The sequence below is a fragment of the Candidatus Neomarinimicrobiota bacterium genome (assembly GCA_022567655.1).
GTDB lineage: Bacteria > Fidelibacterota > SORT01 > SORT01 > SORT01 > JADFGO01.
This window is the reverse complement of record JADFGO010000001.1, coordinates 1-54,608: the sequence shown is the minus strand read 5'-3', so window position 1 is coordinate 54,608 and position 54,608 is coordinate 1. Positions and strand designations below refer to the sequence as shown.

Annotated in this window: 44 protein-coding genes and 1 tRNA gene; 44 read left to right on the top strand and 1 reads right to left on the bottom strand. The window is 45.3% G+C overall.

The genetic code is table 11. The features are described 5' to 3' along the window. Positions 1 to 23 precede the first annotated feature (23 nt). From IID12_00225 to IID12_00135, 19 genes are all read left to right on the top strand, one after another. Complete coding sequence (locus IID12_00225; protein ID MCH8287517.1) at positions 24 to 248, top strand: hypothetical protein; 225 nt, start codon at positions 24 to 26, stop codon at positions 246 to 248. Beyond that, positions 241 to 930 (top strand): ABC transporter ATP-binding protein, encoded by a 690-nt coding sequence (locus IID12_00220; protein MCH8287516.1) that lies wholly within the window; start codon positions 241 to 243, stop codon positions 928 to 930. Before IID12_00225 ends, IID12_00220 begins: the two co-directional genes overlap by 8 nt. Positions 931 to 1,190: 260 nt before the next feature. Beyond that, a complete protein-coding gene (locus IID12_00215) occupies positions 1,191 to 3,686 on the top strand; it encodes an ATP-dependent Clp protease ATP-binding subunit (protein MCH8287515.1) in 2,496 nt (831 codons plus the stop codon). 145 nt (positions 3,687 to 3,831) lie between these two features. Beyond that, the gene (locus IID12_00210) at positions 3,832 to 4,515 is read left to right on the top strand and encodes a zinc metallopeptidase (GenBank protein MCH8287514.1); all 684 of its coding nucleotides are present in this window, start codon (positions 3,832 to 3,834) and stop codon (positions 4,513 to 4,515) included. A 39-nt stretch (positions 4,516 to 4,554) separates the two neighbouring features. After that, entirely contained in the window at positions 4,555 to 6,006 is a 1,452-nt protein-coding gene (locus tag IID12_00205) for a Do family serine endopeptidase (protein ID MCH8287513.1), read from the top strand. Between the two features lie 183 nt (positions 6,007 to 6,189). Continuing rightward, positions 6,190 to 8,118 carry a molecular chaperone DnaK gene (gene dnaK, locus IID12_00200; protein ID MCH8287512.1) on the top strand — a complete coding sequence of 643 codons (1,929 nt, stop codon included), beginning with the start codon at positions 6,190 to 6,192 and terminating at the stop codon, positions 8,116 to 8,118. A 166-nt stretch (positions 8,119 to 8,284) separates the two neighbouring features. Continuing rightward, positions 8,285 to 12,160 carry a translocation/assembly module TamB domain-containing protein gene (locus IID12_00195; GenBank protein MCH8287511.1) on the top strand — a complete coding sequence of 1,292 codons (3,876 nt, stop codon included), beginning with the start codon at positions 8,285 to 8,287 and terminating at the stop codon, positions 12,158 to 12,160. 9 nt (positions 12,161 to 12,169) lie between these two features. After that, positions 12,170 to 14,068 (top strand): BamA/TamA family outer membrane protein, encoded by a 1,899-nt coding sequence (locus IID12_00190; GenBank protein MCH8287510.1) that lies wholly within the window; start codon positions 12,170 to 12,172, stop codon positions 14,066 to 14,068. A 27-nt stretch (positions 14,069 to 14,095) separates the two neighbouring features. Then, positions 14,096 to 16,702, top strand: coding sequence for an ATP-dependent chaperone ClpB (gene clpB, locus IID12_00185; GenBank protein MCH8287509.1), 2,607 nt, complete (start codon positions 14,096 to 14,098; stop codon positions 16,700 to 16,702). Positions 16,703 to 16,912: 210 nt separating this feature from the next. Beyond that, complete coding sequence (locus IID12_00180; GenBank protein MCH8287508.1) at positions 16,913 to 17,410, top strand: tetratricopeptide repeat protein; 498 nt, start codon at positions 16,913 to 16,915, stop codon at positions 17,408 to 17,410. A 40-nt stretch (positions 17,411 to 17,450) separates the two neighbouring features. Beyond that, positions 17,451 to 18,443, top strand: a complete 993-nt coding sequence (locus tag IID12_00175; GenBank protein ID MCH8287507.1) for an AAA family ATPase — start codon at positions 17,451 to 17,453, stop codon at positions 18,441 to 18,443. Between the two features lie 30 nt (positions 18,444 to 18,473). Continuing rightward, entirely contained in the window at positions 18,474 to 19,352 is an 879-nt protein-coding gene (locus IID12_00170; protein MCH8287506.1) for a DUF58 domain-containing protein, read from the top strand. Further along, complete coding sequence (locus IID12_00165) at positions 19,349 to 20,335, top strand: hypothetical protein (GenBank protein MCH8287505.1); 987 nt, start codon at positions 19,349 to 19,351, stop codon at positions 20,333 to 20,335. The genes IID12_00170 and IID12_00165 overlap by 4 nt, the downstream gene beginning before the upstream one ends. Further along, positions 20,332 to 21,273, top strand: a complete 942-nt coding sequence (locus IID12_00160) for an ATP-binding cassette domain-containing protein (protein ID MCH8287504.1) — start codon at positions 20,332 to 20,334, stop codon at positions 21,271 to 21,273. The genes IID12_00165 and IID12_00160 overlap by 4 nt, the downstream gene beginning before the upstream one ends. Further along, positions 21,270 to 22,052 carry an ABC transporter permease subunit gene (locus tag IID12_00155; protein MCH8287503.1) on the top strand — a complete coding sequence of 261 codons (783 nt, stop codon included), beginning with the start codon at positions 21,270 to 21,272 and terminating at the stop codon, positions 22,050 to 22,052. The genes IID12_00160 and IID12_00155 overlap by 4 nt, the downstream gene beginning before the upstream one ends. A 3-nt stretch (positions 22,053 to 22,055) precedes the next feature. Continuing rightward, positions 22,056 to 23,612, top strand: a complete 1,557-nt coding sequence (locus IID12_00150) for a GldG family protein (GenBank protein ID MCH8287502.1) — start codon at positions 22,056 to 22,058, stop codon at positions 23,610 to 23,612. After that, positions 23,613 to 24,968 carry a DUF4340 domain-containing protein gene (locus tag IID12_00145; protein MCH8287501.1) on the top strand — a complete coding sequence of 452 codons (1,356 nt, stop codon included), beginning with the start codon at positions 23,613 to 23,615 and terminating at the stop codon, positions 24,966 to 24,968. A gap of 176 nt (positions 24,969 to 25,144) precedes the next feature. Beyond that, entirely contained in the window at positions 25,145 to 28,333 is a 3,189-nt protein-coding gene (locus IID12_00140; protein MCH8287500.1) for a PD-(D/E)XK nuclease family protein, read from the top strand. A 96-nt stretch (positions 28,334 to 28,429) separates the two neighbouring features. After that, positions 28,430 to 28,801, top strand: a complete 372-nt coding sequence (locus IID12_00135; GenBank protein MCH8287499.1) for a hypothetical protein — start codon at positions 28,430 to 28,432, stop codon at positions 28,799 to 28,801. A gap of 49 nt (positions 28,802 to 28,850) precedes the next feature. On the opposite strand, the gene IID12_00130 is transcribed toward IID12_00135, so the two are convergent. Beyond that, complete coding sequence (locus tag IID12_00130) at positions 28,851 to 29,747, bottom strand: DUF92 domain-containing protein (GenBank protein MCH8287498.1); 897 nt, start codon at positions 29,745 to 29,747, stop codon at positions 28,851 to 28,853. Between the two features lie 524 nt (positions 29,748 to 30,271). On the opposite strand from IID12_00130, the gene IID12_00125 reads away from it, so the two are divergent. The 25 genes from IID12_00125 to IID12_00005 all read left to right on the top strand — a co-directional run. After that, a complete protein-coding gene (locus IID12_00125; GenBank protein ID MCH8287497.1) occupies positions 30,272 to 33,760 on the top strand; it encodes a UvrD-helicase domain-containing protein in 3,489 nt (1,162 codons plus the stop codon). A 48-nt stretch (positions 33,761 to 33,808) separates the two neighbouring features. Next, complete coding sequence (locus IID12_00120) at positions 33,809 to 34,345, top strand: sigma-70 family RNA polymerase sigma factor (protein MCH8287496.1); 537 nt, start codon at positions 33,809 to 33,811, stop codon at positions 34,343 to 34,345. 1 nt (position 34,346) lies between these two features. After that, positions 34,347 to 34,949, top strand: coding sequence for a hypothetical protein (locus tag IID12_00115; GenBank protein MCH8287495.1), 603 nt, complete (start codon positions 34,347 to 34,349; stop codon positions 34,947 to 34,949). A 10-nt stretch (positions 34,950 to 34,959) separates the two neighbouring features. After that, the gene (locus tag IID12_00110) at positions 34,960 to 35,460 is read left to right on the top strand and encodes a Spy/CpxP family protein refolding chaperone (protein ID MCH8287494.1); all 501 of its coding nucleotides are present in this window, start codon (positions 34,960 to 34,962) and stop codon (positions 35,458 to 35,460) included. Positions 35,461 to 35,471: 11 nt separating this feature from the next. Then, positions 35,472 to 35,963 (top strand): hypothetical protein, encoded by a 492-nt coding sequence (locus IID12_00105; protein ID MCH8287493.1) that lies wholly within the window; start codon positions 35,472 to 35,474, stop codon positions 35,961 to 35,963. Positions 35,964 to 35,987: 24 nt separating this feature from the next. Continuing rightward, complete coding sequence (gene nadC, locus IID12_00100; protein ID MCH8287492.1) at positions 35,988 to 36,827, top strand: carboxylating nicotinate-nucleotide diphosphorylase; 840 nt, start codon at positions 35,988 to 35,990, stop codon at positions 36,825 to 36,827. Positions 36,828 to 36,852: 25 nt separating this feature from the next. After that, complete coding sequence (locus IID12_00095) at positions 36,853 to 37,809, top strand: hypothetical protein (protein ID MCH8287491.1); 957 nt, start codon at positions 36,853 to 36,855, stop codon at positions 37,807 to 37,809. A gap of 168 nt (positions 37,810 to 37,977) precedes the next feature. Beyond that, entirely contained in the window at positions 37,978 to 38,712 is a 735-nt protein-coding gene (locus IID12_00090; protein ID MCH8287490.1) for an HAD-IB family phosphatase, read from the top strand. 62 nt (positions 38,713 to 38,774) lie between these two features. After that, positions 38,775 to 39,785, top strand: a complete 1,011-nt coding sequence (locus IID12_00085; protein ID MCH8287489.1) for an alanine--glyoxylate aminotransferase family protein — start codon at positions 38,775 to 38,777, stop codon at positions 39,783 to 39,785. Next, positions 39,782 to 41,362: a phosphoglycerate dehydrogenase gene (locus IID12_00080; GenBank protein MCH8287488.1), complete on the top strand. Its 1,581-nt coding sequence runs from the start codon at positions 39,782 to 39,784 to the stop codon at positions 41,360 to 41,362. The genes IID12_00085 and IID12_00080 overlap by 4 nt, the downstream gene beginning before the upstream one ends. A gap of 27 nt (positions 41,363 to 41,389) precedes the next feature. After that, positions 41,390 to 42,832, top strand: a complete 1,443-nt coding sequence (gatB, locus tag IID12_00075; protein ID MCH8287487.1) for an Asp-tRNA(Asn)/Glu-tRNA(Gln) amidotransferase subunit GatB — start codon at positions 41,390 to 41,392, stop codon at positions 42,830 to 42,832. Next, positions 42,736 to 43,971 (top strand): threonine synthase, encoded by a 1,236-nt coding sequence (locus IID12_00070; GenBank protein MCH8287486.1) that lies wholly within the window; start codon positions 42,736 to 42,738, stop codon positions 43,969 to 43,971. Before gatB ends, IID12_00070 begins: the two co-directional genes overlap by 97 nt. Before the next feature lie 103 nt (positions 43,972 to 44,074). Next, positions 44,075 to 44,293, top strand: coding sequence for a hypothetical protein (locus IID12_00065; protein ID MCH8287485.1), 219 nt, complete (start codon positions 44,075 to 44,077; stop codon positions 44,291 to 44,293). Then, a complete protein-coding gene (locus IID12_00060) occupies positions 44,293 to 44,433 on the top strand; it encodes a hypothetical protein (GenBank protein MCH8287484.1) in 141 nt (46 codons plus the stop codon). The genes IID12_00065 and IID12_00060 overlap by 1 nt, the downstream gene beginning before the upstream one ends. Positions 44,434 to 44,984: 551 nt before the next feature. Next, positions 44,985 to 45,152, top strand: coding sequence for a hypothetical protein (locus IID12_00055; GenBank protein MCH8287483.1), 168 nt, complete (start codon positions 44,985 to 44,987; stop codon positions 45,150 to 45,152). Between the two features lie 61 nt (positions 45,153 to 45,213). Further along, entirely contained in the window at positions 45,214 to 45,552 is a 339-nt protein-coding gene (locus tag IID12_00050) for a hypothetical protein (protein MCH8287482.1), read from the top strand. Between the two features lie 179 nt (positions 45,553 to 45,731). Next, entirely contained in the window at positions 45,732 to 46,565 is an 834-nt protein-coding gene (locus IID12_00045; protein ID MCH8287481.1) for an RNA polymerase sigma factor RpoD/SigA, read from the top strand. Positions 46,566 to 46,739: 174 nt separating this feature from the next. Continuing rightward, positions 46,740 to 47,681 carry a M23 family metallopeptidase gene (locus IID12_00040; GenBank protein MCH8287480.1) on the top strand — a complete coding sequence of 314 codons (942 nt, stop codon included), beginning with the start codon at positions 46,740 to 46,742 and terminating at the stop codon, positions 47,679 to 47,681. Positions 47,682 to 47,824: 143 nt separating this feature from the next. Next, positions 47,825 to 49,141 (top strand): tRNA (N6-isopentenyl adenosine(37)-C2)-methylthiotransferase MiaB, encoded by a 1,317-nt coding sequence (gene miaB, locus IID12_00035; protein MCH8287479.1) that lies wholly within the window; start codon positions 47,825 to 47,827, stop codon positions 49,139 to 49,141. Positions 49,142 to 49,159: 18 nt separating this feature from the next. Then, positions 49,160 to 49,552: a DUF1049 domain-containing protein gene (locus IID12_00030; GenBank protein ID MCH8287478.1), complete on the top strand. Its 393-nt coding sequence runs from the start codon at positions 49,160 to 49,162 to the stop codon at positions 49,550 to 49,552. Further along, positions 49,549 to 50,697: a tetratricopeptide repeat protein gene (locus IID12_00025; protein MCH8287477.1), complete on the top strand. Its 1,149-nt coding sequence runs from the start codon at positions 49,549 to 49,551 to the stop codon at positions 50,695 to 50,697. The genes IID12_00030 and IID12_00025 overlap by 4 nt, the downstream gene beginning before the upstream one ends. 13 nt (positions 50,698 to 50,710) lie before the next feature. Next, entirely contained in the window at positions 50,711 to 51,481 is a 771-nt protein-coding gene (locus tag IID12_00020) for an SPOR domain-containing protein (GenBank protein MCH8287476.1), read from the top strand. Positions 51,482 to 51,486: 5 nt separating this feature from the next. Further along, positions 51,487 to 51,578: transfer RNA gene (locus tag IID12_00015), tRNA-Sec, on the top strand. A 622-nt stretch (positions 51,579 to 52,200) separates the two neighbouring features. Beyond that, positions 52,201 to 53,532, top strand: coding sequence for a BamA/TamA family outer membrane protein (locus IID12_00010; protein ID MCH8287475.1), 1,332 nt, complete (start codon positions 52,201 to 52,203; stop codon positions 53,530 to 53,532). Between the two features lie 29 nt (positions 53,533 to 53,561). After that, positions 53,562 to 54,608 (top strand): hypothetical protein (locus IID12_00005; protein MCH8287474.1); only part of this gene is annotated, 1,047 nt, incomplete at its 3' end.

Below are 54,608 nucleotides of genomic sequence, written 5' to 3'. Positions count from 1 at the left end.
TTTCTGGAGTTATAGGAATCGCTGTGGGACTTCTGATGGGAGTAACCCTTGTTTACCTCCAGGGTGAATACGGAATATTGAAACTCCCTTCGGACGTATATTTCATCAGCGTTCTGCCTGTAGAACTCTCCCTGATCGAATTGATTTCCATCGCGCTGCTGTCAGCGCTCCTTGGATTATTGGCGACTCTATACCCTGCCCGCAAGGCAGCAAATCTACTTCCGGTTGAGGCGATCAGATATGAGTGACAGCGCAAACAACGTCATACTGTTGACCAGGGATCTAAGAAAAACTTATTTTTCTTCCGGAGGCGAAGTGGAGGTGCTGAGGGGAGTTTCCATCGGAGTTTCCAGGGGCGAAATTGTAGCTATAGTCGGACCGTCGGGAGTTGGAAAGAGTACTCTGCTGAATCTAATCGGCGCGCTCGATAGACCGTCATCGGGAGAAGTTTTAATTAATGGCGAAGATCTCTTTTCGAAAAATGATGATGAGCTCGCCGAATTTCGAAATTCCACTATCGGATTTATATTCCAGTTTCACCACCTTCTTCCGGAACTCTCTGCATTCGAGAACGTGATGCTTCCGGCACTATTAGCCGGCAAGCCGAAAGAGATGATCCACGAGCGGACGACGAGCCTTTTGAACGACGTCGGGCTCTCCAAAAGGGGATCGCACAAACCTTCAGAACTTTCCGGAGGAGAGCGGCAGCGCGTCGCCATTGCGCGCGCAATAGTAAATGATCCCAAGCTGATACTTGCCGATGAACCCACAGGAAATCTCGACAGAGAGAACGCCGAAGAGATGTATGAGTTAATCTGGAAACTGAGGGAAGAAAATCAGCAAACCTTCTTGATAGTGACGCATAATGAAGAACTCGCAAATAAAACGGATAGAATTATTCGTCTGGTAGATGGATATATTAAAGAATAATAGATTGTTCCGGAAAACCCAAAAATATATTTCCGCAAAACAGTGAACATATTTAAGGATCGTGCCGTTAATAAAGAAGTAGGGGGATGGATGTGAAACGAGAGAAGGAAATGGAATTTAGGCTAAATTTTGCTGTATCAGGCGGTTTAAACACTTGACTATCATGGAAATTGAGATTACCTTAAACAGGTGTAATAAGAAGTACAGCCAGACTAAAAACACCAAAGAGATTGAACTGACTTTAAGGAGAAAGCTGATACTTGAAAAATAATTTTTCCAAACGAGTGCAGATGGTCATTCAATTTTCCCGGGAAGAGGCATTAAGGCTCGGGCATAATTACATCGGTGCGGAACATTTGCTGCTTGGAATAATCAGGCAGGGTGACGGGCTTGCAATTGAGGTGCTTACCAATCTTGGCGTTGAATTGGACGAGCTGAAACGTTCTCTGGAAGACGCAGTACGCACCTCCGGCGGTACGATGACTCTCGGTAATCTTCCGCTGACGAAGCGGGCGGAGAAGATATTAAAATCCACTTATCAAGAAGCGAAAAGTTTTAAATCGGATATCATAGACAGTGAGCACCTGTTGCTTGCGATTGCCGAGGAGGTTGACAGCGTTGCGTCGGAAGTGCTGGGAACTCTCGGAGTCGATTACGACCTGATTTACAGTGAACTCGAGCGGATTCTTGAGGGATCGGAGGATATTTCTCCAATACAGTCGAAGAAAGACGCAAAAACACCCGCCCTTGATCATTTCGGAACCGATATTACCAAAATGGCTTTGGAAGGAAAACTTGATCCGGTGATCGGGCGTGAGAAGGAGATAGAGAGGGTGTCGCAGATACTCTCCCGCAGGAAGAAAAACAATCCGGTACTGATAGGCGAACCCGGTGTGGGTAAAACAGCGATTGCTGAAGGGCTCGCTCTTCGGATAATCGAAAAGTTGGTCCCGAGAGTCCTGTTCGATAAAAAGGTTGTGACCCTTGATCTTTCATCAATGGTAGCGGGGACGAAGTACCGCGGTCAGTTTGAAGAAAGAATGAAGGCTATTATGAACGAACTTGAGAAAAGTAAAGATATCATACTTTTCATAGATGAATTGCACACTATAGTCGGCGCCGGCGCCGCTTCCGGTTCGCTCGACGCTTCAAATATGTTCAAGCCCGCTCTTGCAAGAGGTGAGATTCAATGTATAGGGGCAACCACACTCGATGAGTACAGAAAATACATCGAAAAAGACGGCGCCCTTGAAAGAAGATTCCAAAAGATTATGGTAAACCCTCCTACGGTTGAAGAATCTCTGAAGATATTGAATGGATTGAAATCCAGATACGAAGATCACCACCATGTAAAGTATTCTGATAAGGCGCTTGAAGCCGCCGTAAAACTCAGCGAAAGATATATAACCGACAAGTATCTGCCCGATAAGGCAATTGACGTAATGGACGAGACCGGCTCACGTGTTCATCTGTCGAACATAATTGTTCCGGAAGAAGTGGTAAAACTTGAAGGCAAGATCGATGCGCTCCGGAAACGTAAGGAAGAAGTGGTAAAAACTCAGAATTTCGAAAAAGCCGCCGAGATTCGCGACACCGAACGGAAACTGACTGACGAACTGAATTTGCACAGGAAGGCTTGGGATCAAGAACAGGAAAATAATCTTGTTGAGGTTACCGAAGATGACATCGCCGATGTCGTCTCGGTTATGACCGGTATCCCTGTAAACAGGGTTGCGGAATCGGAATTTGAAAAACTTAAGAAAATCGAAGAGGAACTTAAGAAAAAAATAGTCGGACAGGACGAGGTGATAAGTCACCTATCGAGATCGATTCGCAGGGCGAGAGCGGGACTAAAGGATCCAAGCCGGCCGATCGGCTCTTTCATATTTCTTGGTCCTACGGGAGTAGGAAAGACCGAGCTCGCAAAAGTCCTCGCAAAATATCTGTTTCAGGATGACGAGTCCTTCATCCGTATTGACATGTCGGAATATATGGAGAAATTCAGCGTTTCAAGACTTGTCGGCGCTCCTCCGGGATACGTAGGATACGAAGAGGGAGGAGACCTGACCGAAAAGGTGAGGCGGCGTCCATACTCGGTGGTGCTCTTCGACGAGATCGAGAAGGCTCATTACGATATCTTCAACATATTACTCCAAATTCTTGATGACGGTTCGCTGACAGATAGTTTCGGAAGGAAAGTCGATTTTAGGAACACGATTCTAATTCTCACGTCCAATATAGGCGGTAGGTTGCTGCGGTCAAAGAATCTTGGATTCGGCAAAGAAGACAAGAAGTCTCGCAATGAAGAGATTAAAAAGAAGGTAATAGAGGAAGCAAAAAAGATATTTAACCCGGAATTCTTGAACAGGATAGACGAAGTCGTCTCCTTTAAAGAGCTCGACCGTGATAGCGTAATGCAGATCATAGATATTATGATCGAAGAAATTCGGGAAAGATTACTCAGCCGTCAGTTAGAACTACGCTTATCAAGAGCGGTCAAATCTCATTTGTTGGAGAAAGGATATAACAGGGATATGGGCGCACGTCCAATGAGACGGACGATCGAAAAGGAACTTGAGGATCCTATTGCCGAACGTCTGCTCTCGGGAGTATTTTCTGAGGGGAGTATCGTAAAAGTTGCGGTATCTAAGGGAGAATTGACTTTTTCTGAAGTCGACCGCAAGAAAGTAACCCGTGATAAAGTAAAGAATTTGGTGAAAAAAGACAGCAAGGTGAAAGAGGATCCTGTAACTTAAAAGGGTTTTTTGCGTAAATTAACCCGATGGCATATAAGTCGTCGGGTTTTTAATTTGGGAAGAATAAACGAAATATCGGGATACTCGTTTTACAAATGATGAATTATATCCGGGAATGATGTTTAAAAGAATAAGGAGAGATTAAATGCCGTTCTTTTTTTGGGACTCAACGATGTTGCTTCTCATACCGGCGCTGCTTTTTGCTCTTGCCGCTCAATGGAAGGTAAAAAGCACGTTTAAAAAATACAGCAAAATACCCTCGAAGTCCGGTGTGAGCGGTTCTCAGATAGCGAAAAGCCTGCTCGAACGTAATAATATCACTGACGTCGAGGTTGAAGAGATTCAGGGAAACTTGACGGACCATTACGATCCGAAGGCGCGAAAGGTTAGATTGTCCAGTTTGAATTTCAACGGCAGCTCAGTCGCCTCAATTGGAGTAGCCGCACATGAAGTGGGACACGCCATACAGGATAATACGGACTATACTCCGTTGAAATTACGGCATGCGTTTTATCCGGTTGCCAGGCTGGGATCGACTACCTGGATCTGGCTCTTCCTCGCCGGAATGATCCTGGCGATTCCGCAGCTGATAGACGTCGGAATTGTATTATTTGCCGCTACTCTGATATTCCAACTTGTGACGCTTCCGGTGGAGTTCAACGCAAGCAAAAGAGCGCTTGCCCAACTTGACAGCGGAGGTTACATCACACGGGAAGATTCAGAAGGAGCCAAGGCGGTTCTTAACGCCGCCGCGATGACGTATGTAGCCGCCGCGGCTGTTGCGGCCTCACAGTTAGTCAGATTGTTGATTTTAAGGCAAAGGCATTAGATAAATAGTAACTGATTCACTTCCCCGAAGGAGATAACGATGAATAATGGTATAATCGGAAAACGAAGATTAATTTCCTGCGCGGTCTTTGCAATCGCGATAACCTTTCTGTTAAAGACAGCTGTATTAACGGCACAGATAGGACCGGATAATTCTTTTTCAAAGACGGCAGAAAAAGCTTTGAAATCTGTGGTCAGCATAGAATCTATAAGATTAGTCAAAACCTCAGACTTGCGTCAATTTCATCTATTTCGGGATGACAGAGACGGCGAATTTGATGATGAAATACCCAGAGTAGGGGGCGGATCGGGTTTTGTCGTAACAACTGACGGTTATATATTAACAAATCATCATGTGGTCGCCGGGGCGGAGCGGCTCAAAGTGACGTTTCTTAATCATAAGGTCTACAGAGCGAAAATAGTCGGTCTTGATTCCCTGACAGACCTTGCCCTTCTCAAGATAGATGCGGATAATTTAATTCCGGTAGATTTCGCAGACTCAGACCTATCAAAGATAGGCGACTGGGTGATAGCATTGGGAAGCCCTCTCGGACTTGAAGCAACGGTCACTGCCGGAATCGTCAGCGCCAAGGGCAGGGATATTAACATAGTTGGAAGGGATCTGAGTGCGCCGACAAGAGGATATGCCGTTGAAAATTTCATCCAGACAGACGCGGTCATAAACCCGGGAAACAGCGGCGGTCCGTTGATCGACACAAGCGGTAAGGTTATAGGTGTAAACACCGCAATCGCAAGCCGTACAGGCGTATATGCGGGTTACGGATTCGCAATACCTTCTAATTTAGCCCGTCATGTCATGGACGATCTCATGGAATTCGGCGAGGTGCGCCGCGGTTATATCGGTATCAACATAGGAAACGTGGATGAAGACCTTGCGGAGTATCTCAAATTAGATGGAGTCAGAGGAGTAATCGTAAACAACTTCGTTCAGGGCGGAGCAGCAGAGAAATCGGATCTTAAAATCGGAGATGTAATCACGCATGTTGACGGGAAAAGCGTTGACAGGGCAAACGCACTTCAGGCGGTAATAGCGGGCTACGCTCCGCGTGAGAAAATCCTTCTGACGGTGGTCAGAGGAGGGAGGGCTAAAAAGATTTCAGTGGTCCTGAGGGAGAGGGAAATAAAATCCAAGCCGTCAGCAAGTAAATCGGATGATAAAAGGGATAAACCGGTTTTGGGTCTTCTGCTTGAGAATAGGTCGAATGCGGGAGTGGGATGGAATCCTCTCATTGCGATTAGAAATGATTCCAAGGAGGGAGTCATGGTTGCAAAAGTCAAAAGACGCAGCGCCGCTGCGGAGAAGTTTATTCAAAAGGGGGATATAATAGAGTCTCTTAACGGCACGCCGATCGGTAGTGTAAGCGAATTTGAACGGAAGCTCGATAAAGTGAAAGAAGGCGAGATAATACTGCTCCGGATTATCCGCCGGAACAACAGAAATTTTGTTGCTTTACGCTATTGGGGTGACTAACAGACAGCAATATATGCCATAATGGCATATATCAGTAAACAGAATATCAGTGGTTCTTGAACGTATATTCTGAATTATCAACATCTTAACCTCTTTTCTGCCTTATTGGTACGTATCTTGCATTGTATATGGTCAAAAGGATAACTGCGACTTGGATTATTTGCAAAAAGGAGGAATTTTAATATGAGTAAGATAATAGGAATTGATCTTGGAACCACTAACTCGTGCGTGGCGGTAATGGAAGGCAGCGAGGCAAAAGTTATCACAAATTCGGAAGGGTCACGGACAACACCGTCTGTGTTGGCGTTCACCAAAGACGGTGAACGATTAGTGGGTCAAGCTGCGAAGAGACAGGCAATCACCAATCCGGAACACACTATTTTTTCGATTAAAAGATTTATGGGCAGAAAATACTCGGAAGTAAAAGAGGAAATCAAGCAAGTTCCGTATAAAGTCGTTAAAGGGAAGGAAGGATTAGCCCGTGTGAAAATTGACGATAAGGAGTATTCTCCCCCCGAATTAAGCGCTATGGTGCTGCAAAAGATGAAACAGACGGCGGAAGATTACCTTGGAGAAAAGGTTACGGAAGCCGTCATAACTGTTCCGGCATATTTTAATGATGCACAGCGTCAGTCTACGAAGGATGCGGGTAAGATTGCGGGTCTTGACGTAAAGAGGATCATAAACGAACCGACAGCCGCTTCACTGGCTTATGGTCTCGATAAGAAAGAAGGCGACAGAAAAGATGAGAAAATAGCGGTCTTTGATCTCGGCGGAGGCACATTCGATATATCTATCTTGCAGTTGGACCCCGAGATAGGAACATTTGAAGTACTATCAACCAGCGGGGACACGCATTTGGGCGGAGATGATTTCGACCAAAAGATTATTCTCTGGCTTGTCGATGAGTTCAAAAAACAGGAGGGGATTGATCTTTCGGCGGATCCGATGGCTCTGCAACGCTTGAAGGAAGCAGCTGAAAAAGCGAAGATCGAACTGTCGAGCAGCTCGAAAACTACAATTAATTTGCCGTTTATAACTGCCGACTCGGCGGGACCGAAACATCTTAACATCGACTTGACCCAGGCGAAGTTTGAAGAGTTGATTGACGACAACCTCGAGAATCTGAAGGCTCCGTGTGTCAACGCCTTGAAGGATGCAAAATTGAAAACTTCCGATATTGACGAAGTGGTACTGGTCGGTGGTTCGACAAGGATTCCAAAAGTTCAGGAAGTTGTCAAAGAGCTTTTTGGTAAGGAACCGAACAGGGGAGTCAACGCAGATGAAGTGGTAGCGGTCGGAGCGGCTATTCAGGGTGGAATACTTACCGGTGACGTGACCGACGTGCTGCTGATGGACGTAACGCCCCTTTCACTCGGTATAGAGACTCTGGGCGGTGTATTCACAAAATTAATAGAAAAGAATACTACAATTCCCACTCAGAAATCGGAAATATTCTCAACAGCGTCGGAAAATCAGACCAGTGTTGAGATACACGTTCTTCAAGGTGAAAGAGATATGGCTGTAAATAACAGAACTATAGGAAGATTTCATCTTGAAGGAATCCCGCCTGCGCAGAGAGGGGTGCCCCAGATAGAGGTCGAGTTTGATATAGACGCGAATGGTATCCTGCATGTTGCTGCAAAAGATAAGGCTACCGATAAAGAGCAAAGCATAAGGATTGAAGCGTCAAGCGGTCTGTCAGAAGAGGAAATTCAGAAGATGGTTGATGATGCGAAGAGCCACGAATCGGATGATAAGAAAAAGCGCGAAGAGATAGATCTGAGAAACAGCGCAGACCAACTTGTTTACCAGACTGAAAAAAATCTGAAGGAAATGGATGCAAAACTAAGTGAAGATTCGAAAGCAAAGCTTGGTGCGGCGCGTGACAGATTGCAAAAAGCGCTCGAAGGAACCGATCAAGAAGAGATAAAATCAGCGTCTGATGACATGAATACACTTTGGAGCGAAATTTCCTCTGAATTATATGATCAATATAAGGAGCAGGAAACGGCTCCGGACGTTGAAGAAGAGAAAAAGGGTGAATCTAAAGCCAAAGCCGAAGAAGAGGTTGAAGAGGCTGATTTTGAGGAGGTAGACCCGAAAAACTAATAATTTCCGCAACTTTTTGGTATTTATGTAGTTAAATGGCGAGGGACTAAAGTTCTTCGCCATTGGCGTATTTAGGAGGGAAGATAATGGATTACGGGTTTAATACTTGCGATAAGATGAATATAGTGATATTTTCCTTATAATGGATAAGTGTGCCGAATAAGATATGAAAAAACATCTTAAATTATTTTTAACTTCACTAAGCCTGGTACTATTAGTAGGTATCATCGGACTGCTGATTTTTATATTCCAACCGAATATGTACAGAAATCAGATAGAAGCGACGCTGAATGAAGAATTTGCTACTGATAAAGGCTCTCAATTTATCATGAAGGGAATTTCCGGAAATCTTTTAAATGGATTTGAAATCCAAAAATTAAGCTACTCGGATTCTTTAGAATCATTCGAAGTTTATTCGGAGAAACTGATATTAAAATACAGTCTGTGGGAACTGCTAAGAGGTCAATTCATTCTGAAAGAGCTGAAATTCGTAAAACCATATATTTATTTGAATTTGAATAAGGGCAAAAAATATGCCGCACAGGATGATTCCACGTTAGGAACAGGGAGGGAGATTTCCATTTCGTCATTAGTCATTGAAGATGGTTCTTTTGAAATATCAGAGGGTAATTTCAGATATTTGATCGAGAATCTGAATCTTCGCGGTTCGTTTTTTATGGATGACGGCAATATGGAGATTAGTCTGAAAGACGGAGGCTTTGATTACCCTTCAAGGAATTTGGTATTAGAGGGATTATCCGGCAGTGTAATTTATTCCGAAGAAGGATGGCGTTACGAGTCGTTACAGTTTACAGCGCTTGATTGTGACGTAATTGTAAGCGGATGGATGGAAACCAGTCCGAGGCTGCAGATGGGTTTGGATATGGCGGCGGACATCAATTCGTTTGGGGATATCTTAGAATTTCTCGGTCAGAAAATCGAATTGGATGGGAAGGTTTCAATCGTGGGCAACGTTGGGGGTGAGCTCTCAGACCTCGGGTTTAACTTCTCCGCTTATGGCGAAGCGGGTGGAAAGAAATTTGAAGAATTCAATCTTTCGGGAGGTTACACCGGCGATAAACTCGAATTAGTGAATCTCGACGGTATAATCGACGGCGCGAAAATTGAGGGAAATGGCCGTATTACAAGAAGAGGAAATTTTTCCGGAGAACTCAACTTTGAGAATTTAGATCTGAGCAAGCTGGATGTTGGAGAGATCAGATCGAGTATAAATGGGAATGTTATATTCAATGGCTCCGGATATTCTAAGGAAACATTAACGCTTCACGGTGAGTTGAATATCTCCCGGTCGCAGGTTGCTGATATTGACATAGAAAGCGCCGTAGCGTCTATCAGCATCAAGGATGAATCTGTAAACATTGAAAAGTTGTCCGTATTACTAAAAGAATCGTCCTTAGATGCGAGCGGGAGATTAGGATTTAATCAGATAATCAACACCGACATATCCATCACTTCCAATAATCTAAATGAGATATCCAGCTTGATTGGAGTAAATGAAATTCAGGGCAAGTTGACGGCAAATTTAACCCTGTCCGGTAACATCGCTGACCTCAACATTGCCGGCAAATTTAATATCAATGAATTAGTTGGCGAAAAGGGAAATTTTGAGTCGGCGGAGGGAATATTTGTTCTTAACAATTTGAGCACTGCAAGGGAGGGAAATGGGTTTTTCCACCTTGAAAACGGTAAAGTGCAAAACATCAGCATTGCCTCATTGGATATTTCTACCAAGCTCGCAGGCGGCAAGTTCTTCATTGAGAATTTCAAAGCGGAAAACGGCGGCGATTTTGTGAAACTTGTCGGCTGGATCGAAGAAAGCGGACAATTCGAGGTCGATTCGCTCAGCGGAAAGTATCAAGGCTATAAAATAAGCAGCAAAGAATCTATCCGCGGAATCATGAACAAAGAGCTCTTGACAATCGAACCGGTTGCGATAGAGTTGATAGGCGGCAGCGTCGATTTTTCGATGGAGTGGAATAGGGAAACAGATAATCTCGCAAGCATCCTCTTGATACGAACGGTCGATTTGCAACCGATCTCGGACATAATGGATAGCGAAAAAGAGTTTGGTGGAATAGCTTCAGGCGCTTTGGTATTCTCGAATTCGAAAGAGAATCTGACGATTAAACTTCTCTTGAACGTCGAAAAGGCAATCTTCGGAGATTTTTCATTCGAGAAAGTATCTGTTGACGTCTTGCACGAAAGCGACAGATTGATACTGAATAAACTCAAGGTGAGCGAAAGCGAGGACTCCTGGATAGAATTTTCCGGATTCGTTGATATGGATCATAACAAACTGATATGGACGGAAAAGGCGGTATCGAAAGATGACATACTCGAGCTGACCACAATTTTTAACAACGTTAATTTGTTTACTTATAGAGAGTATAACCCGTTTAAACAGCCAATTGGAGGTTCTGTCACCGGAATAATCGAAGTGAGTAATACTTTCTTAGAACCCGATGTTGTATATGATCTGGAAATTCGTGATGGATGGTATGATTTGGTATCATTCAAGAAATTAGACGGGTCGGGCACTTATCATGATTCGCTTCTGGTGTTCAAAGACCTAAAAGCCACTACAGAAAATGGTGAGTACTCCGGGGATGGATATGTCCCGATAAATTTAGCCCTCTGGAAAGTGGAGGGAAGAAAGCTGGACCGCCCAATAGAGTTGAATGTCAGAGGCTTGAGTAATGATTTGCATTTTATATCGCCTTATTTTACCGATATCGATGAAATAAAAGGCGAATTTGACATTGAATTCATGCTTTCCGGATCCTTTTTATCTCCGGTCAGGGACGCACGTATATTGGTAAAAAACGGAAGAGTTGATACGAACCTTCTACAGAATTCTCCGAGTAAGATTGAAGGTGAATTCCTGATCGAAAAGAACATGGGGAGAATTGTGTCCCTGTCCGGTAAGATGGAAGGCGGAAAAAAAGGCGGGTTGATAGGCCGTCTATTGCAAAAAACTTCCGGCATATTTTCCGGTATCGGCGATATATTCAAAAGTGATACGGAAGTCAATCCAAATCATTTTGAGATAACAGGAGAGATTGATTTCAGCTCCTTTTTCAGACCGATTCTGGATCTGAAGTTTAAGGGTGAACAATTATACATACTGAGTATTTTGGGTAATTTAGAGTCGGTCACTGATGTCGATCTAACGATAACCGGTCAGGACACAATAGAAATAACGGGCGAGCTGCAGCCGGACTTTGTAACCATCAGAGCAGAGTTTGTCGAGGAGCTTACGGAAGAGGTAATAGAGGAATCGATCCCGTATCTCGTGTATAACATCCATGCTCAATCACCCGATAAGTTTTACCTGAAGAACAGTCAGGCGGATATAGAGTTTAGCGGAGATATCTGGATAATTAAACGGCCTCAGGAGGAGTATAATTTTTCGGGTAACATATCCGCCATTAAAGGGAAATTCTATTACATCAATGATACGTTCACGATTGAAAGAGCTGAGGTGGGTTTTGATCCATACGAGTTCAATCCGACTTTTGACATTGTTGCCACGACTACTATAGGGGTCGGGAAAGATAGCGAAAAAATCACTGTTGAGATGGGCGGCACGCTCGAGAAACCGACCTACAATTTCGAGTCTGAGAGCGGCTACAGCGAGAGCGAAATTCTTTCATTGATAAACTTTAAACAATCCGGAAGCGTTATATCAACCACCGGATTGGGAACGGGTGTTGGGCTGATGGCTACCAGTTATTTAGAAAAGAGTTTGGAAGAACTCGGGGGACAACTCGCCGGATTAGATATATTTGAACTTCAAACGGAATCAGGTACGTTGCAAGGCTATAGAAATGCAGAGCTGCTGCTGGGAAGACAAATATCCAGAAGCTTTTATGTAACCTATCAGAAGGGGCTTCAACGGTTAGCCTCATCTCAGCAGATTGGAGTGGAGTATAGAATTAACAAAATCAGCTCTTTGGCTGGAAACGTTGATACGGAGTATGGACTTCTGCACGTAAGTTATAAATTAAGGTTTCAATATTAGTATAAATAATTGATTCGAAGAATCATAAACAGCGTTAAAACCATACACCGGCGGGGATGGCTGCTCTTTATTATTCCCATGCTGATACTCAATTCAGCCCCTGATGTGAACGCTCAATCACTACTGCGAGTCAAAGAGATAAGATTTTCAGGAAATGAAAATATTTCAGACGGGACGCTCAGGGGTCAGATGAACTTGAAGTCTCCCGGTTTTCCCTCTTTTTTGAGGAAAGGATCCGAATTCAACGCAAGAATTCTCCAGCTCGATAGGGCCTCAATCAGGAAATATTACGAGAGTAAAGGCTACATATATGCCGCTGTGAGTGACTCGTTCGAAATTATCGACCGGAAAGATATTATCATCCATGTGAAGGTCAATGAGGGTAAGCGAATCAAGATTAAGGAGATAAATATCCGGGGAAATGACCTTATTGCCGACACCGAAATACTCAGGATGTTCGATTCCAAGCTCGGTGAGCCTCTCAATCCGTACCTGCTGCGAAAAGACATTGCAGCAGTAAGAACAGCATACCAAACACGGGGCAAACCGTTTGCCCAATTTCGAAATCATCTCACAGGAGATGATGAAGTCACTGTAGTGATAGATATCAAGGAAAACGATACGATCTTTTTGGACAGCGTCCTGGTTTCCGGCACTCAGCAAGTTAAACCCGAAATCGTACTTCGCGAGTTGACGTTTAATCGGGATGAGAAATATAATATTGAAAAGATACGTGAAAGTCAGAAACGAATTTTCGAAACGGGATTGTTTTCAAACGTAACTATCGATCCGGTCCGGACCGATACCGTCAATAAAAGGCTAAATCTTATAGTGAACGTCCGGGAAAGGAAGATGCGGCAACTCGGTGGTGAAATAGGATTCAAGCAGCGCAGGATAGCCGGGTCGACTGAACCAGTCACTGATCTGAACGTAGTTGCTGAATGGTATAACAGGAATTTATTTTCGACCGGACGGCTCCTGCGGTTTAAAGGAAATGCGTCTGTCGGTATAACCGATATTTCGAGCGGTCAGACGAGATTCGAGGCAAGTTATACGGAACCATGGATACTCGGGCAAAGAGCGCCGACGACCTTTAGAACGTTTATCGAGCGGGAGCGATTGATTGAACCGGAAGAGATCACTCTAACGAGGTTCGGCGGTGATATAGCATTATTTAAGAAATACAGCGAGGAGTTTACCGCCCGCCTGGCACTGGGAATAACAATAACAAGGGTAATCGGTGACCTCAGCAGTGCCCTGTCAGATTCGTTGGGAATTCGTGAGGAAGATAATCAACGGTCGATAAATCTTCTGATAATCAACGATAAGAGAAGGAACATTTTCTTGCCTACAAAAGGCTCGATCCTTTCGCTTGATGCTAAATTTGCCGGTGGATTTTTAGGAGGGGATACAAGTGATATTTACAGAGCAGAAGTCTCGTGGAGCAGATACCAGCCGTTCTTTTTGAACAAATCCTGGACAATTGCAACAAGGCTTAAAGGAGGATTCATCAGCTCGTTCGGTAAAAATACGTCAATTCCATTTTTCGACAGGTTCTTCCTTGGCGGCGGAACTTCGGTAAGGGGATATGAGGAGCTTCAATTGCAGGATTTCACCCTGAATCCGAGCGGAGCCGTCTCCAGAATTTACAAGTTGCTATCCAACATTGAACTTCGTTTTCCCGTATTTTGGAGATTCGGAGGACAATTATTCATTGACGGAGGAAATCTCTGGGATGAATTCAGCAGGGTATCTCCTACAAAGCTAAAATATTCAGCAGGTGTAGGATTTTCATTATTAACGCCAATGGGACCGGTAAGACTCGATTATGGCTACAAACTCGATCCCGATGAAGATGATACGGGTGAGCGAAGCAGGCTGCATTTCGGGCTGTTGTTTGCCTTTTAAACGTAACTATCGGGAAACAGATAGATGATTTCTTTTGAAAAATTTACTTTTCGCGCTCAGGAATCTCTGAAAAAAGCACAGGAGCTAGCTTCCGCGCTAAACAATCCGGAATTCACAAGCGGGCATCTTTTGAAAGCTATGCTTCTTGATGAGCAAAATACCACAATCGCGGTTATGAGTAAGCTGGGAGTTCAACCACAAAAGTTGATCGAATCGCTGGATAAACTGCTTTCCAAACTTCCAAAATCAACGGGAAGCGGAATCGGCAGCCCGCAGCTGTCACGCGAATTGGACGGGTTATTAAAAAGCGCCCTAAAAGAATCGGAAAATCTAAAGGATGAGTATATCAGCAACGAGCATTTGCTACTCGCGATGTCTGACGCAAACTCGGGTGGAGTGAGTGCCGTTCTCGCTGAACAGGGTGTGAGCAGAGAATCAATTCTGAGTGTATTACAGGAGATAAGAGGGAGCCAAAGAATAACCGATCAAAATCCTGAGGAGAAATACCAGGCGTTAAAAAGGTACGGAAGCGACCTGAACGAGCTTGCAAGCAAAGGCAAACTCGATCCCGTAATCGGAAGAGAAGAGGAGATAAGGCGTGTGATGCAGGTTCTTTCCCGAAGAACAAAAAATAATCCTGTTCTAATAGGAGATCCGGGGGTTGGTAAGACTGCAATTGTAGAAGGAATTGCGTTCAGAATAGTGAGCGGCGACGTTCCCGAAGGACTGAAAGATAAACGCATAGTTACGTTGGATATGGGTACTCTTATCGCCGGGGCGAAGTTCAGAGGCGAATTTGAAGATAGATTGAAAGCGGTCATAAAAGAGGTAGAGGAATCGAACGGTGATGTAATCTTGTTCATCGACGAGCTTCACACCGTAGTCGGCGCCGGCGCTGCTGAAGGATCGGTTGACGCAAGCAACATCCTGAAACCACCGCTCGCACGCGGGGAACTTAAGGTCATAGGAGCGACTACCATAGACGAGTACAGGAAACACATTGAAAAAGACGCCGCACTCGAGAGAAGATTCCAACCTATCATGGTGAACGAGCCGAACATAGAGGATGCAATAAGTATTCTGAGAGGATTACGCGACCGTTACGAGATACACCACGGTATTAAGATAAAAGACGCCGCACTCGTCGCCGCCGTAAATCTCTCGAACAGGTATGTCCCCGACCGTTTTCTTCCGGACAAGGCAATAGACCTTATCGACGAAGCGGCAAGTAGGTTGAGAATTGAAATTGACAGTATGCCCGCGGAACTCGATGAGCTCGAACGGAAGGTGACTCAGCTGGAAATAGAGCGAGCCGCTCTGATTAAGGAAGATGATTCAAAAAATAGAGTAAAAGAACTGGATAAGCAGCTGAAAACCCTTCATAAGGACGCCGAGAACTTAAGGGGACAGTGGACGGCCGAGAAGGTAGTAATCGGGAGACTCAGAGAAGTAAAAGAAGAGATAGAGTCTGCCCGAACCGCTTACGGCAAGGCTGAATCAGAAGGTGATTACGAAAAAGCCGCTGAGTTGAAGCACGGGAGGTTGATCGAGCTCAAGGCTGAAGCGGATAAATTAAACGATAACCTGAAAAAACTCCAGAAGGACAAGAGGCTGCTGAGAGAAGAAATAGATGAAGAGGACATCGCAGAGGTAATCTCTCAATGGACCAATATTCCTGTCAGCAGGATGATGGAGGGGGAACGTGATAAATTGCTTCACATGGAAGAAAGGCTCGGCAGACGGGTTATCGGCCAGCCGGAGGCGATTAAATCAGTATCTGACGCGGTCAAACGTGCGAGAGTCGGACTCCAGGAGGAATCACGTCCGCTCGGTTCATTTATTTTTATAGGTTCAACGGGAGTCGGCAAGACAGAACTCGCCAAAGGTTTGGCTGAGTTTTTGTTTGACGACGAAGATGCCATAATTCGGCTTGACATGTCCGAGTACATGGAGAAGCATTCAGTGTCGCGACTCATCGGCGCACCCCCCGGATACGTAGGATACGAGGAGGGCGGACAACTGACGGAAGCAGTTCGAAGAAAACCGTATTCGGTAATTTTAATGGACGAGATCGAAAAAGCCCATAATGATGTGTTCAATGTGCTGCTCCAGGCGCTTGACGACGGGCGCATGACGGACGGACAAGGACGTGTTGTGAACTTCAGGAATACGATATTTATAATGACCTCAAACCTCGGTTCCTCGATTATAGTTGAAAAATCGGCGCAGCTGACCTCGGAAAATGAACCGGAGATATACAAAGAAATCAGCGCCGAAGTACAGAAACTCCTACAGAGCACTTTCAAACCTGAATTTCTGAACAGGATTGACGACATAGTGGTCTTCCACCCCTTGACGGCTGAAAGCGTACGGAAAATCGTTAAGATTCAGCTGGATAGGATTTCGAGTAAGATAAGTGAGCAGGGCATAAAATTCTCGCTTGGGGATGAGGCGCTTGATATGCTTGCGGAAAAAGGATATGATCCCGCATACGGCGCAAGACCGTTGAAAAGACTATTGCAAAGGGAGATAACAGACAGGGTAGCAAACCTTATGCTGACCGGTGAAGCGAAGGCAGGAGATGAATTGGAAGCGCGCGTCAATGGCTCCGGCATTGAGGTTGTTAAGGTATAGGTTTGTTACCTGAACCCGAATTCCAAATATTATTCAAATCCGTCAGTAACCGTTTAAAAAGATAATTTGCATAAGAGCACTTGCATTTCTTTTAAAACATAATAAATTTCTCCACGCCAAAGGTGGCTTTTAATACGTCTCAATTGTTTAAAGAGTACCGCTGCCGGCAGGAAGGAGAATCAGACTTTTGATATTAAGGAGGAGTGATAAATGAAATTGATTAGTAACATTTGCTTAATGACAGCCGCGATCGTTATGCTGACATCCTGTTCTATTAAAGAAACAGATGTTGAGCTGTGGTCCAAGACAAAGAAGCTGCAATCTCAGGAGAAGTACGAGGAAGCATTGGAAACGCTTAAGAAACTATTGGATAACTATCCTGAATCAGAATACGCCTCTGAGGCGAGATTTATGTTAGCCGACGGTTTCGCAAACATTAAAAACGATTATCCCAAGGCGGTAGTAGAGTATAGACGGATAATCCTCGAATTCCCGGATTCTAATCTGGCGCCCAAAGCACAGTTTATGATCGGTTACATCTACGCCAATTATGTAAAGGACTATGACAAAGCGCAGGCGGCGTACCTGGAATTCAAGGAAAAATACGAGGGAAACGACCTTTCGGAGGCAGTGGAGTTCGAGCTGCAATATCTCGGAAAGGACCTTGACGATATAACCGAGTTAAAAAAGATAACAGGAACGGATTGAAGCTGAAGCAACTCGATCAGATTGATGGCGGACGAATTTGATGGCTGTTGATTTAGATAAATTACACTCGAAAATAGAAGTCGAGAGTCAATTTATTGATAAGATTGTAGCCGAGATCGATAAGGTAATAGTAGGGCAAAAAACGCTGATAAGACGGCTGCTCATAAGTCTATTGGCGGACGGACATATCCTTCTCGAGGGGGTGCCGGGATTGGCAAAAACACTTACTGTCAGCACGCTGGCGAAAGTGATCAAGGCTGATTTTCAGAGGATTCAATTTACTCCCGATCTTCTGCCTGCGGATCTGGTGGGCACCCTGATATTTAATCCGAAGGACGGTGCTTTCACAACGAGAAAGGGACCGATTTTCTCCAATCTTATACTCGCGGATGAAATTAACAGGTCTCCGGCTAAGGTACAAAGCGCTCTATTGGAATCTATGCAGGAAAGGCAGGTGACTATCGGAAAGGAGACGTTCCCGCTCCCGGTACCTTTCCTTGTTCTGGCGACCCAAAATCCTATTGAGCAGGAGGGAACCTATCCGCTTCCCGAAGCTCAGATCGACCGCTTTATGCTCAAGGTCATTGTTGACTATCCCGACAGGGCGGAGGAGCTGGAGATAATGCAAAGAATGGGAAATACAGGAGAGATACCGGAGGTGAATCCGGTCGTAACCACGAAGGAGATACTATCTGCCCGCAAAGTAGTCGACGAAGTTTATATAGACGAAAAGGTGGAAAGGTATATTGTCGATCTTACTTTTGCGACAAGAGACCCCGAGTCGGTCGGTTTAAGCGAATTGAAAGGATTGATCGCTTTCGGGGCATCGCCGAGAGCTTCTATTTTTCTCAGGCTTGCGGCGAAAGCCCATGCATTTATCATGCGCAGGGGTTACGTAACGCCGGAGGATATCCGGGCGATTGGAATGGACGTCATGAGACACAGGATTATATTGACTTACGAAGCGGAAGCCGAAGAGATGACTACGGAAATGATAATTGATCGAATTTTCGACGCTGTAGAAGTACCCTGATTTTTCATAAAATAGTTTTTCAAATCAAAAATGCTGCCTAAAGAAGTACTCGAGAACATTCGCCGGATAGAGATCGGGACAAAAGGTCTTGTGAACGAAATATTCAGCGGTGAGTATCACACGGTGTTTAAGGGACGCGGGATGGAATTCGCCGAGGTTCGTGAATATATACACGGAGATGATATTCGCAATATCGATTGGAACGTTACGGCGCGGGCCGGTACTCCCTTTGTCAAGATCTTCAGTGAAGAGCGCGAGCTCTCGGTAATGCTTGTTGTCGATATGAGCAGGTCGGGAACTTTCGGAAGCCGGCACCGGATGAAGGATGAAGTCGCTATCGAAATTTGCGCTCTGCTCGCCTTCTCCGCAATGAAAAATAACGACAAGGTCGGACTCCTGGTCTTTACCGACAGGGTGGAGAAATTTATTCCGCCCCGGAAGGGAAAGCAGCACGTTTTGAGGGTTTTAAGGGAAATCGTATATCATGAGCCCCAGAATAAGGGGACGGATATGAAATCGGCTCTCGATTATCTCTTAAGAGTTTTGAAGAGGCATTCCGTTGTTTTCATACTGTCTGATTTTATGGATGAGGGATATGAAAAACAGCTGAGGGTTACTTCGTCTAAACATGACACGATAGCGATAAAGATGACCGACCGACTCGAAGAGAATCTTCCCGATGTGGGGCTGATGTCTCTGGTCGATGCTGAAACGGGTGAAAACGTTGTAGTGGACACTTCAAACGCCAAAGTCAGAAATTCCTACGCCGCAATGAGAAAAGCAAGGAATGAAGGTTTGGAAAGAATGTTCAAGAAGATCAACATGGATTATATCACAATAATGACTGGCGAGTCATATGTGGAACCGTTATATAGATTTTTCCGGGAGAGAGCCAAAAGGATTCGATGAGATATTCTCTGATTTCGATATCACTCGCACTGTTTATTCTATCGTCGGAAAACAGGGGTTATTCACAGGAAGTTCAGGCTGATCTATTCCTGACACCGGAAACTTCAAAGGTCGGCGACCTCCTGCAATTAAAGCTCGAGCTAAAATTCGCCGACGGATATCAGTTTCAAATCCCCGACTTAAAAGTAGCGTTGCTTCCCATGGAGGTCGGCGATCCGCGGATTACGAGAGAACGAATCGAGGGCGGTATGACGGCTGAGATTCATTCATTTGAGACGTTCGTCTTTGATACAGGCAGGATCGTCATTCCTTCACAAAAAATAGTTTATTGGCATGAACTGGATGCGACCGATCGGAAGAACACGCAGACGGACACCGTTTGGATTTATGTTCAGTCGCTCCTCACAGCAGACGCTTCGGATATAAGAGATATTAAGGAGCCGATTGAAATTCCGCAGCCGTTCGACCGGTGGTGGCTCGTAATTCTTCTGTTAGCACTTCTTACAGTAGCGCTGATTGTGTATTATTTTTGGCGGAAAAGGAGTGATAAACCGATCGTTCCCTTCAAGAAGAAAAAAGATATCAGACCCGCTCACGAAATAGCGCTCGAATCTTTACGTATATTAAAAGAGAAAAGACTCATTGAAAATAATCAGGTCGACCGATATTACACCGCATTATCCAAGATTTTGAGAGAATATATCGAAAACCGGTATTTTCTAAAAGCGCTTGAAATGACTACTACGGAAGTGTTAGACGCTATCGAGAGGGCAGGGTTATACGAAAAGATAGGCGACGGTGTAAAAGAAGTGCTTAGTGAAAGCGATCTCGTGAAGTTTGCGCGCTTTATTCCGAATAAATCTGTCGGTGACAGATTGATTTCCGATACTGTCACAATGGTCGATAAGACAAAGATCGTTCCGGTAGTGAACAAATCGGGTCAAAAACCGATTAGTGTTTCGGAAGGGGAGGAAGAAACTTGATAGACGTTAAAAATTTGTCAAAGAGTTACGGTTCGTTCGAAGCTGTAAAAAACGTATCGTTCTTCATAGACAAGGGAGAGGTAGTCGGGTTTCTGGGGCCCAACGCCGCCGGTAAAACGACTATTATGCGCATACTCACCTGTTATATGCCCGCAACCGAAGGTTCTGTATCGGTCGGAGGGTTCGATGTATTTGATAATCCAATGAGCGTGAAAAAACGGGTCGGATACCTTCCCGAACATCCTCCGCTCTATTCTGAGATGACGGTGGACGGCTACCTGTCGTTTGTCGGTAAGATAAAAGGGCTGAGCGGTAAGGAGCTAAAATTAAGGCAGGAAGAGGTACTCGAAAGAACGAGTACTATAGAAGTCAGGAAGCGCCTGATAGCTAAATTGTCAAAGGGATATAAGCAAAGGGTCGGTTTGGCGCAGGCGCTGATACATGATCCTGAAGTATTAGTCCTCGATGAACCGACTGTGGGTTTGGATCCGAAGCAGATCATCGAAGTGAGAGAGCTCATCACCGAACTCGGTCAGGACCACACCATTATATTGTCTACTCATATCCTACCGGAAGTAAGCGCCACATGCGGCAGGGTAATAATTATCCACAAGGGTAAAATAGTAGCGGAAGATACACCGGAAAACCTTGTGGGAGGATTACAGGGTCACGAAAAACTCGAATTACAGATAATGGGACCATCCGAAAAAATCTCCAAAGCGTTGAGCGAAGTCGGAGGAGTTACAAGTCTGAAAAGCAGCGAAAAGGAAGATAGTACTGTATATACTTTGGAAATTGAAAGAAATTCTGAGGTGCGTGCTGCGTTGGCAGCCTCGGTTGTGAACAACGGGTGGGACTTGCTTGAGATGAAGTCGGTCGGGTTGAGTTTAGAGGAAATTTTCCTCCAGCTGACGACCGACGAGGAGGGAGAGGCGTGAGAAACGCATATCATATCTACATGAGGGAGCTTCGCTCTTATTTTGTCTCGCCGATCGCTTATGTAGTCATCGCCCTTTTCCTGACGATCAGCGGAATATTCTTCTATTTGCTTCTTCAGAGTTTCATAGAAATGAGCATGAGAATGATGATGCAGGCACAGCAGTTCAGGATGCAGGTTCCGGCGATGAACGTCAATCAGATGGTCGTGCGCTCCCTCTTCCTCAACATGAGCGTGATTACGCTGTTCATGCTTCCGATGATAACAATGAAGCTCTTTTCGGATGAGAAAAGGACAGGGACTATCGAGCTGCTCCTTACCTCTCCTATTACGAATTGGGAGATAATAATCGGTAAGTTCTTTGCGGCGCTGACAGTTTATCTGGCGATGATATTCGGTACGACAAGTTATATTTCGGTGCTGTTCATCTACGGAAATCCCGAGTTGATGCCTATCGTAGCGGGCTACATAGGTCTGGCGTTTATGGGAGCGTTTACTATAGCCGTCGGTACGTTCATCTCCTCGCTGACAGAAAATCAGATAATCGCCGCAGTCGGTTGTTTCGGAGCTATGATGATCTTATGGTTCGTGGGATGGGCGGCTAATTTTGTGGGTCCGCCATTCGGGGAAGTGCTGCGGTATATGTCGGTGATGGAACATTTTCAGGATTTTGCAAAAGGAGTCATAGACAGTTCTGACATTGCATTTTATGTGTCATTCGGATTTTTCAGTCTCTTCCTGACATATCAGGCGGTAGAATCGGCTAAGTGGAGGGGATAAGAGTTGGGAAATTATTCTAAATATATTATTTACGGCGCTTCTCTCTCTCTTCTCACGGGTTTGTTCCTTTATGTTGTGAATAATATATGGACTACTGCCGGAATAGTGTTCACTTCGGCGGGCGGCGGTCTGTTATTTTTGAATATCGTACTGAACCGAAGAAACGTTATGTCATTCATCGGCAAACGTTCCACAAAATACGGAGCGAATGCGATTATGCTCAGCCTGATTATTCTCGGAATACTTGCGCTGGGGAATTTCAGTTTAAAAAGACACAGCTGGAGAGTTGATACTACCTCATCCGGTCAATACAGTCTTGCGAAGCAGACAATAAGTGTGCTTAGGGGGCTTGAAAAAGAAGTCAAAGTAACAGCGTTCCAATCAGAGATGCAGTCAGGGCGAATTAGGGACCTGTTAGAGGAGTATTCGCATCACTCGGGTAAATTCATATACGATGTGATGGACCCGGATAAAAATCCGGATATAGCGAAAAAATTCGGTATAAAAAAATACGGCGAATTGGTAATTCAATCGGGCGGCAGAGAAGAGAGGATTCAAGACGTCAATGAAGAGAAGTTGACTAACGGGCTCATTAAACTGATCAGCGATAAAGCCCATAAAATATACTTCTTATCGGGTCATGGCGAAAAAAGTTTTGAGCTCTCGGTGGAGAACAGGGAATCACTCTCTCTGATAACGGGTGAGCTGAACAAGGTGAATTATCAGACCGAGACTCTGCATCTGTTTCAGCAGGATTCGGTTCCGGAAGATGCTTCGCTCGTGCTGATTGCGGGTGCGGAAAAAAGTCTCCTACCGCGCGAAGTGGGAGCGCTTAGGGAGTATCTGTCCGGCGGCGGCAGCTTAATGCTCATGTTTGAACCGAGAGTTGAAGATTCGGGGATAGACGAACTCCTCTCTGATATAGGCGTGACCCTTCAAAATGATATCGTCCTTGAGCAGAGCGCCTCATTTATTATATCCGGAGGAGGATTGAAAAGGAATATGCGTGTATCGCTCGAACCGACCGCCGCCGGATACGGTCAGCATAGAATAACGGAAGATTTCAGGTTAGCGAGCGCATTCCCGACCGCCCGGTCGCTGCAAGTTCAGGAAAACAGCGAATCCGGAGACTACGACTTAACGGAACTGGTTCTTACGAGCGGCAGTTCATGGGGAGAAACAGACTTTGCGCTGCTCGACAAGAACCAGGCGGGTTTTGACGAAAACAGGGACAATCCCGGACCGGTAGTGTTGGCTGTGGTAGGAAAAGTCAAAGAGGGCAGAGAGGGTGGTCGGATTATCGTTGTCGGTGATTCCGATTTTCCGTCGAATTCATATCTCGAACGCGCGCCGGGGAACAAAGACCTTTTTCTTAACATGGTCTCGTGGCTGCTCGAAGACGAATCACTGATCTCTATTCGGCCGAGGGACCCCGAAGACAGGCGGGTCAGCATGACGCTCAAGCAAACTAAGGTAGTGTTCTGGCTTCTGGTGGTTATGCTGCCGGTTTCTATTCTCGGGTTCGGAATCGGAGTGTACTTCAAGCGCAGGAAATATTAGATGAAGTTCAAATCTACCTGGCTGTTCGCCGGGATTTTACTTATCGCTGCATTAGCGGTTTATCTTCTCGATTACAAACCGGCAGAGGAAAAGAAAGCGGAAGAAGCGCTCGCAACCAGGTTAATTCAGTTCGAAACAGAAAATGTGGAGAATATCGACCTGATCTCGGAGCATGGTGAGTATTCGCTGTCAAGATCCGGAGACGGTTGGTTTATCGATTCTCCCGTGAGTGCAAAAGCGGATGGATCGACAATAAACAGTTTGCTCCGCGCGGCGAAAGGAGCAAAAACAGAGAGGCGGCTTTCCGGTGAGGATGATATAAATCTTCAAGTTTACGGGTTGGAGCCGCCGCTAATTTCCCTAAAACTCCGGATTTCCGACAGCACGTTCATCGGTTTTTCCCTCGGAGAGGAAAGCCCCACCGGCGATTATGTCTTTGCGTACCGATTGGAGGATAATCAGGTCTTCACTGTCTCAAAAAGTATATTTGCACAAACAAACAAAAAATTGTATGACCTGCGGAAGAAAAATGTTTTGGAGTTCAAGAATAAGGAAGTTCAAAGAATATCCGTAAAAACTGAAGGATTCAGCTACGAGATCGGAAGACTCGGAAGCGGTTTTATGATGGTTGAGCCCGTTGCGCTGGACCTCCAGTCGAACAAAGTGAATTCTTTTCTTTCAAGACTGTCCGGGGCTCGAGCCCGCAAATTCATAGACCATGATCAACCCGGTCCCGGGGTCACGGGACTCAACGACAGAGGAACTCATATCAGACTGGTTTCGTCCGTACCTCAAGGGGAGGTGAGTATAGTTATCGGGAATTCACTGAGAGAAGATGGTAAGCCGTACAGGTATGTCAGAGATAATTCCCGGCAGACTCTTATGCTGATAGATTCAAGCCTTGCCGGTTTTCTTGAAAAAGACCCCTTCGACCTAATCGTCAAGGACCTGTTAAAATTTGATAAGGAATCGGTGAATGCAATAGATATTAAGCATGGAAGTGAAGAGATAAGACTTGTAAAAGACGACAGCGTCTGGAGCGTAACGTCTCCTGAAATTTTCACCGCTGACAATGATAAGGTCGAGGAGATGATGGAGAAGTATTCGGCTCTGAAGGCAAGCGGTGTCGAGGAGTATGATCCTAAGATATTACAACTCTACGGTTTGATTTCACCCAGACTATCTATCATATTATGGCAGGATGACGTCGAAGCAAATTCAATTCTCGTCGGAAACACCGTTAACGATGAATCATATCTGAAATCGGGAGCATCTCCGCCGATTTACAGGATCAAGAACGATGCGCTCGAAGAATTGAAGGTATCGGCGGAGTATTTCAAAATTGAGGCTGAATAAGAGATGGAGTAACGCCTATACTGATTGTCGATCCGTATGCCGCTTTTTTCTGCGGCATTTTTATTTTGATATCGATTGATTCAAGTGTAAAAAAAGATATATTTAATACCGGATGTGCCGCCTAACTGAAGAAATTAAAATTCAGGTATTAATAAGAATATTGCTTTGTGATCAAAATGCCGGATAATTCACGATTCGTTTCTGAAGAGTTCATCAATGGAAAGGTGGTTATCTCCGGACCTTCGAGAACCGGTAAAAGCGAGCAGGTACTAAAACATGTAAACGCGCTTGCGCGAAGCGGGGAACGATTCTATCTAATTCTCCCGAGCGGTGATTACGTTCAACGCTATAAAAAGCTTATCGCAGGAAGTGCGGGCGGATATATCGGCAGCTCGGTGATGACGCTAAATTCATTGGTCGCAGTGATTGAAGAGGCGTCCGGTCGGAGGGATTATCGGGAAGTCCCCGGCTACATGTTGAATCATATGATCTCAGAGATTATAGAGAAGGCGGCAGATTCAAATCAACTAAGCTATTTCGGCGAGGCAGCGAAGCTGAATAGTTTCAGTTTAGAGCTTCAAAAGCTCTTTAGTGAATTCTTGCACTCACGGTTAAAGCCGGATGACCTGATCGGTCTCGGTTTTGAAGGGATGCTCAAGCAAAAAATTTCTGAGATCGGGTTGATCTATGGTGATTATTTGAATCGATGCCGGGAATCGGGCGATGGTGATTTTGACATCCGGCTGAGCAATGCGGTCGATATTTTAGAGTCAAACGAGGAACTTTTTAAAGATGTTCAGGCGGTTATCATCGACGGGTTCTATGATTATACCCTCTTGCAGCAGGAGTTATTTAAAACGTTGATCGGTAGAGTTAAAAACGTTCTTTTAACCCGGCTTCATGATGATGGAAGAGAAAAGGTTTTTAAGTTTGCCGATAGGATGAAGAGCTTCTATGAGGGGTTTAAAGAGAAACCCTCTAAGTTGGGGAAGTGGGATAATTCACCGATTGCGCTGATACGGGAAAATGTGTTTGAACCGGAGATCGAGTCGTCCGGCAAAAAGCAGGATATTCCGCTCAGAATTGTAGAAGAATCGAGTAAGAGAAAATTGGTCGAAGAATTAGCGCGCCGCATCAAACGGCTTATCATCGATGAGAATCTTTCACCCTCCGAGATAGGATTAATATACCGGAAAACGAACGAGTATGAAGGGTTGATCAGACTCATATTCCCGAGATTCGGGATTCCTGTTACGATCCGAAAAGGGAGAAAACTATCTTCGTATCCTCCGGTAATTTACCTGATGAAACTAATATCGCTAAATCCTGGAAATAACTTCGGCAGAGATGTCAGCACTGTTATCCGCTCTAATTATTCAAGGATATCTTTGGATGGGCAGATCGTGGATGCAGAAGCGATAGAAAGAGTTATGCGCGCTTCAGGCGCCAATGATTCCAGGGCTCTTTGCGTTCAAAAACTTGAAAATTACCAGAAAATTGCGTCAGCCGACCGGCATCTGACCGGCACAGGATTAAAAAATATTCGGTCTGCAATTTCTCAAATCAAAGCTGTCTTTAACAGAATATCACCGAAGACCGGATTCAATAAACCCGAAGTCTATCGATCCTACATTAATGACCTGATAAAGTTCTCAGGAATTGAGACCCTGCTTGAGGAGGAAGTCGCGAAAGGAAATATAACAAACAAAAAAATATTCGAGGAAGCGCGGACTCTGATTGGTGAGGTTGCTGATAATTTATCCGGGAAGAGTTTGAAGTATTCGGAGTTCATACGGTTTCTGAACATGGCAATAGAAAATAAGAAGATTCATGGCGATGAAGCTGAACCCGGCGGAGTCGAAGTCATGGACGTCATGAGCGCCCGCTGGATAAGGTTTAACACGGTCTTCATTTGCGGTTTGACTGAAAAGGAATTCCCGGTGGAAAAGCATTCTACCCGCATCATAAGCAACCGCGTCAGAAAGATAATTGACGACAAGCTGTTCACGATGCTGGAAAAAAACACCGAATCGATACAGGATGAAGAAAGATTACTTTACTATATCGCACTCAGCAGAGCTGACGAACAGGTTTTTCTCTGCTATCCTACTGTAGATTCTGAGGGTCGCGAGCTGCCGCGATCGATCTTTGTCGGGGAAACCGAGCGGGTTTATGACAGCCTCACCGACGGAGAAGAGCTCGCTCTTGAAAGCGGCGGAGTAAGAAAATTTCACGACTCATCTTTTCCTTCAGTGAGCGACGATGAGATATTACGGGCGCTGACATCCGTAGGTAAATCCGAATGGAATAACTTAGGCGATGTAGCTGTTGAAAAATCGAAAGTTCAAGTACTCGAAAATATGTTCGAGGCGACCCGGAGACAAGCTGTGCGTTCACCTTCATATTCGGGTATTATTGAAGACTCACAGGCGCTGAAGCTTCTTGCCGGGATTCAATCTGAAAAAGACAGATGGTCCGCCACAGAGCTGGAGCGATACGGGAAATGCCCGTTTTTTTATCTTGTTGAACAGATCTGGAAACTCGGCAAAGTCGATGAATTGGAAGAGGACGTCTCCCCGCTGGACAGGGGTTCGTTCTATCATGAGGTTTTGAAGAGGTATTACACTCTCGCCATAAAAGGTGAACTGAGTGATGATATTGAAGAAAAAAAGATAACAATGTCTGAATTGATATCGGAGATCGCGGGAGAAAAAGAATTAGAACAGCCGGGGATAGCTCCGATTCTATGGGAATTGGAGGTGAAGGAGGCAATGAACGCTCTCCTGAGTTTTCTGGAAAAGGAAGACTCACAACAGCCTTCAGCTATGTCTCCTCTTGCGGTTGAATTAAGTTTCGGCATGAACGTCAAAAACGAGGATTCAGAGTATTCCACCGATGCGGTTCTTCAGTTGGAGGATGAAGAATTCCCAGTAAATCTGAGAGGAAGGATAGACAGAATTGACGCGAACGCCGATAAAAGCGAATTTTCGATCATCGACTATAAATCGGGAAGTTCGATTCCAAACAGGGAAAAAATATTAAACGGCATTGCCCTTCAGTTACCGCTCTATGTGGAAGCAGTCCGGAAGTTGATTTTAAACCGATATAATTCTAAGCCTCTGTCGGGACAGTATTACGGTTTAAAGAATCTGACGCAAACGTACATATATGACAGTGCGAGAAAAGATAAAGGAATTTCATGGGCCGATGCTTTTAAAGTTACGAAAGAGTATGCGGGAGAATATGTCAGAAACATTAACATAGGTAAATTTCCGGTTGAGCCTAAAGATTGCAAAACACCGTGCGATTTTGTTGAAATATGCAGAATAGGAAGCAGTGCCAATCCGAATAATTCGGTAATATGATTCCTTTGTAATATCGGTTACATATATATTGTGGCATGCTAAAGTATAATGCACTTAATTAGACAATCAGATAACAGACAAAATAGGGGAAATAGAATGAAAATATTCAAATCAACTGCAGTAGTGATTCTTGTGATGCTTGCGACGGTCTCATTGTATGCGGAGGATAAAACCGTTGAAGGAGAACTCGTAGACGTAACGTGTTATATGGGCGGAGCAAAAGGTGAAACTCATCAAATGTGCGCCGTTGCCTGCGCAAAAAGAGGACAGCCTGTCGGCGTAGCCGCCAAGGACGGAAAGGTTTATAACCTGCTTGTGATAGCTCCCGGCATGGCAGATTATATGAGCAAACGAGTAAAGATCACGGGAGAGTATCACGCGGAATCACAATCGATCAAGCCGACCAAAATTCTTGTAAAGGATGGCCGGAAATGGACCGAGGTAGCAGTTCCAAAGCCAATGATGTAATAGTTTTAATTCCTCCCGACGAGCCCGCGAACTTTTGTTCGTGGGCTTTTCACTTTATTAAACCCCATATCAGAACAGCGGAGAGTCCGCCGCTGAGTGAGCAGAGTAAATTCACCATCTCGTTATCGATCCATTTAAACCCGGCAAAACGCGTTGTCGCTTTGCCGCAATGGTTGCGCTCTTCGGTAACTTTGCCGCAAACAACACAGGCGTATTTCGACTGAACGGTAGCACCGAGCAGACTGTCGGTCAGATTTCCGATAACTCCTCCTAATAACACAGCTGCCGATTCGGCGGATGCGAAATATACGGCTGCCTTAACGGGATAGAGAAGAGTTCCGCTCAAGGTCAGAGCGAAAGCTCCGGCAATTCCGCCTAAAGTTCCTGTAAGTGATAATCCCCCGGAGGTTCCCTTCGAGACATGTTTGAAATTCGTTATCAGACGTGGTCGAGTCCGGGAGAAAGAACCAATTTCAGTGCTCCAGGTGTCTGAAGTTGCCGCAGCGAGACTTCCGAGGAAAATCAAAGGCAAACCTTCATGAGGATAGAATATATACACAAACGCTGCGAGCGCGGCGATTCCTCCGTTTGCAGTTACCTGCATAGCGGTACGGGGGGGATGGCGGGTTCGTTCACGCAGGTTGAACAGCGTTCCCAAACGAGGAAGAATGCTGGAAAGAAGGAAAAACAAAACCAATGGCAGAATCCATCTGAATCCACCGGATATGAATATCAAAGTTCCGACCGTCATTGCCGCTGTCAGCCCGCTGTAGTCAAGAAATTTAAATTTGTACGATATGATGCCTAATATAAATGCGGTTAAAATCCAGAGCGTGAGCTGGTAATAGAAACTGTTGATATATAAATCTATGTTTACAGTGATAATAGAACCTCGATTGCTCTGAGTTTTATAAACTAATTTCTTTATCCTGTCGGCTGCTTCAATGTATAATTATCCATACCAGAACTTCTACATATTTTGATCAATCGAATTACTCCGGGAGCGGAAAAGGCATTAGAGGCACAACTTTTCTGAACGAAGCGTAAAGCAGACTCCGAAGGCCACGAAGGACTTCCTCGGAGAGTGTCTTCGACACAAGTCAACACGCACTCCAATTCTACCGGATAAACTGTTTGCCGAAGGCATCCCTTCGGGAAAAACAGTTTACTTGTTACAGACACATCTTCTTAACCCCCGACTTAAGTCGGGGGTTAGTGTGGATAAAGAATTATCATGGAACCCTTTTAAGGGTTTCCGATCCACCTGGCACCCGCCAGACCGATGTCCTGCCCGGCAAGCGGTCAGACGGGCGGGCTGGTTAGTCGGACAGGTCGGAATCCCGTTCCGGTAGACGGCTGCTTCTAATCAAGCCCACCTCCTTTTGGGGGCAACATTTATCTGAGCTTTCTCGATATTTCTCAGAGTGGCAATTGCAACCGAATACGATGCTGAGTATATTGAACTTCTTCATGGAATTAGATAAACAGCAGAAAAAAGCGATAGAGCATCCGGAACAGCCGATGGCGATTTCAGCGGGAGCCGGCTCGGGTAAAACACGGGTTCTTGTTGAAAGGTATATGGAGATTATTCTCACCGGAGCAGCTAAAACGGATGAAATCCTTGCCATAACCTTTACAAAAAAAGCGGCTGCGGAACTGAAATCACGCGTTCGGGAAAGGCTTATTGAAGTCATTAATAAACCCGCCTCCAACACTAAGAAAAATTTTGCCGAGAGCGCTCTCGCTACGATTGAATCCGCTCCTATTTCAACTATACACAGCTTTTGCCAGTCTGTATTGAAAAGCTACTCATTAGAAGCGGGATTAGAACCATCATTCCGGGTACTCGAATCGAATGAATCTTCGATAATAGCGGATCAGGTAATTCGAAGGGTCGTCTCGGAATTTCTGCGCGGCGAGGAGGAAAGCGGTAGAACGTTGATTCGCTATATCGGGTTGCCCGGAGTTCGGAGTTTGTCTGAGACCGCTCTCAGAGACAGATACAGGCTTTCAGGCGCATTGTCGAGAGTCAGTGAGCTGGCTGCCGCCGGGAAATTGGAGGAGGCGGTGGAAGATATGTTCAATGAGGAATTTAACGAATTTTTCACTGCGCCGGAGCTAACGGTGGCGTTTGAAAATCTTTCGGAGTGTGTCCCGCTGAATGACACAGACGCTATAGCGAAAATTCGGCTTAAAGTGCTCGATGCCCGCTCCAAACTGCAAGACGGAACACCGATGGGATCGAAGCTGGATATCTTGTTTGAAATTGCGGGCTCTATTGTATTGAAAGCCGGGAGCAAGAGTTCATGGGAAAACGGTGAATTCAAACAGGCGAAGGAGTCACTAAAAATTATTAGAAACCGGGTTCTCGAATTCATTCCGGGCGGGAAAGAATCTGTCAGACTAGCGGATATAGACATATTGTCAACGCTGCACATGGGAGCCAAAGATTTAACAGAGAAAATTTTTCGAGAATATGATTCGGTTTTGAGCGGCGCGGCGGCGCTCGACTACAACGGACTGCTGCATAAAACGATGACTTTGTTGAGAGAAAAAAGAAATATCGCTGATCATTACAGGATGAAATTCAAACAGGTGTTAGTCGATGAGTTTCAGGATACGGATGACCTACAGATGGAGATAATAAAAACACTGATCAGGGGCGAGGATAAGCCGCCGGTGCTTTTCATGGTCGGAGACGAAAATCAATCGATATATAAATTTCGCGGAGCGGAGGTCTCGAATTTCCGGAAAATGATGCACGATACCGGCATAGAGAAACCGGAACACATTTCCAATAATTACAGGAGTCAGCCTGAGCTGATAGATTTCTTCAACTCGTTTTTTTCAAATTTCTTGAAAGTAAGCGGCGGAGACAGCGATGGCAGTTATGTAATTGCGCAAAAGTACAGAAAATCCCATAACGACGATCCGAAAATTCAGTTGTTGATGCCGGTGTTAGAAGAAGATGAAGAAAAAACCGTGAGGGAGGCGGAGGCAAAAATAATCGCCGGTCAGATTTTATCGTTGGTCGGTAATAAAACTATAATTGGAAAAGACGGGAAAAAGAGGAAGATCGAGTTTAGGGATATTGGTATGCTGTTCCAGAGATTTACTCAAATTCAACCATATTTAGACGGTCTAAAGGAATCAGGCGTTCCCTTTTACGTTAAGAGCAGTCGTGGTTTTTTTAATTCGTTTGAGATAATGGACCTGTTGAATTTTTTCCGCGCGATAGAATACAGCGGCGATGATTATTCTCTTGCCTCATGGCTCCGCTCTCCAATTGTAGGGCTATCTGACAATGCTCTGTTCCTGCTTGGCGCCGGCGGGAGTTTCATATCCGAGTTTAAAAACTCAACTCTGAGCGAAAAATTTTCCGGAGATGACAAATCAAGGATGAACAGGGCGGTAACGTTGCTCAGTGAAATGAGAGAGGCAAAGGACACTGTTGGAGTATCGAGGTTCGTCCAAAAGGTTATCGATGAGATAAGTTATATCCCTTTTCTTCTCGCATCGGAAAATGGAGAGCAAAAGGCGCTGAACGTTTACAAACTGCTCGAGATCATCTCAAATCTTGAAAATTCCGGGGCGAATTCATTCGGCGGTCTATTGGACATGATAGACCGTATAACGAGTCTGGATATCCGGGAGGGTGAAGCGACTCTCTCTGCGGAAGAGGATAACGTTGTCTCGATCTTGAGCGTACACGGCGCTAAAGGACTGCAGTTTCCTGTTGTTATACTACCGGATTTAAATGCGCAGGTGCTTCATCCCAACAAGCCGGTACGGTACGACACGAATTTTGGCATAGGATTTCGCCTTAGAGAGAGTGAGGATGCAAACTTAGATCCGCTGGCCTGGCTGCTGCAATTGAAGGATAAAAAAAAGGATGAATTCGAGCGAAAAAGGATATTATACGTCGCAATGACCCGGGCAAGAGACTATCTCTTTTTAGCGTCCGCCCGAGAAAAGAAGGGTGACACACTGTCACCGCCAAGAAGCGGAACATGGCTGCAGCAGATTTTGGATGGTCTCGACGTGGGTCACGAGGAAGAAATAGAGGAGATTCACTATTCCGGACTAAAGATACCGGTGATAAGAGAAATTGAAGCACCGAGTTCAGACCCGCAGAAAAGCGCCCCACCGAAATTACCTCCAGGGTTCGAAAAATCGATTAACTATGTCAAACCTATCGAGATTGAGCGGGAACTGTCAAAACTGACCCCGACAGGTCTCTTGGCTTATGAGGAATGCGAGTGGAAATATTCCCTCAAAGAGCTTGATGGAGTAAAAGAACCGGAATTGAACCGACCGCAGGGGAGTGAAGCCTCGTCAGGACCGGGGGGACCGAAGTTCGGGGAGATGGCGCATAAACTATTCGAGCGGACCGATTTCAAGATCGAATCGACAGGGAGCGAAATCGAAAAAATAATCGGAGAGTATAATATTGAAAAAGATAAATCAGCTGTTTATGCTCAGGAGCTGCAGAGAATAATTGAAGAATTCAGGAAAACGGAAATTTTCGAAGAGCTTATAAAGGTTGACAGCGAAGACATAAAACGCGAAGAACCGTTTTTCTTCAATTTTGAGGACGTTTTGATAGAGGGCACAATTGATCTTATGTACAGATCAGGCGATGGTTGGATTCTTTTGGATTATAAAACGGATAGAGTCGAGGGCAAACGGATTGACGAAAAAGTTGAATATTATAAGTCTCAGCTGCTGATTTACGCAAAAGCAATACATGCCATTCAACGGGAGCTGCCGTTGAAAACTCTTATTTACTTTACGCATTCCGGAGTTATCAAAGACCTGAAGGTTAATGATAAAACTCTTTCCGAATTTGACCTTCGTTTAAAATCAGTGCTGAACAGTCTGAAAAATGGGAAATTTGAAAAGAATCCGGCATCATGTGATAAGTGCGGGTTTTACGGAACATATTGCAATGGCGTTTAAACGAAATTATCATTCAGGCGTCTAACTATATGTACGGAATGACAACGAATGGGTGATGATATACCTGAGGAGCAAGACCAGAAAAAGGAAAGGGAATTTAATGAGATCGTACTTAAATATTCTCCGAGAATTTACAAAAACGTCAGAGGAATGGTTGGGAATCATGAAGACACAGACGATATTATACAGGAGACGTTTCTGAAAGCATACAAGAACATAAAGAGTTTCAAGGGAGAAGCGGATGTCGGAACGTGGCTGATGCGGATTGCGCTGAACATCGTTTTCAGCAGATCGAGGCGCAAAAAAATATTCAGCAGCGTTTCTTTAGAGGATTATTCGAATCGTCTCATAGCGAACGAAAAATCGCCGGAGGAGAGAATCGTCGAGGCAGAACGGCGAAGGATCGTACGGGAAGGCTTGAGCAATTTGCCGGAAAAACAGAGGGCGGTATTTGTCCTGAGGATGTACGACGACATGTCGTTCAGGGAGATATCGGAGATTATGGGAACGAGCGAGAGCGCTTCGAGGGCAAATTTCCATCAGGCATTGAACAAACTGAAGCTGATAGCGGCGGAGCAGAGCTGACATGAAAGAGCATTCATATTACAAATCAATATTGAGTGATTACAGTCTCGGCGAGATCGATGATACGTTGAAAGAGGAAGTTAGTTCTCATCTTGTCGGCTGTGCGGAATGCTCCGGCGAGCTGGCGAAAATAAACAACACTTTCGAGCTCTATAAGGAACCTTATTTTGATATTCCCGAGGCTGCGTATTTTTCTTCCTTAGTACCGCGGATAAGGGAAAAATCCGAGTCTGCACCAGGGGTATTATCTAATTTGCTGTCAGTGTTGACTTATCGCCGGACTGCCGCTCTTTCACTCGTTGTAGTCACTGTCGTTTCATCTATCCTAATTTATAACCTCCGATCCGGTTCAGACGGAATTGCAGGAGAAGAGGCTCTGATCTATTATTCGGGGTCGATAAAATCGGATGCATATTCTCTCGGCGGATTGATGGAATCGCTGGACTCGGAAGAGTGGGCATTGATGTCGGAGATGATCGAAGACGAAATATGGGGAAATGCTGATTTGTTTGGCTATTATGAAGACTTAAGCGGAATTGAAAATCTCAGTGATGAAGAATGGGAGGAATTTTACTCAAATTTATACAAAGAATCGATACTGTAGAGGTGAATATATGAAAAAAATGATGATTTATATTGCGGTTATATTAGTTCCGGGAATTCTTGCCGCCCAACCCCCCGGAATGATGGGTGGAAAGATGATGAAGCAGAGACGGGAAAAAATGGAGATGCTCCGTATCTGGAAGATGACGGATGAATTAGAATTGACCGAGAAACAGGCGGAAAAGTTTTTTCCGAGATTACGCAGTGAGGACGGTAAAATAGAAGAGTTGGAGAACGAAAGGCAGACGATCTTCCGGGAGCTTCATCAGAGTGTGAAGGAAAGTAAGATAAATGCGAAAGAGCTCGATGCGAAGATCGATAAGGTTGCGGGAATTGAGACCGCGATAATTAGAAAGCGCGCTGAATTCTTAAGGGGAATGGATGGAATTCTTTCCACAGAACAACGCGCGAAATTTATGGTTTTCCGGCACCGGTTTAAAGCGCGTATGATGGATATGATGCAGGAAGCTCATAGGCGGAGACCGGGAAAAAACAAGAGAAACAATAGATAGGGAGGAAGGTTATGAACACCAAATTGTATACCAACATTATTGCGATGGCAGTCGTTCTGCTGTTGGCAGTTTCCACAGGCATGGCTCAGTCGCATGACAGCGGGCACAAAGAGCACAAACAGATGAAGCATCATATGTCCATAATGTCCGTGGCAAAGGAGCTGAATCTCAGCGATAAACAGATGGAGAAGATCAAAAATCTGCATCATGATTTCGAGAAGAAACAGATCAAGATTGATGCCGACATAGAGATAGCGGAACTTGATTTTAAGAAGATGATGATGGAGGACGCTTCTCAAAAAGATCTGAACAAACAGGCGGACGCGATTGCAAACAAGATGGCTGAGAAAAGGAAACTTCACATAAATATGCGATTCAAGCTGAAAAGCAATCTGTCCGGCGAACAATGGGACAGCTGGAAGAAACAGATGCACGGGCGAAAAATGAAACAGCACAAACAAAAAGGTCATCGGATGGAGATGAATAAACAAAAGGAAATGTAGTGGATGAAGCTTGACGCGAAAATGATGGAGGAAGTCGAAGAGCTCATAGAAAGGGCTTTAAAAGAGGACATCGGTGACGGTGACCTCACGACAGAAATAGTCCTTCACGAGCCGAGATTTTCGAAAGCGTCTATTATTTCAAAAGAGGACGGAGTGCTTGCCGGTATTGAGATAGCGGAATCGGTATTTCGCAGTATCGACGACACTCTTGAAATAGAATCCTTTCTTGAAGATGGAGAGAGGTTTGAGAAAGAGGCTGTCCTGATGCGGGTAAAGGGGAATGGAAGTTCGATGCTCACGGCGGAAAGGTGCGCGTTGAATTTCCTCGGAAGGTTGAGCGGGATAGCCTCGTATACCGACAAATTCGTGAAAGCGGTTGAAAATACCGATGCGGTAATACTCGATACGCGGAAGACTACGCCTACTCTCAGAAGCATAGAAAAATATGCCGTGAGAGCCGGCGGGGGATCTAACCACAGAATGGGATTATTCGATCACATTCTTGTAAAGGATAATCACGCCATCTGGGCCGGCGGAGTGAGCAAGGCGGTCAGCAACGTCCTCAGGGCGATAGGCAAAAACAGAGAGTTAATCGAAGTGATAGTGGAAGTAAAAAAGAGGGAAGAGGTAAAGGAAGCCATGGTCAGAGGCGTTAACCGGATACTTCTTGATAATATGACTCCTGAAGAGGTGAAAGAGATAAGAATCGATGTTCCCGAATCATGGAAAATTGAAGTCTCCGGAGGTGTAAACCTGGAGAACGTCCGGGCTTTTGCCGAAGCTGGAGTGAACTTCATCTCAATAGGCGCTTTGACACATTCGCCGAAAACTATCGATCTGTCGATGCTGATGGATGAGGTATAGTACAAGCGAAAGAAGGAATATGTAAATGGACAAAAGTTTTATATCGGTTAGAATGGCTGTAATATTATTCGTAATGGTTTTTCAGCTGACCGCTTGTTCGGAAGATTCTCGGGATGTGATCGATTATGATTTTGACACGGTCGAAGAAGCGATCCTTGCCATTCTCGCGGACGCTGACAGCCTGGAGGGAATTGAGGGATTGGACGATGGCGGTGCGTTAGACATCGACTATTCAAGCGGAGGAGGATTGTTGAAAGTTTCCGCTGATACCATAAGACCGATAAGGATAGGCAGAAGAATTGACAGCACCAGTTTCGAGAGAAGCGTGGAGATCGAAGGAGATTCGATCGTAATCGTCACGTCTATCGGGTTTGTGTCGGGTGATTTGATAATCCTCGTATCGATATCAGCGGATACGGTGTCGATAGACACGTTCGTAAAACCGTTCAATTTTGAAACGATAAGAAAAATTAAATTTAGAAGAATAGGTGACGGTGAAATCAGGAGGTTGAACTGGAGGATCATAGGGGTTACTCCTCTTGTCGGCGGCTCTAACCCCACAACAATTGATATTTTGAAATTGGAAATGATCTCTTCCGGTGGCGATACAATGATAGTAGACGATCCACTAAATATGTTTTTCTCATGGACTAACCTGCCTGCATTTGAACCGGGGGACACCGTGAAGGTCTATGTTACCCTTACAAACTCGAGTGTGTTCGACCAAGAGCTGGTTTTGCTTCATCACGGCGCCCGAAGCCGATTGAACAAGGGCAGGAAACGTCTTTTTGACAACGGTAAGCGGGTGGACTTGATCGCCGGAGACAATATATACAGCGGAGTGTTTCGCGCAAGGTTGATTCGGGGGAGAATGAGGCACGGTTTCGTGGATGTTATCGATTGGGGTACGCTGTTCAGTGCGGAAGGAGCCGTAAATACGAAGTTACTTGGAGTACCGTACATGATCCGCCGGCTGCCTTAGGACGACTTTAGTGCTGAATTTGCCGGGGCTATGTAAATAGCCTCGGTTTTCTAATCTAAAATTAATTTCAAATCACGAAATTTCCGGGAAGCACGCTTATTTTTTAATATTGCATTTTCAAGGGTATGAGGATAGATTTACGTCCGATTAAATGGCAATATTTTTCCCATGATAAAGAATGTAATATTTGATTGTGACAGTACTGTTACCCACGCGGAAGGAATCGATCTTCTTGCCGATATGAACAACGTTTGGGAAGAAGTATCATCCCTGACCCGTGTGTCGATGGAGAGTTCTTCTCTATCGATTGACACTTATGAGAGACGGCTTCAACTTGTGAATCCCACACTCGAACAGGTACAGGATCTCGGGGATCTATATATCGCAAACCTGTCGAGGGACGCTAAAGAGGTGGTCAACCTGCTCAGTGAAGCGGGTAGGAACGTATTTATGGTCACGGGAGCTCTACAGCCGGCTGTCAACTATTTAGCGCATTATCTCGGGATAGACTACAAAAACGTATTTTCCGTAGAAATATACTTCAATCAGGCGGGAGAATACGAAGGGTTCGATAAGTCCTCTCCGTTGGTTGCCAAAGGAGGAAAAAGCAGGGTGGTAAAGCAGATAAAAGAAAATCACGGTTCATCGGTGCTCATAGGCGATGGATCAAATGATATAGAGGCGATTGGCGAGGTCGATCTGTTTATCGGATACGGGGGAGCCGTAAAGAGAAAAAAGGTACTTGACGCATCCGAAATCTACATTGAGTGCAACAGTTTCGCGCCGTTAATCCCGCTTTTGATGGAAGAGAACGAATTGGAGCAATATACAAAGGGAACTTTCAGGGAGTTGATAGAACGTGGAATCGCCCTACTTTCCGACAGCGTAGTGAAAAGGGTGTGAACGCAGCCGCAAAATTTTTTCTCCCCGGTCCCGTCTATGTCCGTGAAGAAATCAAGCAAGCGATGCTGGGACCTACGATAGGCCATCGTTCAAAGGAAATGTCGGTGTTGTATGAGAAGATAGTCGGGGGGATCGCCCGGATATTGAATACCGGCGGCAGGGTTTATCTCTCTTCCTCGACGGCTACGGGTCTTATGGAAGCGGCGATACGGAACGTTGTCAGGAAAAGATGTTTGAATCTTATCTGCGGAAGTTTCGGAAAGCTGTGGCACGACATAGCATTAAGCTGCGGGAAAGAAGCGGTTGCTTTAGAAGTGGAATGGGGAAAGGCAATAAAACCCGAGATGGTTGAGGAGGCTCTTTCAAAAGGCGATTACGATGCCGTTTGCGTCACTCACAACGAAACTTCCACCGGCGTGATAAACGATCTCAGGGAAATCGCAGAGGTCGTAAACGGTCGAGATGACGTTGCATTGCTCGTGGATGCCGTTTCTTCGATGGTTGGAACGGAATTAGAAGTAGATGAATGGAAGCTGGACGTCTGTTTTGCCAGCGTACAGAAAGCGTGGGCGCTTCCCCCCGGGTTTGCAGTAGCCACGGTTTCGGAGAGAGCGCTTGAACGCTCGAAAGAAGCTGTAAATAAGGGATATTATCTTGATTTCATGGTTTTTGAAAAATATCACAAACGCTCCCAGACGCTGTCCACAGCCTCAATACCTCACATGTACGCTCTTTCGATGCAGATAGATGATATTATTGAGGAAGGGTTGGAGAACAGATTTGAAAGACACCGGGCAATGGCTGACAAAGTGAGAGGATGGGCTGGAAAGCACTTCGATCTCTTCTCTGAGGAAGGATTCCGTTCACCGACCATAACATGTATTAAAAATAATCAGGGAATTGACGTATCAAGGTTCATAGCGAAATTAAGCGAAAAGGGATACGCTATCGCGAACGGTTATGGAAAGTTAAAAGAGGAAACTTTCAGGATAGCGCACATGGGCGACGTAACTCCCGACGATATTGACGAGTTGATAACGGTTCTCGATTCCACCTTAGAAGAGCTGCAATGAGTTTTAAGGTATTGATAACAGATCCGATCTCCGACGAGGGCATCGATCTGTTGAAGGAATCGGATGACTTCGAGATCATAATCAAACCTGATCTCAACCCGGCGGAGTTGTTAGAAGCCGTTAGGGACGTCGACGCTCACATAGTCAGAAGCGGCACTTCGGTCAGTTCGGAACTGATCGAAGCTGCGAAACGTTTAAAGGTGATTTGCCGCGCAGGCGTGGGTGTTGACAACATCGACATTGATGCCGCTACGAAAAAGGGGATAGTAGTCATGAACGTTCCCGGTGTGAACTCGAATGCTGCCGCTGAACACACTATGGCGCTTATGCTGGCTTTGTCAAGAAATGTAGCTTATGCGGACAAGAGCGTCAAAGAGGGCAGATGGGAACGCGCAGCCTTAACCGGAACGGAATTAAAGAACAAGAAGCTGGGCGTAGTGGGATTCGGAAAAGTGGGAAAGGAAGTCGCCTTGAGGGCGAATGCTTTCGAGATGGAAGTACAGGTTTACGATCCGTATGTCTCTAATGAGGTCATCGAAGAGAACGGGATGAAACCGGCAGAGTTCAATAAACTATTAGGCGAAGTCGATTATATTACGCTTCATATGCCGCTGAACGAAGACACGAAATACATAATCAACAAAAAATCCATTGCAAAGATGAAAAAAGGCGTTCGCATAATTAATTGCGCGCGCGGCGGACTCATTGAAGAAAAAGAACTAAAAAGAGCTCTTGATTCCGGTAAGGTAGCCGGCGCCGCTCTGGATGTTTTCGAGAACGAGCCGCCCGATGGAAGTCCTATATTAGAGGCAGATAACGTGCTGCTTACGCCTCATCTCGGCGCATCCACGGAAGAGGCGAAGATGGGGATCTCATTGGAAGCTTGTCGCCAGGTGCGCGATTATTTAGTGCATAAAAAGGCGAAAAACGCCTTGAACGTTGCTTACGCCGGGGGAGAGTTGAGCCCGATGATGGAGCCGTTTGTGGAACTCGCCGGGAAGATCGGGAGAATGCAATCACAGCTGACCGGCGGAGAAATAAACGAGATGAAGATCACGTGCAAGGGCGACCTGAATGAAGTTACTCCGATCGCTCTTAGCGTGTTGATGGGTTTCATTTCCCATTCGTCCACCGACCCGATCAACAACGTTAACGCACACTACATTGCAAAGCAGCGGGGTATAAAAGTCACGGAAAGCTATGAACACAGCGGCGGGAACTATAAGAATATTGTAGAGAGTGTAGTTGACGGACCTAACGGGAAGCTTACGGTGAAAGGGACGCTCTTCGCCGGTAAGCATATCAGGTTGGTTCAGATAGATGAGTACCATATGGAAGTAAAGCCTGAAGGTATCATGCTCGTCATAAAAAGCGATGATAAACCGGGTGTGATCGGTAAGATCGGCACCATTTTGGGGAACCATAATCAGAACATAGCTGAATTCAATCTCGGCAGACGCAAAAAGGGAGGAATCGCTCTTTCACTGGTCAACCTTGATTTTCCGTTACCACACGACGTTATGGAGAAATTAACTTCAGAGGAAGATATCTTATCCGTTAATCAGGTAAGTTTTTAATTGGGGAAAACCGTGGCGGGTGCATCGGTGAAGGAGAATTGGGAGCCTGTAATCGGGCTTGAAGTGCATACGCAGCTATCGACCGAGTCGAAAATATTCTGTGGATGTAAAGCCGAATACGGCGCGCCTCCCAACAGCAGGGTCTGTCCTGTATGTTTAGGCATGCCCGGTGTTCTTCCCGTGTTGAATAAGCAAGCCATCGAATATGCCGTTATGGTAGGCGTGGCGATGAATTGCAGGATTGCTGCCTACTCAAGGTTCGCCCGGAAAAACTACTTCTATCCTGACCTTCCGAAGGGATATCAAATAAGCCAGTTCGAGGAGCCGATTTGTGAGGAGGGGACTATCGATATCAGCAGAGCCGGCGTGGAAAAGAGAATAGGTATTACGAGGATCCATTTGGAAGAGGATGCGGGAAAGTCGCTGCACGATCAGAGTTTGACCGATACACAAGTCGATCTCAACAGGTGCGGTATTCCTCTTATAGAGATCGTTTCTGAACCGGAAATGAGAAGTCCTGAAGAAGCGTTCGAGTACCTGACGAGACTGAAACAGATTCTCAGGTATCTCAGGGTTAGCGATTGCAACATGGAAGAGGGGAGTTTGAGAGTCGATGCGAACGTCTCGGTACGCAGAATAGGCGATGAAAAGATGGGAACCAAAACCGAACTCAAGAACATGAATTCGTTCCGGGGCGTAGAACGCGCACTCTCAGCTGAAATATTAAGACAGATAGAGATCATAGAATCGGGCGGCTCCGTAGAACAATCAACGAATTTATGGGACGAGAACACCGGTGAGATAACGGTGATGCGGGCTAAGGAGGAATCTGATGATTACAGGTACTTTCCCGAACCGGACCTCGTTCCGTTTACGATTGATGATAAATATGTCGAGGAGATCAGGGAAAAACTGCCGGAGCTTCCGGACAAAAAGAAGGCGAGGTTTCTCAAGGAATACGGATTGAACGATGAATTGGCGGAATTCGTGACACTGTCGGCGGCGATGTCGGATTATTACGATGAATATGCTAAAAGGAGCGATGACCCCGTTCTCGCAGCGAAGTGGATGAAGAGTGAGGTCAGCCGGAGTCTCAGGGAGCATGACCTGGCAATGGACGAATTTCCTATCTCTCCGGAACGGTTATCCGGATTGACGAACTCCGTAACGGGCGGGACTATATCTATCAGCGCCGCAAAACCGGTTTTCCTGAAGATGCTGACCGAAGACTCCACCGCCGAAGAGATCATCGATAGAGAGGGTCTCAGACAGGTGAGCGATGAGTCTGAGATCGATGAAATAGTCCGGAAGATAGTTGAATCCAACCCCGATGAAACTGAAAGATACAGAAACGGAGAATTGAAGTTGAAAGGATGGTTTGTCGGGCAGGTAATGAAGGAGTCCGGCGGCAAGGCAAATCCGAAGATAGTCAACGAAGCGCTCGACCGGTTGATAAAACCGGAAAATTGAACAAATTCTATAAATTTCTCACCTGCCCGAAGTGCGGCAGAAAATATCCGATAAATGAACCCGTAAACCTCTGTGTGTGCGGCGGCCCTCTCTTAGCGAAAATGAACGTTTCCGGGAATCCGCCCTTGAAAGAGTCATCAATAGACGATGTCGATTCGATGTGGAGATACGGTAAGCTCCTGCCTGTCGAGAACGAAGCCGCAAAAGTAACGCTTGGGGAAGGATGGACGCCCCTGAAACGCTCTCAGGAGCTGGGAGACGAGTTAGGGATCGAAAACCTCTACCTGAAAGATGAGTCGGTGAATCCGACAGGCAGCTTCAAGGACAGGGGAATGTCGATGGCGATTACGAGGGCTAAAGAACTCGGGATAACAAGGGTCGCTTTGCCGTCGGCGGGAAATGCCGGAGTATCTGCCGCCGCTTACTCTCACTCCGCAGGAATAGAGTGTGCTGTTTTTATGCCGGATGACACACCCTCAAGCTTCACGGACAGCTGTAAAGAGTACGGGGCACACGTTGAATTGATAAAGGGCGACATTTCGGATGCCGCGACCGCCATGACTGAGATATTAAAAGATGGATCGTTCAATTTATCAACCTTAAAAGAGCCGTACAGGATCGAAGGCAAAAAGACGATGGGATATGAATTGGCGGAACAGATGGACTGGCAGCTGCCTGACGTGGTCATTTATCCTACCGGGGGCGGGACCGGAATGATCGGGATGTGGAAAGCGTTTCAGGAAATGGAATCGTTCGGCTGGATTGGAAACAAAAAACCCAAAATGGTATCGGTTCAGAGCGAAGGCTGCGCTCCGATCGTAAGAGCGTTCGAAGATGGGAAAACGGATGCAGGATTCTGGCAAAACGCTGACACCAAAGCGTTGGGACTCAGGGTTCCGTCTGCCGTGGGGGATTTCCTTATACTCGGCGCTATCCGGGAGAGCGGAGGCATTGCCATAGCGGTCAGTGAGCGGGAAATAGACGAAGGAGTGAACTTAACGAGAAAACACAGCGGGATCGATCCAGCTCCTGAAGCGGGGGCGGCGGTTATTGCGGTAAAAAATCTCCTGAAAAACAGGTTTTTAACCGGGAGTGAAAAAGTCGTGGTGTTTATAACGGGGAGTGGAGAGAAGTATTGAGTGCTTTAAAATAAGCAGTCAATAAATCCCTGCTTGATATAAGAGATTCTCAAGAATATATTACTGCCCGGTTAACACACTGAAATCAAATGACAGGAAGAGAATGAACAACCCACTTTGGGAAGACATACTCGAGTTCCATAAGAATCGGCAGCTGCTTGGTATAGTGCTTGTAGTCCTCGGCGCGGCAGGATTGCTGCTGCCTATTTTACCCGGTCTGCTTGTGATCATTCTTGGTCTGGCTTTGCTTGCTCCGGACAAGTTCGGCTCGGTTCTGAACTGGATGAGGAATAAATCCACAGAAGAACCCGATAAGGACTGATGCGGCTCCTGTCTATCTTTTTTTTCGCTTTATACACTATTTCCACCGTTAGCGCTCAAAGGGAACTCGATTCCGATTACTCCGACCCGGCATCGGTCGAAGCGCAGAATTTTAAGTCCAGCCGTTTAGAGGCTGTGTGAAAACATAGAAAAAAACGTCATTCCGAAGGAGCGCAGCGACTGAAGGAATCGCGTAAGTACTTGTATTGCAGTTATTTATGAGATTGCCTGCCTGAAATATGTCGGGCAATCTCAGATCTAATTTTGAGTCAAACGAGATTGCCACGTCGACCCGATCCCGAAACTTCGGGACGGGACTCCTCGCAAAGACACTATTTAAATAAAATTATTAATTTCGAAGATAATGGTGATAACCTTTTACTCCTGACACACCCCGTCTTTGATAATCTGCGATTATCAAATCCACCCCTCTCAAGAGGGGAATTATTAGTGTGCGGTCAGTCCGGCAGCTGCCGGATAACCCGCACAGGCTGCTGTTATTGCGAATAGTCCGTTAATCTTATAAAAATCTCCGTGCAGCCCGGCTTGAAAGAAAAGACATATTCATTGCGATTAGCTTGAGAGCGAAATATATTCTTTTTTCACGATTAGATAATTAAATATAAGGAATAAGTGGCTAAAGTTTCTTTAAAGAAGTTACGCGAAAAATCTGATATGGGGGATTTCGATAATTGACTTTTAAGGTAGGGAAGACGTTGCAGCTTATAGGTCTTTTGCAGGTTTTGTTCGGCTTGTATCATGGAATAGCCGAGAGTTCTGAAATATACGAACTTATCGCCTTGCTCATAGGAGCCGCGTTCTTCGGTGTCGGGACAATATTTGTGCGGAAGACGAACTGAGTTGTTTTTTGATTATTAACAATTATATTCTAACAGTGACAATTTAAGGAGGAATTTTCAGATGTCGAATCTCTTTGATGAGGTGAAGAAAAACTTAAAAGAGTGGGGGAGTTTAGCGGCGAATAAAGCCGAAATGCTGACTAAAGTCGGAAGGCTAAAAATCGATATTTTGAGTTTAAACAGGGAAATCGAGAAGAATTTCGTCGAGCTCGGCGGAAAAGTATATGAGCTTATATACAAAGAGGACCAGGGGAGAATTAAGGGTAATGACGAAGTGAAGAAGATAATTCAAAGAATAGCTTCATTTGAAGAGACCCGTGAGGGAAAGATGAAAGAGATAGAAAACCTCGGGTCGGCTGAAGATATTGATTTGGAAGCTATCAAGAAGGATTCGAAGTGATATCTTGAGATAGCATCTCCTTAGAATAGAAATTTTGATTAAAAGACCTCTCGTATATTCGGGAGGTCCTTTTTGATCTGAATCACGTGATATCCGATCAGCCGGGAACTTAGAACCTACTTATGCGTATGAAAGTAAGGCGATGCCGGGTCAAAAAGACGAATATTGAGAGTTGACAAATGGAAGAAAATTATACTATAGATAGATATTTTGACGAAATCAGCACGGAGAAGCTCCTAACTCCGGAAGAGGAAATACAACTTGCCAAGCGTGTGCGTGAAGGAGATGAGGAAGCGCTTGAGCAGATGACGCGTGCTAATTTACGTTTTGTTGTCAGTATCGCCAAGCGATATCAAAACCAGGGGCTGTCGCTCGGAGACCTTATAAATGAGGGTAACTTAGGGCTTATTAAGGCTGCGAAGAGATTTGATGAAACGAGGGGTTTTAAGTTTATATCTTATGCGGTTTGGTGGATACGCCAGTCTATCTTGCAGGCGCTCGCCGAACAATCAAGGGTAGTCCGTCTGCCTCTCAACAGGGTAGGCGTTATGAATAAGATCAATAAGAAGCTTTCCGACCTTGAACAGAAATATGAAAGGGCGCCGAGCACGGAAGAAGTAGCGGAGGCGCTTGAGATGTCAACATTGGACGTTGCGGATACGCTTCAGATGTCATCCCGTCAGCTATCGGTTGATGCGCCCTTTTCGGGAGATGATGACAATTCGCTTCTCGACGTTCTTCCGGACACTGATGAATATATCGAACCTGATTCTCCCTTGATGGAGGAATCGTTGAAAATGGAGGTAGACCGCGTTCTCGGGTCTCTGTCTGCGAGAGAGGCGACGGTGATAAGAATGTACTTCGGATTGGTGAACGAACGGCCAATGACTTTAGAGGAGATAGGAGAAAATTTTAAGCTTACAAGAGAAAGAGTCAGGCAGATAAAGGAAAAATCGATTCGAAAACTGCGGCATGCCTCAAGAAGCAAGAATCTTCGGACGTATCTCGGTTAATACGCCCGATTGTGTCCCAGGACACAATTTTAGTTCTAAGATAAAAATTTCTTGACAATAGCTAACTTTTTTCTTTATACTATACCGACTTGATATAAGAATGGGGTTGAGAGTGCCCCTGTTAATTTATTAAACCGTTTCATCCCTTGTAATAGGCACACTTATAGGAGCTTGATGAGAGACAAGCAGTATCAGGTAGTCGTTTTTTCTGACGATGCCGCCGACGTAAGAGAGATAAGTTTGTCGAAGGTAAAGATAGTCCTCATCTCATTGATGGCTCTTTTTTTGTCCATAACGCTTATTTACATTACCGCCGATTATCTGACGGAAGTTTTTTACGGTAAGAGACTCGCCTCGCTCAGAAACCAGAACAAAGAGCTTGTTACGAAGATCGACGATATAAATTACCGGATTTCTATGCTTACCGAGCAAATGGTGCTCGTAGAACAAAAGGATCGAGCGATAAGAACTTATGCTGATCTGCCGCTGATAGATGAGGATATCCGAAAGGTAGGAGTTGGAGGTATACTGAATCCGGAAATATCAAGTTTAGAATATCTCCTTCCGGCATCTGACGCCACAATAGCGGAAATAGAATTCGACCTGGATGCCGTTGAACGAGCGTTGAATCTCGAGCTCGAAAGCCTTGACGAAGTATATAACTCCTTCAAGGCGAGGAAGGATATGCTGGAGCACATACCCACAATTCGGCCGATTATAGGCGGATATATTACGAGCGGTTTCGGGGAAAGAAAAGACCCGTTTACGAATAATATCCGTGAACACTCAGGTATAGATATAGTTACCAAGAGAGGAGAAGCAGTATTTGCGACCGCCGACGGAGTGGTCTCTGATTCCAGAACTGACAGCCCCTCCTATGGGAAGACTATTAAAATAGACCATGGATACGGATATCAAACGAGGTATGCTCATCTGGACAAGATTTTCGTGCAAAAACATCAAAAAGTTATCAGGGGTCAAAAGATCGGCGAAGTCGGTTCGACAGGCAGGTCTCAAGCCCCCCATCTACACTATGAAGTTCTTAAAAACGGCGTAAGAAAAGACCCCGCTCAGAAGTATTTCTATCTTTCCGATCAAGACCTCAGTCGTCTTTAACGTAAACTTCAAAAGTTACTCCGAACGTAACCGCCTGATGGCGGTTTTTTTATTTCCAAATTGCTTTGAATGCATTTTGCTTGCGAATCGGTCAGCCCCTTTCTAACTTAAGTAGCTAATGATTACATTGACAGGGTATTAAAATGTCCTCAAAACAGTATTATTACATTGAAACTTATGGCTGCCAGATGAACGTATACGATTCTGAGTTGGTTGCCCGGATGCTTAGTGAGAGTAATTACTTAGAAGCCGAGACGCCGGAATCGGCAGATATAATCTTTATAAATACGTGTTCGGTACGGGAAGGTGCGGAAACGCGCGTTATGAACCGTCTGGATTACATGAAGGGACTCAAAAAAAAGAAGAATTCTCTTGTCATCGGCGTCATCGGCTGTATGGCGCAGAACCTGAAGGACGACATTTTAGAGAGTAAACCGTTTGTTAATTTCGTGCTCGGACCCGATTCTTACAGCAAGCTGCCCGTTTTGTTGGAATCTCAAAAGCCGTGGGAAATAAGGGAAGCACACACAGACCTCTCAAAGTATGAAACGTATGAGCATATCTATCCTCTCCGCAGTAAAGGGATAAATGCAATGGTGGCAATTATGAGGGGGTGTGATAAGATGTGCACATTTTGCATCGTGCCTTATACAAGGGGAAGAGAGCGCAGTAAATCGGCGGCGGCGGTTGTAGAAGAAGTCAAGAGTGCGGCTGAACAGGGTTTCAAGGAAGTTACGCTGCTCGGGCAGAACGTGAATTCGTATAACGACAGTGTCGTAAATTTTCCTGAACTCCTGAGACGAGTTGCGAAAGTGGACGGCATCAGGCGGATAAGGTTTACATCACCCCATCCGCAAGACGCTACGGACGAATTGATAGACGTGATGGCGGGACACGAAAACATCTGTAATCATATACATCTACCGCTGCAATCCGGTTCGAACAGGGTGCTGAAACGGATGAACAGGACTTATACGCGGGAAAAATACTTAGAATTAGCGATGAAATTCAGAAACAGGATTCCCGGCGTTGCGATTACAACAGATATCATCGTAGGATTTTGCGGCGAGACGGATGAGGAGTTTGAAGAGACACTCGATCTGATGGATAAAGTCCGGTTCGACAGCGCTTTCACGTTCAAATACTCTGAAAGGCCCTACACGGCGGCATATAAGAAAATGAAGGATGACGTTTCCGAGAAGGTAAAAGGAGAGCGGATTGTCCGCTTAATCGAGACTCAGAAAAAGATCACTCTTGAAAACAACAGAGAACTGATCGGAAGCACTTTGGAAGTGCAGATCGAGAAGGAGAGCAAAAAGTCGGATGAACACTATATCAGCAGAACAGAGACCAATCGACTGGTAGTGCTTCCGAAAAACGGAAAAGTTCCGGGTGATTTTTTGGATGTTACGATTACAGACGCTGCCGGTATCACCCTATTCGGTGAACCAGCTTTTTAATAATATCAAGGAGGGAAGATGCGTTTAATATCTCTATTTTTCATTGTTTTGATCGTATTGTTGATCATGTGGTTTCTAACGCAGAACGCTGATCAGGTTGTGGAGGAGTTGGAGATATTCCAGTACTCATATTTCAATATTTATCTTGTAAACGTCTTGTTCGGTACCTTCGCATTTGGAGTGGTTATGGGATTTCTGATCCCGGTATTCCAATATCTCGGAGCAAAAAGTGAAACACGCAGGCTCAAAAGAGAGATGAAAAAGATCCGCTCGGAACTCGATGACCTCAGAAATGTAGGGATCGAGTCCGATTTGGAAGTTGATGCTGAATCGCCGGACAGCGCTGAAGAGAGCGATTCGAGCCGGTCTGAAACTGATGATAAATCTGAGGATGAGAACTCAGAACAGTGATCGAACCAAGGGTCATATTCCAGATTTTAATTCCGGTCATAGTAGGGGGAATACTTTTAGTTCTGTGGTATTGGTCGGGTAAAAGAAAGAGATTCAAAAAAAGCCTGTCTTCTCCGTATACCGAATCGCTGAATTTCCTGATCAGCGGCGATAAGATCAAGGCGCTGAACAAGTTACGTGAAGTCGTCAAGTCCGATACGGATAACATCGACGCCTACTTGAAGCTCGGCGACATTTACAGGGAATACGGGAAAAATCAGCAAGCGCTGCGCGTGCATCAGGCGCTGCTGATTCGCAAGGGACTTACTAACTTTCAGAAGCTAAATATTCGGAAGAGCCTCGTTCTCGACCACCGGAATCTCAGGGGTTGGGATAATGCCGTGAATTTTTCGAAGGAGATCATCGAGCTGGAAAGGAATAATCTTTGGGCAAGAGAACAGATCCTCGAGATTTACAAAGAGATGGGTGACTGGGACGGAGCCGTAGATGCGGCAAAGGCAATCCAGAAGCACGAAAAACGAAGAGATGATGAGACTCTGGCTCTATATCAGGTGCAGCAGGGCTTGGAGCAGAGAAAGAAAGGCGAAGAACGCGAAGCGCGCATCCGGTTTAAAAAGGCGCTCAAGACTTTTAAGAACTGTGCCGCCGCATATTATTTTATAGGTGTGTCGTATCTGAGTGAAGACAGGAAAAAGGAAGCGGTGGAAGCATGGCGAAATTTCGTCAAAGCGGACCCGGCTCACGCATATCTGGTATTTGACGATCTTGAGGAAGTGCTTTACAATTTAGGCAACTTCGACCAGAGTGAGAGGATATACAAGGAGATATTAAACCTTGACGGCGATAACATCAGCGCAATGTCTGCCCTGTCGGACCTTTATGAACGCAGGGGGGATACACAGGAGGCGATAGAAATTTTACGTAAGGCGGTTGACAAAGATTCTACGTCCCTCAGGGCAAGGGCATACCTTATACAGATGTTGCTGGGGAACAAGGTGAACAAAGAGGTTAAAGAAAATCTGAAAATCCTTGTGCGAAATACGAGACAGCCGAGAAAATTCGACTGTACTGTTTGCGGTCATCACAGCGAAAAACCGCTCTGGATCTGTCCTAGCTGTTTAAGTGAGAAAACTTTCCTTGATTGAGCCTGTTTGGAGGATGAAAATTCTCCTTTTAATATTATCCGTCTTTATCATTCCCTCCATATCCATTGCGCAGCTCACCGTTGAACAACTTGTGAAAGCAGGTGAATTCAGCAAAGCGCGGCAGCTGCTGCCCGAATTAGTTAAGGATAACCCTGATGATGCGTCAACCCTTTATTTTCAAGGATTGTTAGAGAAAAAAGGAGAAAAAGCGCTCGAATTTTTTGAAACGCTTTACGCTAAATATCCGAAAAGTGATTATGCCGATGACGCCCTCATGCAGATAGGGGAGTACCGTTACGCCCGCGGGCTTTACGTCAGCGCCGAGAGGACACTGCTGAAAATACCACGGCAGTACCCTGATTCTGAGCATGTCCGGAGGGCGATCACTCTGCTTATGCAGTCTATGATCGTTACCGGTAAAGCCGATACCGCGCGAATGTATCTCGACGTTTTTCAAAAGCGTTGGGATGATCTTGAATTCGAGCTGCCTGATGTTGAAACTGTCAAGCCTCCCGAGTCAAAAAAACCGGGAAAGTCAAAAGATGAATTCACGATTCAAATCGGCGCTTTCGGATCGAAGGATAATGCTAAAAGACAGCGGGAAGTGTTCAAGCAGAGGGGATATAAGGTTGCGCTCGGAAAAAAGAAAGTAGCGGGAAAAACGCTTCACCTCGTGTGGGTGGGCGCATACCGGACACATGATGATGCCCTGGCTGAAGCGCGGGTTCTGAAGGCGAGGTTCGGCGTTAATTACGGCATAATCGATAAGAGTAAGACTAACTGAATTTTGGGAGTGGATGTGACCCTGGTGGGCGCCGCGGTCTTCAAAACCGTTGGGACGGGGAAACTCGTCCGCTGAGTTCGATTCTCAGACATTCCCGCTAAATTATTGTGCGAGTTAGGGCTTGCCCTGACCGCACTCATGAAACAACCACCCCTTAATCCCCTCCTTTTAAATAAGGAGGGGAGACGCTCTTCAAAATCGTCGGGACGGGGAAACTCGTCCGCTGAGTTCGATTCTCAGACATTCCCGCTAAATTATTGTGCGAGTTAGGGCTTGCCCTGACCGCACTCATGAAACAACCACCCCTTAATCCCCTCCTTTAAAATAAGGAGGGGAGACGCTCTTCAAAATCGTCGGGACGGGGAAACTCGTCCGCTGAGTTCTTCCGAAGGTCACGAAGGACTCCCTTGGAGCCTGCCCGACCACGTTGTTCAGGCGGGGATTCTTAGACATGCCCGCAAGAATCACCTTAATCTATCATGAAAGTTAAACGAAATAAATATTTATACAGCTGACGGGATCGAAAGAGAGCAGAAGGCATAACATTCAGCCAGAGCAGGAAGAACGCCTCAAGTTCCCGGTTGGAAAGTAATATGAATATTTATAAATATTTTTTGTATTTTGTTCGTATAATACCTTCAATATTTAAAGTCCTGATATCCTGCATGCAACCTGGAGTAGGAGGATGTCAATTTAGACTTAAATACTGATCAAGACTTATGAAAAGATACACACCACATCTCGTTTTTTTAATGATACTAATAGGAATTACACAGAGCGCTGCATTAGGTCAGGGGGTAATAAAAGTTGAGAGCGAGGGCGGATATGAATCCTTGGGCAGTGTTTCATCAGCTCTTGACACTGTCTCAGGCTCGGCTGAATTCAGGCCTAAAAAATATGCAGCGAGATATACATGGGAAAAAGCAATATCGCTTCCAGTAGAAATCGTTTATATACCGATAGGACTGTTTTTCGAAGGGACGAAGGCGACAATAAAGTTTGTGGATGAATCTAAACTGATACCAAGATTGAGATATTTACTTACATGTGATGACGGCAGCTGTGGCGTCATACCTACCTATAATTCCCTCTCCGGTGGTGGAATCAAAATATATCAAAAGGGATGGCTCGTTCCGAATTCGAAATTAGACCTTTCACTTTCTGCCGGTCCGAACCGCAGGCAAGCTTACCAGCTGCGTTTCAGAAGCAATAAGTTGTTCAAAAAAGAAATATCTTCAGATTATCGAATACGTTATAGGATGTTACCGGATGAAAGATATTTTTTCTTAAACAACGAAACCGATGAAACCGTTGAAACCAATTTTGCACACGAACAATTTACCGGTGAGGCGAGTTTCGCGAGAGAGTTCGGAAATGGACACAAGCTAAACTTTATTTTCGGTCTGAACGTCAACGGTATACTGGAGGGTAGAGGCAAGATGAGTGACCCGACCTCAGAATTCTTCTCGAAAGAAACCCTTTTAGGATTGGGTGATAAAGTGAAATTGATCCGGTTGGAATTGGGGGCGCAGCATGATTCAAAAAACAGACCCGGAAATCCATCAGGGGGGATAGAAGCTCGAGCGACTGCCGGTATTTATTCTCAGATAGGTGATGATAAGTTCGGCTTTTGGAAGGGTACTTTTGATTTCAAGCATTTCATAAATCTCTTTTATGATCGGGTTCTGATGCTTCGTATAGCCGGCGAAATGACAGAGCCTGTTTCGAGCAGGGAAATTCCATTTTATTATTTGAGCGAGCTCGGTCGAAACGGGACAATAAGAGGATTTGAGCGTGGAAGGTTTCGTGACCGGGACATGGTTCTTGGTTCCCTGGAATACCGCTATCCGATATGGTCAAAAGGGATTGATGCTTTGTTATTCTTGGATGCGGGTAAAGTCTCTCCGGATATTATTAACGACGATTCAAGGAATGAATTTAACCTCAGTTACGGCACGGGAATCCGAATTTGGAGTACGGAAGGATTGGTATCGAAACTCGAGATCGGATGGAGCGCTGACGGCATGCGCATTCATTTTGGTTTAAACTGAGTTCAGCTGGATAGAAAAGAAAAGATGTAATGGCGAAGACGAATGAAATTATTGGCTCAGATGGAATAATGAAAATAGCCGGCTTACTAATAATTCTCTTCTTTTCAATACAGGCTGTTGGCTGTGGTGGTTTTGCACGGTACAAACCACGTGAACCTGTACCTGATGACAAGGTAAGCATTCCGCAACCGGCCGAAAGAGATATAAACGTTTTTGCGGACGGATTCGATATGCAGATATTAGAACAGATTGAGCAATCCTTAGATCTGTCGCGGCAATTGCGAAATATATCCGGGAAGCGCAAAGAGGCTTATAACGTGGATGACTTTGACGAAGTAGCCAACTCGAGCTGGTTCGTTAACAGGAATTTTCTGAAAAAGATGTCTGTTGAGGAGATTATCAAAGGACCTGATAAAGGAAACGGCCCTGATACGTCCGGTGCATGGACGGTTATTCGGGCAAAGTCACAGGGCGTTACACCGGGTTTTCATATTCGGGATAGTCGTGGCGATAAATATGTCATCAAGTTTGATCCGCCGGGATACCTGGAAATGATTATTGGGTCGGAGCTCGTATCGACAAAGTTGTTATTCGCAGCCGGCTATCATACGCCGGAAAATTACCGGATATATTTTCGTCCGGAAATTCTCGAATTAGGGGAGAACGTCAATATTCTTGACGAAAAAGGCACTAAACGGTTAATGACCGATAGTGACTTGGAAGATATTCTCAAGAAGGTGGAAATTCTCCCGGATGGCCGTATTCTCGCACTCGCAAGTAAGTATATCGAAGGGAAATTGCTCGGACCTTTCAAATATAAAGGTACGCGTAAAGATGATCCTAATGATATAATTCCCCACCAGCACCGTAGAGAATTACGAGGTTTGAGGGTCATAGCAGCATGGCTGAACCACTTTGATACCAAGGCAGGAAACTCCATGGACAGCTATGTGAATGAAGGGAATCGGAGCTATGTAAGACACTACTTGATGGATTTCGGTTCGACGCTTGGCAGTGGCGCAATATCTCCTGCAGATACGAGAACAGGGTTTGAAAATTACTTCGATCCTCACGTA

Bases quoted from the DNA above. Each gene is read 5' to 3' on its own strand.
- IID12_00220 (MCH8287516.1), top strand. From the start codon at position 241: ATGAGTGACAGCGCAAACAACGTCATACTGTTGACCAGGGATCTAAGA.
- IID12_00060 (MCH8287484.1), top strand. From the start codon at position 44,293: ATGCGGCTCCTGTCTATCTTTTTTTTCGCTTTATACACTATTTCCACC.
- IID12_00120 (MCH8287496.1), top strand. From the start codon at position 33,809: ATGGGTGATGATATACCTGAGGAGCAAGACCAGAAAAAGGAAAGGGAA.
- IID12_00165 (MCH8287505.1), top strand. From the start codon at position 19,349: ATGAGATATTCTCTGATTTCGATATCACTCGCACTGTTTATTCTATCG.
- IID12_00080 (MCH8287488.1), top strand. From the start codon at position 39,782: ATGAGTTTTAAGGTATTGATAACAGATCCGATCTCCGACGAGGGCATC.
- IID12_00085 (MCH8287489.1), top strand. From the start codon at position 38,775: ATGCTGGGACCTACGATAGGCCATCGTTCAAAGGAAATGTCGGTGTTG.
- nadC (MCH8287492.1), top strand. From the start codon at position 35,988: ATGGAGGAAGTCGAAGAGCTCATAGAAAGGGCTTTAAAAGAGGACATC.
- IID12_00020 (MCH8287476.1), top strand. From the start codon at position 50,711: ATGAAAATTCTCCTTTTAATATTATCCGTCTTTATCATTCCCTCCATA.
- IID12_00205 (MCH8287513.1), top strand. From the start codon at position 4,555: ATGAATAATGGTATAATCGGAAAACGAAGATTAATTTCCTGCGCGGTC.
- IID12_00170 (MCH8287506.1), top strand. From the start codon at position 18,474: ATGCTGCCTAAAGAAGTACTCGAGAACATTCGCCGGATAGAGATCGGG.
- dnaK (MCH8287512.1), top strand. From the start codon at position 6,190: ATGAGTAAGATAATAGGAATTGATCTTGGAACCACTAACTCGTGCGTG.
- IID12_00125 (MCH8287497.1), top strand. From the start codon at position 30,272: ATGGAATTAGATAAACAGCAGAAAAAAGCGATAGAGCATCCGGAACAG.
- IID12_00210 (MCH8287514.1), top strand. From the start codon at position 3,832: ATGCCGTTCTTTTTTTGGGACTCAACGATGTTGCTTCTCATACCGGCG.
- IID12_00090 (MCH8287490.1), top strand. From the start codon at position 37,978: ATGATAAAGAATGTAATATTTGATTGTGACAGTACTGTTACCCACGCG.
- IID12_00110 (MCH8287494.1), top strand. From the start codon at position 34,960: ATGAAAAAAATGATGATTTATATTGCGGTTATATTAGTTCCGGGAATT.
- IID12_00175 (MCH8287507.1), top strand. From the start codon at position 17,451: ATGGCTGTTGATTTAGATAAATTACACTCGAAAATAGAAGTCGAGAGT.
- IID12_00070 (MCH8287486.1), top strand. From the start codon at position 42,736: ATGGTTTGTCGGGCAGGTAATGAAGGAGTCCGGCGGCAAGGCAAATCC.
- IID12_00195 (MCH8287511.1), top strand. From the start codon at position 8,285: ATGAAAAAACATCTTAAATTATTTTTAACTTCACTAAGCCTGGTACTA.
- IID12_00050 (MCH8287482.1), top strand. From the start codon at position 45,214: ATGTCGAATCTCTTTGATGAGGTGAAGAAAAACTTAAAAGAGTGGGGG.
- miaB (MCH8287479.1), top strand. From the start codon at position 47,825: ATGTCCTCAAAACAGTATTATTACATTGAAACTTATGGCTGCCAGATG.
- IID12_00040 (MCH8287480.1), top strand. From the start codon at position 46,740: ATGAGAGACAAGCAGTATCAGGTAGTCGTTTTTTCTGACGATGCCGCC.
- IID12_00045 (MCH8287481.1), top strand. From the start codon at position 45,732: ATGGAAGAAAATTATACTATAGATAGATATTTTGACGAAATCAGCACG.
- IID12_00180 (MCH8287508.1), top strand. From the start codon at position 16,913: ATGAAATTGATTAGTAACATTTGCTTAATGACAGCCGCGATCGTTATG.
- IID12_00105 (MCH8287493.1), top strand. From the start codon at position 35,472: ATGAACACCAAATTGTATACCAACATTATTGCGATGGCAGTCGTTCTG.
- IID12_00135 (MCH8287499.1), top strand. From the start codon at position 28,430: ATGAAAATATTCAAATCAACTGCAGTAGTGATTCTTGTGATGCTTGCG.
- IID12_00065 (MCH8287485.1), top strand. From the start codon at position 44,075: ATGAACAACCCACTTTGGGAAGACATACTCGAGTTCCATAAGAATCGG.
- IID12_00115 (MCH8287495.1), top strand. From the start codon at position 34,347: ATGAAAGAGCATTCATATTACAAATCAATATTGAGTGATTACAGTCTC.
- IID12_00145 (MCH8287501.1), top strand. From the start codon at position 23,613: ATGAAGTTCAAATCTACCTGGCTGTTCGCCGGGATTTTACTTATCGCT.
- IID12_00140 (MCH8287500.1), top strand. From the start codon at position 25,145: ATGCCGGATAATTCACGATTCGTTTCTGAAGAGTTCATCAATGGAAAG.
- IID12_00030 (MCH8287478.1), top strand. From the start codon at position 49,160: ATGCGTTTAATATCTCTATTTTTCATTGTTTTGATCGTATTGTTGATC.
- IID12_00095 (MCH8287491.1), top strand. From the start codon at position 36,853: ATGGACAAAAGTTTTATATCGGTTAGAATGGCTGTAATATTATTCGTA.
- IID12_00010 (MCH8287475.1), top strand. From the start codon at position 52,201: ATGAAAAGATACACACCACATCTCGTTTTTTTAATGATACTAATAGGA.